We start from the raw sequence: 52,561 nt of genomic DNA, 5'->3' as shown, positions 1-52,561 counted from the left end.
GTTTGCGCTCGGGCAGCGCAGCGGCCACCGCGCCGGCGGCGGCCATCACGAGGACGCCGTAGTTCTTCTCGGCGATGGCCTTGGCGATCTCGCCGCCGGTTGCAGCGACGACGCCCAGGCCGGCCCAGGTGCTGGGCTCGATGGCGCGATTGATCAGGATTTGCAGAAGCTTGTTCATGGTCGTTTCCCTCCCCCTCGTTCCTCGGTGTCTTGGATCAGCCCCAACCGCCGTAGATCTCGGTGGGCGCCGGCGCGTTGGGCGCCGGATAGCGGTTCAGCAGCCGGTCGGTTTCGTCGTAGCTGGCCGTGGGCGTGTTCGGGTCCGGCGACGGGTTGAACAGGTCGTACGCGTTGCGACCGATCCAGCCGCCCAGCGTCGCCAGATACCCGCCCGATGCCTCGTTCGTGACCGCGCCGAGCGTGCCCAGCACCGGAACCCCGACGTATCCGTCGACCTTGTTCCCGTCCGAGTCGCGCGCGTTGCGCGTCAGCGCGTTGTCGCCGCTGAGGATGCCCTTGCCCAGGCTGAACGCCCGCATCAGCACGAAGGCGCCGAGGCCCACCGCGCCCAGCACCACCACGGCCTTGGCCATGCCCTCGGTGCTCACGGCATCATCCCGCCGCGCGACCACGGCATCGAGGGCATGTCAGGCATCTTTGGCATGGCCGGCATGTTGGGCACCGCGCCCGACACCGACGGCAGCGACGGCAACGACGGCAGACTGGGGAGCGCCGGCAAGCGCGGCCCCGATGCTTGGTTGCCGTTCGTCGAAGCCGCCGCCGCTCGCTGCGAGTACATGCGCCACAGGACGACGGCGCCGACGACACCGGCCGCGACCATGAGGTGATTCTTGTTCAAGCGAGACTCCCGCCAGCGTTGAGGAAAGCGAGCCGCAGGGACTCGAGACGTTTTTCGGGCTGCGCGTAGCCGGCGCCGGGCATCGAGGCCCAGATGCTCTTGACCTTCGCGACAGCTTCGTCGAACCGCCCTGCCCGCACGTCGCCGAGCGCACCGGCTTCGCGGATCAACTCGACGGCCGCCGCGTCCTGGCTCTCGGGACTGAAGTCCGGAAGTCCCAGCTTCGATTGCAGCCGGTCCCAGGTGTTGACCCGCGTCGACCCGCCGGGGATCGGCGACACGGCCATGAACTGGTAGGCGCCGGCGGCGCTGGTCCACAGCCGCTGTCCGGCGCCGTTGGTGAACTGCTTGGCCTGGCGCGGGTGGTCCGCGTAGCTGTCGAACAGCCGGCCGCCGAACATCGTGCGGTAGCCGTTGGGCCCGGCCGTGCCTTCGGCCGTGCGGATCATCATCAGGAACGCGGCGACGTTGCGCTCGGCCACGTCGGGGTCAGGCGATTCGGTCATGGGCAGGTTCTCGGAAAAGTAGTTCTCGATTTGCCAGATGGGCGCGGCGGCGTCGGTGTCCTGGGTCGCCTCGTCCTCACCGGTAGACGTGCTGCCCTGGCGCATGCGCTGTACCCACCACCACGCACCGGCGCCGGCCAGTGCTGCGGCCAGAGCGGCGCGGATCATTGGAGTTCGTACTGAACGACGCCACTCGGACCCGTGGCCGGGTCTGCGGTCTTGATCTGCCAGACGAGGTACAAGCCCCAGCCCGGCGGCAAGCGCTTGTTCATGCGCACCGTGGTTCCGTTGTCAGTCGTGACTGCGCTGAAGTTTTCGCACACCTGATAACACTGCGACGGGTTGAAGTTGGCGATTGGCGCGGACTTGCAAGCCACGATGCGAGCGACCGTCGACCCGCCTGCGCCGGCAGCGCCGCCACACGAGGCCATTCGCAGCACCATGCCATTGACGTTTGCGCCCGGCGCGACCAGCTGAAACACCGCGAAATTGGTCTGAGCCGTGGGGCCCTGGTAGGCGGCGCTCAGAATGGAATCGGTGATCTCGTCCAGCACGCGCACCGTGCCGGCAAGCCGCGCGGAGGTGACGCGCCCCACGCCCATGCGAACGATGCCGGTCGTATTGGGGCTGGTGGGGATGATCTCCCAGCGACCGGCCTGCACCGGCAATTCGATTCCGTCGCCCGGATAGTAGGTGCCGAGATCGCTGCCATCGGCGCGCACGCGGATCGACTCGTCCGCGCCGCCAGCGCTGCCACTCTCGTAGCGGAAGAAGCTCGCCGCCGCGTCGATCTGCCGGCCTCCGGCGCCGAAGTACAGGTTTTGGAGCATCGCTCAGCCCTTTCTATTGCTGAAGACCACCACGGCCGCCACGAGGCCCACGGCCGCCAGCGCCGCGATGGTCAAAGTCTTGTTGCCGTTGGCCTGCGACGCCGCGTTGTCGTAGGCCGCGGCCACGTTCGTCGCCGCCGCGTCGGCCTGTTTCTGGCCGGCCTTGAGGAGGTCGCCGGTCAGGCCGGCCAACTGGTCGAATCGCTCACCCGCCCAGCCCATCGCGTCGGCGCTGCTCTTGAACGCGGCGTTCGAGTTGCTCGACGCCAGATCGAGCACCTGCTTGACCGCCTTCTCATTGCTGGCGACGGCGCTGTTCTGCGCGCTGATCGCGGCCGAGGTCGCCGACGCGCTGCTGTCGCTGGCCGCCTTGATCGCGGCCAGGGCGACTTGTCGGGCCATATCGGTCTGGCCCGCGTCCACCACGTTGGTGGTCTGGGTCCAGTTGGTCGTCGACCGGTTGCTGTTGTCGGTGTTCTGGGTCCAGTTGGTCTGGCTGTTGTCCGTCCAGTTGGTCGTCGACCGATTGCTGTTGTCGGTGTTCTGCGTCCAGTTGGTCTGGCTCTGATCGGTCCAGTTGGTCGTCGACCGGTTGCTGGTGTCGGTGTACTGCGTCCACGTCTGCGATGCATCGATCGCATTGCCAGAGCCCACGAAGCCGCCGCCGCTCGCGTCAACGACGGAGCGCTGGTCGTAGTAGTTCGACGTGGTGTTGGTCGCGGTGCTGCTGCTGCTGCCCTTGGACATTCAGATTTCCTTCGAGAGTACGTAGCCGGTGACGCGGTAGCCCTGACGCTCCAGGCGTCGCACGAGCCCGCGCCGGCGGGTCTGGCAGGTCAGCACGCGGGCGCCGATGTGCTCGCCCGCCTGGCGCTCGCACCATGCGGCCATCGCCTCGGTCGCGCCGTTGTCGCCCTCGCCGCCGGCGGCCGTCACCGACAGCTGGCGCCCGGCCTCGAACTGGTCGACGCGCAGCGCGAAGGCGGCGACCGCCCTACCCTCGCCGTCGACCACATCGAACAGCGCGCAGCCGTTCACGAGGTCGTTGACGGTCACGCCGCCCGTGACCTCGAACGCCGCCGCGCGCTCGATCAGCGCGAGCGAGCGAGCCCGGTCCACGGACTGGCGAACGGTCAGCGCAGCGCAGCCCACAGCACGAGCCCGCCGAGGGCGAGCAGCATCAGCGGGCTCATGCCCGCCTGGGAGAAGCCGCCCGCGTCGCCGAACAGCGGCCCGAGCGTGCTCGAAGCCGGGTTGCCGGGCACGGACAGGCCGCCCGTGGCTCCGCCCTGGCTTCCGCCGCCGCTTTGCCCGCCGGTGGCCTTGGCGCCGCCCGTGGCGACGGTCCAGCCGCTGCCGTCCATGAAGGACCGCGCGTCGACGTTGCCGCCGCTCAGCGTCGGGCCGCTGGGCTGGCCGCCGATGGCTGCACCCAGGCCGTTGCCGATGCCGGCACCCATGCTGCCGAAGAACGCGCCAAACGGATCGGGTGTCGCCGGCATCAGCTGGCCTTCTTCGCCACGAAGAACACCACGGCGCCGACCAGCAGGAACGGCAACAGCGCGTTGAGGTTCAGCATCGTCGGCTGACCGCGCGCGCCCGCACCCACCAGCACTTGGTTCTGCGTGGTGCCGAGTTGCGGCTGCGGCTGCTGGGCCTGCACGGCGCGGCCGTACAGGTCGATATCGAGACGACGCGACAGGTAGCCGGTCCCCAGCGCGGTCAGCGATTGCAGCGCGCCCGAGAAGTAGCCGCCGCTGCTGCCGCCGCCGATGCCCAGGATGGTCCCGCTGCCGCCCACGTCGCCAATGCCGCCGTCATCGCTGCCGTCATAGCCAGCGCCGGACAGCGAGTCCAGAAATGCACTCATGGTCTTGCCCTTGTTCTGTCGTGAAGCAGGCCCGGGGCGCCGGTGTGGCGCCCCGGGTGCGGCTTACAGGTTGCCGGGCACGTCCAGCACTTCGACCAGCGCCTTGATGGTGTCGGCGGCGCCCAGCTGGAAGTTGAACTCCAGCGCGCGAGCGTCCGCCGTCGCCATCGCGGCGCTGCTGACGTTGTCGTGGATGAAGTCCAGGTGGTAATACTTGGACTGCGGGACCTTGCGCTGTTCCTGCTGGAGGAAGCGGGCATCGGTGCAGGCCACGCGATCCCAGATCGCGACGCCGTTCTTCTTGCACTCGACGTTCTGGATGTTGCCGTCCGCCGTGCCGGTCCAGTCGGTGCCGGTGTACTTGAAGTGGATTCGCTGCACGAGCGCGCCCTTGAACTGCGGCGTCCACGTCACCATGGTGCCGCCGCTGGTCGGGACCTGGATGGAGAGGATCTTCTTGATCAGCTGACCGTCCGGCGACGGGTTCTTGGGATCGAACTGCAGCGAGGTGAAGCCACCCACCGCATAGAGCGCGGGCGTGCCGGAGGCGGCCGTGTTGGTGACCTCGATGAAGACATCCTGGCCGCCGAGGGCCGGGATGTCGATGCCGCCGATTTCCTTCGCCAGGACGTTCAGGCCGTCGCGCTCGGTGAGGTCGATGCTCAGGGCGTCGGCCGCGTCGAAGATGCCCTTGTACTTGTTGATCGCGTCCAGTTCAGCGCCGCTGATCGGGCCGAAGACGACGCGCGGGCCGATCTTGACGACGATCTCGCTGATCGTGGCCTTGGTGATCGAGTTCGTGCCCTTGAAGCGCAGCAGCACGCGACCCAGCGTCATGTCGTAGCGCGGGATCTGGATCGTGGAGCGGACGCCGTTGGCGACGGGGTTGAAGGGAGGGAGACGGAGATAGATCACTTGTCATCGTGCCCCCCGGCCCCTTGACGTTGGATGCGGCGCGTCACCGGCGCCGCTGCGGTTGCTGCGCGGGTCGCTTAGCCGTTCAGGGCCGTGTCGACCAGATCCTTGGCGCCGGGAACCTTGCGCAGGATGAAGATCGTCAGCAGCACCAGACCGGTGGTCATGGCAGCGTTCTTGACTTGGGAAACCATCACGGTCCTTTCGAGGGTTGCAGAGGATGCAGGCGGCATTAGGCGATGCGCGCAGGCGCCCCCGCAAGGGGGCTCCAACGTTACGTAGACGCCTTGAGCCGGATATTCCCCGGCTTGGCTTCGTCGTCGTGCCTGAAGTCGCGTTCGAGGTAGCCGATCACGGTCCCCCTGTCGTCCTTGATCGTGCGCAGCGCGTCGACGCGATCCTGGCTCACATCGAGGGCTTTCGCCATCGCGCGGCGGTCATCGTCATAGCGCAGCGTGAAACAGCGGATGTACGTGCAGCCGCCTAAGAACGACTTGTCGATAAGCGCCGGCCGCTGCGCCGCGCCCAGCACCACGAGGCCTTGATGCCGACCCTGCGTGATGATCTTGCGCCACGCCGGCGGCGCCCAGCTGGGCTTCGTCACGTCGGTCAGTTCCTCGGCCAGGAACACGAGATTCCCAGCCGCGAAGGCCAGCCGGCACACGAAGTCGAACTGCTCGGCCAGCGGCTGGTGATCGTTGGCGACGTAGCGCGCCTTCACCGGGCCGGCGCGCTGGTGGAAGGCCTGCACGAGCGCGCGCAAGCTGTCGACCGCCGGCGCGAAGTCGCTGTACTCGTTGCGTGGGTCCCAGATCAGCAGCCGCCCGCCCTTGAGCGCCTTGAGCCGGCGCTTCAGGCTCACGCCCTTGCCGCTGCCCGTGGCGCCGATGTACGCCTCGATGCTGGGTTCGTTCTTCACGCTCATAGGCGGACGCCCTCCTGCGCGCTGCTGGGCGGCGCCGGCGGGGGCGCCATGACCGGGCGGCGGACCTGCGCGGCCAGCTGCTCGCGGCGTTCCTGAATCGCGGCGTACGTGGCGAGCGACGGCATGCCCACGGCGCCGGCGAGCGCGATGTACGGACCCCACCGCGTCATGATCTCGCCCATGGTCAGGCCGTGCAGCTGCATCACCTGGGCGCCGGCGTCGGCGATGGCGTCCAGCTGGGCGTCGGACCAACAGTCGTCGAACTCCGGCCACCAGCGGAACTTCGTCGCCGCGATCAGCTTGAGCATGCTCAGCGCGGCGCGCAACTGGACGCGAGCCTCGCCCACCTGCTCGGCGGCAATCTGCTGATCGGCCTGGGCCTGCGCCTGGGTGGTCGCGGCCTCGCCCTGGTCGACCTCGGCGAGCAGATGCGACAGATCCGGGCCGCCGGCGGCGCCCCCGGTGTCGGGTGCCGGCGCGTCGGCCGGCTGTTGGGTGTCTTCGGTGCTCATGCGTTGGGGAAGGCGCCCCAGCCCATGCGCGGCTTGGCCGGCGCGGGTGCTGGTGCTGGTGCCTTGGGAATGGGAGGGGTGGTCGCCGGAGCGGGGGGCAGCTGCAAGGCCGCGACCGGAGCGATTTGCGGCGGCGGCGCCGGCAGCGGCTGGGCCGGAACGTCCGGCAGGTCGCGGCATAGCTCATCGCTCTCGGGCCCTCGCGTGAATAGCTGCGCCTTGCAGCAGTCCATTGCGAGATAGGCCAGCCCGTTCCCCGACAGTCGCATGTCCGCGCCGCCGCCGCACAGCGGGCAGACGACGACGCGGATGGTTTCGCGCGCCGCCATAGCTCAGGCTTCCGGCAAGCGGGCTTCGATCTCGGTCAGCTTGACCAGCAGTTCCGCGAAATCGCTTTCCGCCCGGGCGTTCTGAGCGAGCAGACCCTGAACGGCGACGTTCAGCTGCACGTTGGCCTGGGTCAGGCTGTTCACGGCGGCGTCGTAGTCAGCGACGCGATCCGCCATGGCCGAGGCGAACTCGGCGGCGGCGGTCAGGTTGTCGCGCAGTCCGGCCGGAAAGAACGGAGCGCTTCGAGCCGCGTTGACCAAGACGGCGGCGAGTTCGGTGACGGTGCGGGGGGTGTTGGCAGATTCGCCCATGATGTTGAGTCCAGATGGCCCCCCGGCCCCTCGATGCTCGGTTTCTGCCACGCGTCCATGCGGGCGATCAGATCCGCCGCGCCGGCTCGACGCGTACAGTTAATGACACGGGTCCAAGGCTGCGCGGCCGGCTGCGCCGACCTTGCCCAAAGACGCAAATACGTGTCGCGCGCCCAGCCGCTCAGGCCCTTGCGCGCATGCTGGCGCTCATCGGCGCCCCAGGTGCCCTTCGGGCGCCACTGCTTCCGGTTGCTCGGTGCCAGGACTTGCGGGCGCTCAGCGTCGAACACCCCCACAGGCCGCGGCAGATACGTCATGCCGTAGCGCCCTTCCCTGCCCTCGGTTTCCTCGATGACCCGGACGCCGTAGTCGCGGCCCACCATGGCGCCGCCCTGGGCGTCCATGTACGCGCGCCAGCAGGCCCGGCGCTCGCCGTCTCGGTTCACCGCCTCGTGGGCGGTCCTGACGCGGTGCGACATACCCTCGACAGCCTGCGCCTCGACGCGGCGCAGTTCGCGCCACACCGTCACCGGCGGCTGGCCGATGGCCTGGAACTGCCGGATTCCCCACTCGCCGGCCCAGGCCTCGACGCGGGCCGCCTTGTTGCCGCCCTCGACGATCTCCAGTTGCTCGCCGTCGCGGTCGTCGCGGTGCCCCTCGGCGCCGACCGCGCCGGCGTCGTCGATGTTCTTCGCGATGTACTTGGACACGTAGGCCGCCGCGCTGCCCTTCTTCGGGTCCAGGCGCTCGAACTTGACGCGGTGATTCGCCGCGCCCGGTTCGTCGCCGGCGTCCTTGAGCCAGTGCGCCCGCATGACCGCCTGCAACTTCTCGAGCTTCTCGGGCTCGGCCCAGAGCAGCATGTGCCAATGCGGGCACCCGTCGTGATGGGGCTCGGCGATGCGGAACCCGAAGACGCCGATGCGCTCGCGGTGCAAGGCCGCCCGGACACGCGCCCAGGTCTTGCACAGCCAGCGTTGGCCGTCGCGCGGCGTGCTGCCGTCCCAGGCCGGATTCTGGCCGCCCTTGAACCGCTGGGCATGGAAGCGGCTCGGGAGGGTGTTCGTCGTGAACACGCCGGCGAGGCCCCGGGCCTGCGCCCACTCGTCGCAGCCGCGAATTCGCGTCATGAGTTCGCCGCGCCGAACCGCCTTGTTGGCCGTGCTGGCGTCGACCGCCGCCCACAGGTTGATGACCTCACCGTCCGGCGACTCGATCTCTGTGTTTTCGAGGATGGCCCGGTTGCTGGCTTGCCGCTTCGCCCGGCGCTGTAGCGTTTCGTCCGTTACGTAGGGCTGGCTCGTACGTACGGAGATCAAGCCCCGGGCCTGCGCCTGGGCCTCCCGCTTACGTACGGCCGCGCGGCGCACCTGCCGACGCCACCAGTGCGCGCAGGAGGCGCGCTTGACCATGCCGGCAAGCTGATCCTCAACCGGGCCGCCGTTCGGGGCGTACGGGTCGAACGGGCGCGCTTCCAGCTGCACCAGCCATTCATTCAGCCACTCGCGAGTGATGACCACCCCGGCGGTGCTGATCGCGTCCAGCATGAAGTCGGCGCGCCGGCGCGCGAGGTCGCACAGGGCGCGGTCGGGAGCGTGTGGATCGATCGGAGCAGTGACGCGGGCATGGCCGGCATCTGCGATCTCGCGCACGGCGCTCCAGCGCATGCCGTCGATCATGGCCCGTTCCTCGGCCTCGCGGCGCTGCCGGCGCTCGCTGGGCGTCTCCCAGTCGGCGGCCGGCAGGTCGTACAGATGCGGCGAGGCGAGGCCCGCGAGGCCCTGGGCGAGGCTCATCGGGTCAGTACAGGCAGCGGGCGCCGCTCAGGTCGCGGCCGAGTTCCCGGGCGCACGCGGCCATGGACACCTGATCCGCAGGCGCCAGGGCCTCCCAGGCCCGGGAGGCGTACGCGCGCGCGTCTCCGTCGTGGGCGCTGGCGAGCATGACCAGCACCGTGCGGGTGCGAATGCTCATTTCGCGCCACGTCCGGCCCGGCAGGCTCTCGGCGGCGCGCTCCACGTCGGCGGGGCGCTTGACGAGCCGGGGCATCGCGAGGCGCTGCACCAGCCGGCCGATGGTGATCCCCTCTTTGTCAGCCTGGGCGCGCAGGGCGTGTGCGCTCGCGGCACTCGCCAGGGCCTGGGGAAGTGGTCCGCTCATCGCTTGTCCCCCTCCGGTGCCTTCGACGACTTGCCGGCCTTCGGCAGGTCGGAGCGTAGACAGATGTACGTGCCCCCGCAGACCGCGCACCTTTGGCCCTTGGGCAGGTTCGGGCACTCGGCCTTGTCGCGGCGCAACTCGCGCCGAACGGTCACGGGCTTGCCGCTCATCGCACACCCCCGAGGGCGCGCATCACGCGCCAGATGCGGAAGCCAATCGCCGCGAGGCGCTCAGCTTCGCCGGGGCAACCCAGCTGATTCAGGCTCCCCTCAAGCCGGACCATGCACGTCAGCGCCTCTTCCAACTGCTTCGCGAGGTCTTCGCGAACAGGGTCCGCAGCGCTGCTCTCGGCGGCCAAAGCGGAGCGGACCGCACCGATGACGCGTTCCATTCCGGCCGCAAAATTGACAATGGCGTCAGCCTCGACGCGCTCCTCGGCTTGACTGCGGATTCCTTTGGCTTCGTCGGCCAGTTGGTTCAGCAGCTGCTCGACGCGGCCGCTCATCGCTGGCACTCCGACAGGTCGGCAGCTGTCGCGAGGACGGACTGAAAGCGCGCTTGCCCGGGACGCTTGACCCACAGCCAGGGTTGGCCGTTCGCGTCCTCGGATCGCTCAAAGTGGGCGACGACCTCGACCGTATACGTACGGGGCGTGTCGCGGCCGGGGTCGACCTGCTTCGTATACGTACAGAACATGCCGGGCGCGGGCGGCTGCGCGGCGTGCGCTTGGCCGAGAGCCGTGCTCACGAGGATCAGGCACATGATCGCCAGGGCCGCCAGGGCGCCCCAGGCGATGCCCTCGGCGATGAGCCGCACCGCCTTGACGGCCATGTGCAGCCGCACGATGAGTTCCTGATTCATGGCTCAGCCCTCCACGTCGGCTTCGACGCGATCAGCGGCGGCGTTCAACTCCGCAGCGAGGGCGCGCATGTCGCCGGCGGTCGGATAGGTGTCCAGGCAGCAGTCGCCCGTCTGGATCGTCAGGTGAGCGCGGCCCTTGAACACCTCACGGTGGGCCGGCGAGAACGACGTCGACATGCGGACATGGACGCCCTCTTTGGAAACGGAAGACAGCTGAAGCATGGAACCCCCTGGTTCGCTTTACCCCCAGCCCCAAGGGCCTGTGCTCGCTCTCGTGACCATTCAAGGACGACCCGGAGCACAGACCCTTGCGGGGCAGACCGGGGAGGAACCGGGGGATGTTTCAAGGAACCCGGTCTGCGGAGCGCACGGTATCTCAAGGATCCTGGTAGTACCAAGTTGCCTTCGATATTCCCCGCTTGGGATAGTCGGGATAGAGTCGCGACCTGTAGCAACAAGGCCACGAACCGGGGGGTTCCATGCTGTCGACGAACGAATTGCTTGATCTGGCGCGAGAGCGCGCAGGAAACGTGACCGATTACCGCGTCGCCAAGCTGGTGGGCATCAATCCGAACGCGATGTACAACTATCGCAAGGGCCTCTCGATCCCCGAAAGCCCCGTAGCCATGCGGCTTGCAGAGGTTGCGGGCGTCGACCCGGCTGTGGCCGTCTTCGCCTTGAACGTTGCTCGGGCACGCACGGAAGAGGAGCGCGAATTCTGGTCCGCGCAACTGCGGCGCCTCGATTCCTGACCCCTCCTCCGATCAGCCAAAAGGCGCCACCCCGGGCGCCTTTTTCGTTTCTGGATCAATGACTTACATTTCCAGTCTGTATCAGACTGTGCATTATGTGACTCTACAAACACGAGTCCCGCATCACTCGCCCAAGCCGAGCCCAACCCCCGACATTGGCCTCCCCGATCCCGGCATCCCACCGCTGCCGCCAATCGCAGCCCGCTTCGACCATGACGCCATCCCAGCCCCACAAGGATCTGCGTCATGGCCAACTTCGCCGACTACCTGCCGACTTTGCTGCGCTTCGAGGGCGGTTTCGTTGATGACCCGCAAGACCCCGGCGGCGCCACCAACATGGGCATCACGCTCAAGACCTTCCAGGCGCACGGCCCGAAGCTCGGGCTGACCGACACCAGCGTCGACGCGCTGAAGCGATTGACCCGGGAGCATGCCGGCCAGCTCTACAAGCTCCACTACTGGGACGCGCTCAAGGCCGACAGCATTCCGCTGCAGGCACTGGCGGAGCTGCTGGTCGACTTCTACGTCAACGCCGGCGGCAACGCGATTCGCGAGCTGCAGCGCCAGCTCAACGCCACCGGCACGCAACCGCCGCTGGACGAGGACGGCCAGTTCGGCGCCTCCACCGCCACCGCGCTGCTGCGCTCCGATCTGGTCGAAACCTATCGAGGACTGCGCCGGCGGCGCATCGAGTACTACGAGCGCCTCGTGAAGACCCGCCCGGTGCTGCAGAAGTACCTCAAGGGTTGGCTCAATCGCGTTGACTGCTTTCCGGTGCTTTGACCATGAGCAGCCGAGTCCAACTGAAAGACCTCATCGAGGCGCTGGCCGGTGCCGTCATCGACGCCCAGGACCGGATCGAGCAGCACCAGATCACCAAGCTCGCGCAGTACTTCGACGACGACAACCGCCCTCGCACCGTCCTGATCCGGCTGCCCTCCGTCCGGCCCGATGCGCCCGAAGGCAGCGAGGACCTCTATCGCGCGCCGCTGCTGTCGCTGGTGCCGAGCAACGCGCTGAAGATCAAGGACGTGGAGATCCGCTTCGACGTGGACTTGGGCGCCATCGCCGACGACGCGCCCCCCGATGCCGAGGCCACGCCCACCGGTAGTGCCTGGCAGGGCGTGGCGGGCGGCATCCGCAAGAGCGTGCAGGTCCACACGCGCGGCCCCCTGGTGGGCCGGCGCAGCACCGCCCACGTGGTGCTGCGCGTGGAAGGCACCGAACCCACCGACGGCCACGCCCGGCTGGTCAACCAGTTGACGCAAGTCCAGGGCGTCTTCAGCACCCTGCCCCCCATGACGTGATGGCCGACCGGCCCGCGCGGCCGATCGACCCGAAGGATCGGCGGAGCCTGCGCCGATGCCGGCGCCGCCAGGGAACGACGCCGGGTGATTCCGACTTTCCCTTTGTCCTTTCTTTTCATTTCCTCTTGCCATTCAAGGAGTGATCAATGGCTGAACTTGTGAACATCGCCGAGCAGTTCAAGGGACTGCCCATGGGCGAATTGATCGGCGCGCCCTTGACGGCCGCCTGCGACGCGCAGATTCGACTGGCCCAGGCCACGGCGAACTTCATCCAGACCGTCGGTTTCCTGCAGGACGAGAACGGCGTCCCCACCGCCACCCGCCAGGTCACCTTCAGCTTCCGGCGTCCCGCCGAAGGCGCAGGGCCCTCCACGCCCGGCGGCACTTTCTACGAGGAGGAGGTCGAGCTCAGCGTGCCGTTGCTCGCCATCGTCAAGATCCCCAACCTGAGCATCACCACCGTGGACATCACATTCGACATGGAGGTCAAGTCCGCCTTCAGCGCCAAGGAAGGCGGCAGCAAGTCCGGTACCGTCAAGGCCAGTGCCAGCGGCGGCTTCGGCCCCTTCAAGGCTTCGGTGGAGGTGAGCGGCTCCATCTCCAGCCATCAGGAGAACACCCGCAGCTCGGACAACTCCGCCAAGTACCACGTCGAGGTGCACGCCGCCGACGGTGGCATGCCGGAAGGCCTGTCGCGGGTGATGGACATCCTGCAGACGGCGGTGGCGCCGCGCTCGATCTCCGGACCCAAGCAGGTGACGAACAGCAGCACGTCCGCCGGCGCGACGCCGGTGGCCGCGCCCGTCGCCCAGCCGGCCTGAGTTCGGGGAGGGCGGCGGCCATGGTCGAACTCAGCAATGTGCGGCACGTCAAGCGCATCGTCGTGGGCAGCGAGAACCCCGCCCGGCTTTGCACCCGGGAGGAAACCGAGGCCCGGATGGCGGAACTGAACCACTGCCTGACCTGCCAGCCCGCCGGCACGCTGCTGGCGGTGGAGCGCAGCTTCACGCTGGTGCGGATCGGCGAGCATCAGGTGGTGCTGCAGTGGATCGCCTACCACGTCGGCTTCGCCCGCAAGCCGCCGCCCATGCCGCCGCCCGCCCCACCCTCCTTCCAAACCTGACGATCGCGGACTCCGCCGGAGACGGCGGCATCCGCCTCCTCTTTCGTCCACGTCGGCTGCACGACAGCCCGGGAGATTCAGCATGCGTCCCTTCCGTTTCATCGCCCGCGCGTTCGTCGGTCATCCGCCCGACCACTCGCTCCTCCATCGGCTCGACCGGCGTCCGCGCTCGGCCTTCTATCCCGTCACCGTCGCCATCGCGCTGCTGGGCGCCGCCCTGACGCCGCGGGACATCCACGCGATCGGATCGCCCCCGTCTCACTCGAGCTCGCGCGTCGGGGACCCCGCCGCTCAACTGGACGCGGCCCCTCCCCGCGCGGTGCTGACCGGGCTGATCGATTTCACGCGTTCAGACACCACGCAGAAGGTCGCGTTGACCCTGGACCTGCGCGGCAGCGGCGAATCCGAGCTCGGCTTCGGTCCACCCGCGTCCTGCAAGCTGGGGCTCAGGCATGTGAGCTTCACGCCGGACGGCGGGCATCGATACACGATCGTGCCGTTGAAGAACGGGGTGAACGGCATGGCGCCCTACTGCGACCGGCGGCTCTTCCAGTCGATCTCGGTGCTGCGCGACTCGGGGCGCGGCGGCGCGCCGTCCTATCTGTTCAAGGATGTCGCGCCCAAGGACGCGAGCGAGCGCGTCCCGGAGCTCATCGAGCTGCAGGCGCCATCGTCGCGCTGACGGCGCCCCGATGTGTCGCCTGATAGGCGCATCGGCCTCCCCTCGTCGAATCACTGCGGAGGACGCCATGTCCAACGGCAACACAGGCACCGCGCTTTCCACGGATGCCACCGCGCTGGGCGCCGCGCTGCTCACGGAGCAGTTGCACGCCGAGATCCAGGCGATGCTGCGGCATGTGCTGGCGAACGGCCTGGCCATGCCGTCCAGCATGTCTCAGGCCATGGTGCTGGCCCTGGACGACGACCCCACCACCGGCAACGACCTGGCCGCGCTGGCCATGCTCCATGCCGACCTGGCGCGCCTGGTGGCGCCGGCGCGGCCCGGCACGCTGCGGCTGTTGCAGATGTCCGCCACGCGCGCGTCGGTGCTGGGACCGCTCAGCAACGTGCGACGCCTCACGCTGGCTGCCTTCTTCTGCCTGGGCGGCTTCATGCTCGTCAGCCTCTCGCCGCTGGTGAACAGCGCCGCCATCTCGGCCGGCCTGTTCGAGCTGTCCGGCTGGCAACAGCTCGCCATCACCACCTTCCTGCTGACGGCGGCCGGCCTGGGCAGCACCTTCCAGGCGCTGTTCACGGCACAGACCTATGTCTCGCGCGCCAACTACGATCCGCTCTTCGATGCCTCGTACTGGGTGCGCATCGGACTCGGCATCGTCGCCGGCCTGATGCTGGCGATGCTGGTGCCCATCGAGGGTCCGAACCACAATCCCACGGTCGAGAAACCGCTGCTGGCGCTGCTGGGCGGCTTCTCGGCGCGGTTGGTCCATCGCGTGCTGCAGCGGCTGGTGGACACGGTGGAATCCATCTTCGACGGCGACCGCCGCAACCAGGTGGACGCGGTGCGCGACCAGTCGCGCGCCGATGCGCGGCAGTCCGTCACCCAGTCCAAGCTGGAGCTGGCCCAGCAACTGGTACTGCTGCGCGACCAGCTCAGCCAGGCCGGCGTGGACGAAGCCTCGCACCAGCGCCTCAGCGCCCTGCTGGACCGGCTGCTGGACCAGCCCGGCGTCACGGCTGGGCCAGCCCTTCCCGGATCGCATAACGCGTGAGGTCGGCCACGCCGCGCAGGCCCAGCTTGGCGACGGCGTGTTCCCGATGGGACGCGACCGTCTTGTGGCTCACGTCCAGTTGCGCGGCAATCTGCTTGGTGGTGAAGCCCTCCGCCAGCAACTGGACGATCTCGCGCTCCTTCGGCGTCAGCCGCACGAAGGCACTGACCTGCGCCGCCACCGGCTCGCGACAGGCCAGCATCGCCGCCTCCGTCAGCGCCGGACTGAAGTAGAACTGCCGCCGCGTCAGCGCCGCGATCGCGCGCTGCAACTCATCGGCGCTGCTGTCCTTGGCCAGGATGCCGCGCGCGCCTGCATCCAGCGCCGCCCGCATGCGGTGCGGCGGCTCGCCGCCCGCCAGGCACAGCACGCGGCTGGACGGCGACCCGCCCAGGAGGCGATGGGTCGCATCCACGCAGTTCAGACCTGGCAGCTCCATGTCCATCAGCACCACCTCGGGCCGCAGTTCGGACGCCAGTCGGGCGCCTTCCTGTCCATCGCCGGATTGCGCGACCAGTTCCAGGTCGGCATGGCCACGCAGCAGCGAGACCAGACCTTCCCTCAACAGCTGGTGGCGGGCTATCACCATCACTCGTGTTCGCATCGTTTCTCCCTGTTCTCGGCCCTTGCTTCGAGGGCCGTCGCTGATTGAGCGTCATGATGGGGAGACGCCGCAATCGCGCCAATACCGCAGATGCCGTAGGTCAGTTGCCGAGATTCGGCTCGGGCACGCCCCTGCCCGCGCCGCGTCCGGCACCGAGGCCCTTGGACTGGTCCGGGTCCGGGTCCGGGTCCGGGTCCATGCCGCGGCTCAGCGCGATCAGCTGGATGGCGGAATGCACATTGAACTTGCGCATGAGGTTCTCGCGATGCTTGCGCACGGTCTGGTCGCTCACGCCGAGGGCGCGCGCGATCTGCTTGCTGGTGCGGCCCAGCGCCAGCGCATGCATCACCTGCCGCTCCCGGACGGTCAGCGGCGGCGGGCGTTTGGGAGGAGGTCGTCGGCGTCGTTCCGTGCGCGCGCTTCCGCAGCATGAAGGATGAGCATCATCTCCGCCGAGTTGCGGACCTGCAGTTTCCTCAGCAGATTGACACGATGAACACGCACGGTATGGACGCTGAGCATCAGCTCGCCCGCGATGGCCGAGGATGGCAATCCCGCCGCCACCAGCCTCAATACCTGGCGCTCACGCGCCGTGAGCAGCGTCAATCGATGCGGCATGACTTTCCGTGAAGAGCACGAACCTCGCGCGAACCTCGTGCGGACACGACGGCATCGGCACGCGACGCGGGCCGTTCGCCCGTCGACGAGCCGGCGATGCTAGCGGGCGGGGTCCCGCGATCGACATGTAAGAGCTTACAGAGGGCCGGTCCCGCCGTGCCAGGGTATGGCGGCGAAGTCCGAGTCCCAACGGCGCGATATCCGAGACCGCACGCCTCGCGACCCGAGGCCTGTCGAACGGCCTGCCTCGCGCGCCCATCATCGGCGACGCGCCACGACGGCGATCGAGGGAGCTGACGATGTCGAAGACAAGCTGGTGGGTGTTGTTGGGGCTGGCCCTGCTGTGGTGGCTGACGGCGGGCAGCCTGCGACAGGCGCTGCCGCCGGAGCCGGTGGTGATCCAGGCCGGTCCGGTCGGCGGATCGTTCGACGTGCATGCCCGGCAGTACGCCGAGCAGTTGCGTGCGCATGGCTTTCAGGTCGAGGTGCGAAACCAGGACGAGAGCCTGCGCATCATCGACCGCGTGAACGACGAGGCCAGCGGCGTGCAGATCGGTTTCAGCGCGCAGCGCGTGCATGTCCTGCGGCATCCGCAGGTGCTGTCCGCGGGCGTGGTGGAGCTGCAGCCGCTGTTCCTGTTCCTGCGCCGCGGCATCGAGGCGCCGCCGACACTTGCCGGCCTGGCGGGTCGCCGCCTGGTGATGCCCCCGGACGCCAGCATCACCGCGCAGGCCGCGCGCGACGTGCTGGGACGGTATGCCGTGTCCAGCGCGAATGCGACCTTCTCCTTCAAACCGATCGCCGAGGCGGCCGCGGCTTTGCAGCGCGGCGAACACGACGCCGGCTTCTTCATGCTGGCACCGAACAACGCGCTGGTCCGCCGACTGGCCGCCGACCCCGGCCTGGTCCTCGTGTCCGTCGGCGACGCGCCCGGCATCTCACGTCACGTCGACTACCTGAAGCCGGCCACGCTGGTGCGCGGCGCCTTCGACCTGCAGCGCCCCCAGCCGCCGCACGACGTCGCGATGATCGGCGCCGCGGTGAACGTGATCGTGCAGGCGGACATCCACCCGGCCGTGCTCTATGCGCTGCTGCATGCGATGAACGTGGTGCACAAGGGCCAGACGCTGGTCTCGGAGGCGGGCGAGTTTCCGCGCCAGACGAGCGCGGGGCTGGCGCTGCATCCGCTGGCGCAGGAATGGAGCCGCGACGGCACGCCCTGGCTGTATTCCCACCTGCCGAGCGCTGCCGCGGGACTGGTCGATGCCTACTGGGGCCCGACGCTGGTGTTGCTGACGCTGGTGTCGGTCCTCGGCACGATGCGGTCGCTGAGCGCGTTCATCGACACGGTGGTGCTGGCCGTGCTGCTGCAGGCCCTGGCCTGGGCGCAGCGGCGGGTGCGCCGGCACGGCCGACCCGGGCGACTGGGCCGGTTGGTGTTCCGGGTGGCGGAGCCCATCATCCTGCGACGCGGCCATGAGCAGGAGGCCCTGGCTCGGCTGGAACGGCTACGCCCCCACGTCGTCGCCGACGGGCGCTGAGGCGACCGCGAGCCGCCGGTGCCGCTCACTCCGGCAGCGCGTCCCGCGCGGGTCGCGCCGGCAGCCGGGCGATCAGGCCGATGAGCCCATGGATCCCCTGGCGCAGCAGGAAAAACACCAGCACGACGCCGCCGATCAGCCAGAGACGATCCGATGTCGTGGACAGTTGGGCCAGCGCGCGCAGCGTGACCGCCGTCGCGTCGGTCACGCCGATGGCGGCCCCGAAGCCGCTGGAGAGCACCATCACCACATAGACCCGGACCAGGCCGGTCAGGAACAGCCGGGCATTCCCGCGCCGACGCGCGCTCGACCGGGACGGCCGCGTGCGCAGTTGATCCGCCACGTACGCGGCGGCAAACGCCGCCAGCGACAGCACCACCGCCTGCTCGGCCGAGATCGCCCAGCGCGCGGGCCGCGCATGCAGCAGGACATGCATCACGACGAAGGCCGGCGCGGCGCGCATCAGCGCGACCAGGAGCCGCGCGATCGACCCCGCGGAGCGCCGCAAGGCCGGCTGGCGCAGGCGGCACAGCCCGCCCAGCATCCATCCGACCGGCAGGCCGAGCATCAACGCCTGGGCGGCCAGGGTCAGGTTGACGAGCAGTCCGCGCAGGAAGAGCGGCGCGAAGACTGGCAGCGTCTGCAGCAGCTCGGTCGTCATGGCCGCGCGTCCAGGGTCCGCAATCGACGTTCCAGTCGATGCAGCAGGGCCATCACGCCAGCGACCAGTGCCACGTAGACGACCAGCAGCACGACGAAAGTCGTCGACGATTCGCTGGAGAAGGACGCGATGTCCGTCTGCGCCGCCAGCAACTCGGGCACGCCGATCAGCGAGGCCGCCGGCGTCCCGCGCGTCGCATTGGCGGCGAATGCGATCAACTGCGCGCGCGCGTGCAGTCCCGCCGCGAGCAGCCCCGAGGGCTCTCCGGCGGCGCTCAGGCAGATGCGGGACTCGGCCAGCGCCTGTCCCGCGTGGCTGCCGTTGAACAGTCCCAGCACCGCCACGGCGACCAGCCAGACCATGCCCATGGTCGCCAGCCCGGCGCTGCTCAGCAGCAGGCCGGCCACGGACATGTGCAGCACCAGCGGCGTCGACTGCACCGCGGCCAGCGCTCCCCGTGCGGGCCAGCGCAGCCACCGTCCGCGAGCCGTGAGCGCCGCGCCGAAGGCCAGCGCCAGCACGCCGGTGGCGAGCACCGCGCCCAGCACCAGCGCCACCGACATCGACACGCCCTCCAGGAACAGCCGCAGGGCCACCTGCGTCTTGAGCATGGCCAGCGTGAGCTCCAGTCCCCAGCGTTCGCGCAGCCAGCGTTCCATACGATCGACGGTTTCCGCGATCGGCGTCGCGGCGAGCTGGCTGTCCCGGGGCGGATCGAAGCAGCCCTGCGTATCGCCGGCATCGGGGCCGTCGGTCGTCTCGCGCGCCGCGAGCTCGCCCGGCTGGTCGCAAGGCCACGAGGACCAGCGCCGCTGTTGCTCCCGCAGCCAGCGGGCGTCCACGCCGTGGGTCTCGGCCAGGCGCACCAGCGTGCCGTCCGCATGATCGCGGCGCAGCGCCTGGCTGAACACGCGCGCCATCGACGCGCCATCCAGCGGCACGACGACACCCCAGGGTAGCGGCGCGAACGACGCTTTCACCTCATGTCCGGCCGGCAGCAGGGGGAGCAACAGGCTGTCGTCATGCGCCGCCAGCGCGCAGGCACCGTTGCGGACCTGCTCCACCAACTGCCTGGCGCTGGCGAACAGCATCAGCCGGCCTCCGCGCACGGCCAGCTCGGCGTTGGTCGAATTGCCGATGGTCACGCAGACGGTGCGGCCGAACAGCGCGGGCAGGCCGTCGCCCTTCTCCAGCCGCAGGCTCCGGGGGCCGACGACGACCGTGTTCGACTGGTAGTAGTGCGGACGCACAAAAAGGGCCTGCGCATCGCGTTGGACAGTGTGACCCGTGGTGGCGACCAGCACGTCCACCCTCCCCTCGCCCAGGGCCACCATCCGGTCCGCGGCGCTGACCTCCACGAAGCGCGGGACCACGCCCAGCCGCGCCGTCAGACGCCGCGCGAGCGCGGGCTCGAAGCCCTGCGGACCGGCGGGCGTGGTCTGGCCGAACGGCGGATAGTCCGCGCGAATGCCCACGCGCAGTTCGCCGCGGCATTGAACGCGCGCCAGCGCGTCGGGCGAGAGCGCGCAGGCGCGCGGCGACTGTGGCGACCGCCGGCCGGGCTCCACGGCCGATGCGGTCGTCGCCGCGGTCGCCGGTCCGGCCGGGATGGCGACAGTCATCATCACCACCATCCCGAGCATCTGCGCCGCGACACGCATCGCCCGCGCCAGATCGCTCGCCACGTCACTGAATCGGCGTGGCGGCAGCATGCCGGATCTCCAGCACATGGAAATCGCAGAACACGTAAGGTCCGATGCGATACACGGACTGACGCGACTGCTGCTCGAGCCAGCCGGGCGGCAACTGGCGCAGCTTGGCGTCGGACATCGGCACGGTCACCGTCTCCACCACCTCGGCGCGCAGGGACCGGATCTCCAGCTGGCGCAAGGTCTCCTCCAGGGACATGAAACTGCTGTGCGTGATCAACGCCAGCGCATCCGGCGCCAGGTGACCCGGCAGACCGGCGATGAAGCGGTCCAGCACGTCGCGGCCCAAGGCGCCGCCATCGCTCCAGGAGCGCAGCCTGATCGCACCGGCAGCACCGGCCGTACCGGTCACGTCGCCCGTGTCATGCCGCACCGGCAACTGCGGCGGATTGAACACGACCAGATCGAACAGCTCGCCGGCGAGCGGCTCCCAGAGATCGCCGCAATGCACGATGGACGGCACCATGGGCAGCGCTTCCAGCAGGGCACGGGTGCGACGCACCGCTTCCGGCTCGATGTCGACGCCCACGATCTGCCGCGCGCCGGAGACGGCCAGCGCGGCCAGCACCACGCCGCTGCCGCTGCCCATCTCCAGCACGCGCCCGTGCCATGGCGCGCGCAGCCTGACCTGACGCAGCAACGCCGCGGTGTATTCGGAGGGACGGAAATGATCGCCGTCGGGCGGCGACGCGGGCAGGACGTGGGACATGGGCAATCTCCGTGACGAAAAGGCCATGCTGCGGGTGGACGTCCTCCCGGGCCATCGGCACGAAGCCGAGATCGGGCAGGTGAAAAACGGGGGGGGTGGGCGTCGCGGTGGGAATCCCCGACCGATCGCCAGTGCGGTACCGCGCGTCACCGCGCCCGCGGGCTCATGTCCGCGGGCGCGCCGGCATGGATGGCCGGCCGTCGCGGTCACAGGTTGTCGTAGCTGCTCGCCTCCAGGTGATTGATGATGCCGTTCTCATTCAATCCGACATTGAACGAGCCCTTGCCCTGTCGCACCAGGAAGCCCTGGTTGGCTTTGCAACTGACGTGAATCAGTTGGCCCGAGGCTTCGCGCAATTGATAGGTTTGAAACGCCGCGCCGTGTCCGGCGATGAATCGGCTGTTCACTTCCAGGACTACCGCGGCCAGGAGATCCGGCGTGACGATGGTCGACTCGAAATCACGGGTGCCGTCGTTGGAGCGCACGCGCGCGACGTCCAGCGCCTTCTGCTTGGTCACGGTGCCTTCCACCGCATGCCGGGTGAGAAACGCGGCGGTGTAGGCCTGCTGGTACTGCGTCCGACGCTGGTCCGACACCTCCTGATAGAACTTTCTCAGGAGCTTGTGATAGTCCTTCCAGTCTCCGTCATCGCGGTGGCTGAGCAGGGTGGCTTGATTCATCATGGTCGATCCTCGAGGAATGAGCCGCGCAGCCCGCGGCGGTGGCGAGAGCGATGCGGCGCCGAGGGCCCGCCATCGATTCCCGGATCGATTCTGGGAATCGGACGACCACGCCGCCATCGGCCCAGGGCCGGCGACGGACGGGTGAAAAGGCCGAGGATGCGGCCAGGCGCGGGGCGGCCGGACCGCCCGCGCCAGGGGTCAGTTCTTACCCTTCTCCCGCGTGAAATGCGCCGTCCGCAGCACCGGCGCGCCATCCCTGAAATAGACCTCCGTCTCCGTCAGCACCGCGCCGTCGGCGCTGACCGAATAGACCCGCGTCGACCGCGGAATCCCTTCGTAGACGAACTGCATCACCAGCACGTTCGGCGCCGGCATCTTGGCGGCGATCACGTCCACCCAATAGGTCCCCGTCGCTCGGCCCGGTGTCCCGTCCAGCGCCACCGTCGACGCCGAATGCAGGCGCGTCCCCTTGGCATCGACGATCTCGACCTTCGTCGACCACTTGCCGTCGGGCGCGTCGCGGAAGGCCAGCGCGACGCGCTGGGGCCGTGCATCGGGCGGCATCGGCAAGGTCGCGACGTCCAGCGTCCACTCGCCCACCAGCGGCGAGGCGGTCGGAGGCGCTGCGGCCGCCGGCGCGCCGATGAGCGCGACGGCCGTCAGCAAGGCGGCGAAATTGAAAGTCATCCCTGTCTCCTTGAATGTGCGTGAGCGCCACGAGGCGCCGCGGATGTTAGCCAACGGCGCCTCGCGGGCCCAGGGGTCGATGGATCGTGATGGCCCCCTGCCCCGGCGCGACGCGGCCGGGGCGCGGGGACGCCTTACCTCCGGAGCGTGGCCCAGAGGCTGTTGCGCGCCGTCGTGGCGGTGCTGTCGTCCTGCGCCCAGGCGCACACGGCCTGCCCGGCCGCGTTCATCGAGCAGGTCGAGTTGGACTTGATGTCGCCCGCCCCGGTCTCGATCAGGGCGGCCGCGCTCCAGGCACCGCCCCAGGGCAGTTCACGCACGAACAGGTTGTTCGACAGGCCGGTCGGCCCGCCCGGCACCTCGGGGCTGCGATACACGACCACCGCGCGCCCGTCCTGGGCGATGCCCAGGCTGAAGCCGGCGGCGTAGGCGTTCACCAGCGCGGCCGTCGAGAAGCCGGACGACGGCGCGAAGCTGAGCGCCTTCAGCGGCGAGACGCCCGCGTTCCAGCCGATGACCGCGCGGCCGTCGGCGGCCATCGCGATGCCGATCGTCGAGATGGGGTACGCCAGGTTGGTGTCGACCTCCGCCGCGGTGCCCCAGGTGCCGGCCGTCGCGTCGAAGCGGTTGACGTAGATCGAATCCCCCTGGTGCCAGACCGCGACGGCATTGCCGGCGCTGTCGCTGGCCAGGCGCGGCGTCGTGTCGCGCACGTCGGTCAGGATCTCCTCGATGCGCACCGGCGTCTGCCAGCCGGTGGCGGTCGTGCGGCTCGCCTTCATGCTGTCGTTGTTGTCGCCGGGGTTGCGCTCCTGCCAGATCGCGATGACGCTGCCTTGGGCGCCCAGGGCGATCTGCGCGGCCCGCGTCGCCAGGGTGGAGACGCTGACGTCGACGAAGGCCGACCACTGGTTGCTGTTGGCCGGCAGGCGGCTGTAGCGCACGTCATCGTTGCCGATGCCCACGATGTGCACGTTGCCGTCGGCGTCGATCTTGGCGTCGGTCAGCTTGCCACCGGCGCCGTTGGTCGGCGTGAACGGCGTGGCCGTCCAGCCGGCGCCGGCGCTGTAGCGGCGGGTCTGGAAGTTGTCCCGCACCCAGACCGCGTTGCCGGCGGCGTCCATCAGCAGCCGCCCGGACACCATGACCTCGAGCGAGTCGGCACTGGTCAGCCCCGGCACCTGGACGGCCGTCGCCCAGCCCTGGGCCGGCGTGTAGCGGCGCGACCAGACCTTGCGGGTGTTGCCGTCGGGCGAGCCGTCGGACTGCTCCCACAGCACCAGCGCGTTGCCGTTGACGTCGATCGCCGACAGCACGTTGGTGTCGGCGAACTGATTGGTGCTGGAGACATTGAAGTCGTTGCTGCTCTCCAGCAGCGCCGGGGTGCCCCAGGCCAGCGGTTGCGCGGGCGCGGCGGCGAAGGCGGCCGTCACGTTGCGGGCCGCGCTCATCGTGACGGTGCAGGCCGCCGCGGTGCCCGAGCAGGCGCCGCCCCAGGCTTGCAAGACCTGGCCCTGGGCCGGCGCCGCGGTCAGCACCACTGGCGTGCCTGGGGCGTAGGTGGCGCTGCAAGTGGTGCCGCAATCGATCCCGGCCGGCAGCGAGGTGATCTTGCCGCTGCCCGTCACCGCCGTCGTCAGGGCGAAGGTGCTGGCGGGCTGCGCGATGAAGGTCGCCGTGACCGTGGTCGGCTGCGTGACCGTGACGCTGCAGGTCGCGGCGGCGGTGGTGGCGCAGGCGCCCCCCCAGCTCTGGAACACCTGGCCGGCGGCCGGCGTGGCGGTGAACTGCAGCACCGTGCCGGTGTCCACCGATGCGGAACAGGCCGTGCCGCAGTCGATGCCGCCGGTGTTGGTGGTGATCTTCCCGCTGCCGGTGACGCTGGTCGTGACCGCGACCTTCACGGGCCCGGGACCCGGGCCGGTCCCCGGATCCGGGTTGTCGTTGTTGTCGCTGCCGAGGCAGCCGGACAGCGCGGAGGCCGTCAGGACCACCGAGGCCATCCAGCCGAGGGTGCGTCCGTGCCGCGACGCGAGGGTCCGAGCCTGTAGGTTTTTCATGCTTTGAATGGGTTGCGTACGAAGAAGGTGCCGCGTCCCGGGAGGGCACGGTCAGGGTCATGCTAGGTTTCGCCCCTCCGGCCGTCGGCACGAGGCAGTCACGGGTCGATAACGGATCGGTAACGTCGACAGGGCCGGTGTCGGGATGGGCTGGACACGCCGTAGCGCCGTCGCGCCAGGCGGTCTAATGGCCGGGCCCCCTCCTCTTTCCACCCTCCTGGTGAGCGTTCCGATGGAAAAGTCAGCCTTCAGTTACCGATTTGGAAGTGCCGAATTCGACGAGGCCCGCTTCGAGCTGCGTGTCGCGGGCCTGCCGGTGGAAGTCGAGCGCCGCGCGCTGGAGGTCCTCGACTACCTGCTGCGGCATGCCGGCGAGGTGGTGACCAAGGACGAACTGCTGCGCGAGGTCTGGGCCGGCCGGGTCACCGTCGACAAGGTGCTGCCCAACGCCATCAACAAACTCAGGCGCGCGCTCGGGGAGACCAACGCCGGCCACATCGCGACCCAGGCCCGGATCGGCTACCGACTCGACGGGCCGGTGACCCGGACCGCCGTCGGCCGTCAGTTCACCAGCCCGCTGGAGTTGGCGGCCGGGCAACCGGTGCCGGGCCGTGCGAACTTCGCCCTGCTGGAGCAGCTCGGCCGCACCGCAGGCAGCGAGGTCTGGCTGGGCGAGCACCCCAAGACGCATGAGCTGCGGGTCTACAAGTTCGCGCTCGACACGACCCGGCTGCGGGCGCTCAAGCGGGAGGTCACGCTGCTGCGCCTGCTGCAGGACGGCCTGGAGGATCCGAGCCGGGTCGTCGACGTGCTGGACTGGAACTTCGAGACCACGCCCTTCTTCCTGGAATGCCGCTACGGCGGCCCGACGCTGGCGGCCTGGGCGGACGAGCACCTGGCGGCGCTCGACCAGCCGGCCCGGCTGGCGCTGTTCCTGCAGATCGCCGACGCGGTGGCCGCGGCGCATGCGGTGGGCGTTCTGCACAAGGACCTGAAACCCGCCAACGTGCTGGTCTGGGGAGGCGCCGCCGCCCCCCAGGTGCGGTTGACCGACTTCGGCAGCGGCCACCTGATGGAATCGGACCGGCTGGAGCAGCTCGGCATCACCCGGCTGGGCATGACGGTGGAGGACGGCGGCGCCGGCGACGACGCCACCTCGGGCACGCCGCTGTACGTGGCGCCGGAGCTGTTCGTCGGCCATGTGCCGACGGTCCGCAGCGATGTCTACGCGCTGGGCGTGCTGCTGTACCAGTTGCTGTCGGGACGTGTCGGCCAGCCGATGGCGCCGGGCTGGGAGGCGGAGATCGAGGACGAGCTGCTGCGCGAGGATCTGCGCCTGGCCACCGACGGCAACCCCCTGCGCCGTCTGGCCGGCGCGGACGAACTGGCGGACCGGCTGCGCCGCCTGGACGAACGGCACGTGGCGCTGCGGGCGCGGCGCGAGGCCGACGAGACGCTGCGGCGCGACCGCGAGCTGCTGGCCCGCACCGAGGCGCGCCGGCCGATCGTGCGGGCGCTGTTCGCGGTGCTGGTGCTGGGCGTGGCGGTGGCGATCTGGTTGCAGCAGGAGGCGGTGCAGGCGCGCAACGCGGCGCGGGTGGAACTGCAGCGGGCCATCGCGCTGACGCGCTTCCTGACCGAGGACCTGATCGGCCGGGTCAATCCGCTGGTGTCCGCCAAGGGGGCGGACACGACGCTGCGGGAGGTACTGACCAGCGCCCGCGACCGGGTCGGCACGCGCTTCGGGGCGCAGCCGGAGACCGAGGCGGTCATCCACCAGAGCCTGGCGGCGATGTTCAGCGCCATCGACCTGCTCCCGGACGCGGAGAAGGAGGCGCGCAGCGCGTTGGCGCTGCTGGAGCACAGCACCTCCACCTCCGATCACCAGGGCCTGCAGGCGCGGGCGGTGCTGGCGCGGGTGCTCAGCCGGCTGGGCCGGCGCGACGAGGCGGCCCAGCAACTGGAGACGCTGGAGCGCCTCAGCGCCCCGCTGAAGGACGAGCCCCATGCGCGGCAGCGCGTGGCGATGACCCGCAGCGCGTTGCTCGTGGATCGGAACGAATTCGCCAAGGCGGTGGAGGAACTGCGCGCCGCGATCGACGGCATGGACCCGGCCGAGCCGAGCGTGACGGCGCTGCGGGACCTGCTGCGGCTGGACCTGATCCATTCGTTGGCGATGGCCGGCAAGCTCGACGAGGCGAACGAGGCGGGCCGCCAGCTCATCGAGGAAGCGCGTGGACGCAAGCAGCAGGACAACGAGCTCTTGATCGCGCTGACGCGGCTGGCGATGACTCGGGCGCAAGGCGAGGACCATGCGGCGGTCGAGCAACTGCTGCTGCAGGCACGGCCGGTGATCGAGGCGCGGCTGGGACAGAGCCATTCACGCCACATCACGCTGCTGAACGAGCTGATGGGCGTGGCCTTCCGACGCGGCGACTGGCCGCGCGCGCGGGAATACGCGCAGCAAGTGCATGAGCGGGCGCGGGCCAAACTGGGCGACGCGCATCCGCTCACCTACGTCACGATGGTCAACTGGGCCCGGGTCGAGAACGAGGCCGGCCAGCCGGCGCAAGCGCTGGACAAGGCGCGGCTGGCGCAGCAGCAACTGAACAGGCTGGTCGGTCCGAAGGGCCCGCAGACGCAGGACGCGATCTTCGTGCTGGCGCTGGTGGAATTGCAGCTGGGCCACACGGTCCGCGCGCAGGCGTTGATCGACCAGCTCGATGCCGAGGTGCTGGAGGCGACACGCGCCACCGGCAACTGGCCGGCGGGCATCGACGCGCTGCGCGGGGTGGCGATGCAGCAGCGCGGCGAGACCGCCGCGGCGCGCAAGACCCTGGACTCGGCGCTGGCGGTGATCTCGGCCGACGAGGAATCACTCGACCAGCCGGGGCGGATCTATCTGGTGGCGAAGGCGGCGCGGGAGAAGCTGCGGTAACGAGGCCGGCGCCCGGCAGGCCGCCGCCGAATCACCGCGCGGCGGCGTCGCGCCGGCCGTTGGCTCAGGCGCTCTGCCAGAGAAACTTCCCCGTGCCGCCATCGTCCGAGAGGAACGCATAACCGACGCCCGCATCGCCGAAGTTGACGAAGAACGGCACGCCGGTCGAGTCGAGTTCAAGCAGCAGTTGCCACGAGCCGGGGCCGGGAAATTCATCGCCTTGCACGAAGATGGGCGTCCCGCCGATCTTGTTGCCGTCGAGCGCGTTGGCGTATGCCTCCCATTGCTCGGGCGGCCATGCGGCGCGAACGGACTCGGGAACATACGCCGGGTCCTGCGTGACGGGACCTTGGACGGCGAACTCACAAGGCTCTGGCACGAGCTGCGTCCGGAAGAACTTCTTGACCATCCGGTACAGCGTCGGACCTTCCGTCAACGGCTCGACGGGCAGCGCCGTCGAGCCCGGTTGGAGGATGACCGCGTTCTCGCCGCCGTCGGGTTCCCAGGTGCCGTCGACGTACGCCTCGTCATCGGTCATGAAGACGTAGGCCATTCGCGCGCTGGTGGCGCCGAACAGCTCGGGAGACACGGCGATCTGGCAGATGAAGCGCATCGGTCGTCCCGACGCGGCGCTGAGCGGCCATTGCGCCTCGGTCAGCCACACCGGCTGGCCGCCGAACTTGGTGACCCGCTCGCGAATCGGTTTCCTGGCCTCGACGAACTCGATGGACTGCCGCTTCATTCCTGGCACCTCTTCATTGCTTTCCGGATCCGACATTCAAGCGCGGAAGGCGGTCACGCCGTCCGCGGCCAGGGGGCGGGCCTCACCCCACGCCTAACGAAGCAGCCGAGGATTCGCGACGTGCGGCAGCGCCACCGGATTCGCCCGCGCGAAGGCCACCACGAAGTGCTCCAGACGGTCGTAAAGGTCGTCGTCCACATACGGCAGGCGGTCGTCGTCCAATTCAGCGTCGATGTCGCCGTCGAACCCTTCGCTGAATTCATCGCCGAGCCCGTCGTCAAGCGCGCTCAGCGGCGAGAAGTTCCGCAGGCGATGAATGTCCTCCTGGATGGTCTGCCGGTCGGCGTCCCCGACACCGGCTTGGCCGCCCAGTCGATCCTCCAGGAACGCCAGCAGGATCAGGAAACCCTCGTCCCAATTGGCGTTGCCGTTCTCCTGCGCCTCCCAACGCAGCTTTTCAACCGCGCGCAGCAGCTCGCCTTGAATCGTGGCGGCCTGCCCCTGCGGCGGTACCAGGTGATGCCATATCCAGGAGGCGACTTCCCGGTCGGTGCCGGAGGTGTCAATGGAGAGGGGGGCGTTCATGGCGCCCATGCTGCCATCACGACCTGACCCCTCGCTACCCCGCAAAACCCTGGGTCCGGCGCTCCGCGGCAAGTTCATTCAGCAGGAGCAGGCGCGCTGGGCCCAACTGATCCAGGAGGCCAGGATCACGCCGGACCTGTGACCCGCCGCGCCGGCGGCGGGTCACGTCCGCGGCTGCGTTCGCGTCAGATCTTGAAGTCGTCGAACGCCACCTGCTCGTCCCGCACGCCCAGCTTCTTGAGCATGGCCCGCGTCGCCGCCAGCATCGGCGGCGGGCCGCACAGGTAAAAGTCGCAGGCCTGCAAGTCCGGATGCGCCCGCAACAGGCCGTCGCGCACGGCCTCGTGCACCATGCCCGACGGTACCGGCCCACCGCGCTCCTCGGACAGGACCAGGCGCCAGATGAAGTTGTCGAAGCTGTCGCCCAGCGCCTTCATCTCGTCCACGTATGGCGCATCCGCCGCCGAGCGCGCGCCGTACCAGAAGTGCATCGGCTCGGTCGCGCCCGAGTCCAGCAGGTCGCGCACCATCGCGCGCAGCGGCGCCATGCCGGCACCGCCGCCGATGAAGACCTTCTCGCGCCCGCCCTGCCGGACGGCGAAGTCGCCGAAGGGGCCGCTGTACTGCAGCCTGTCGCCGGCCTTGAGTCCGAACATGTAGGCCGAGCCCTTGCCCGGCGGATGGTTCTTGCCCCCGACCTTGCCGTGACAGAAGCGCACCAGCAAGGTCAGCCGCCCATCCGTTTGCCGCACCGGCGCCGACAGCGAGTACGACCGCCGCAGCATGCCGCCGCTGCTCCATTGCGCGGGCAGTTGCAGGCCCGACCATGCCGAGCGGTGCTCCTGCGGCGCGTCGATCTGATGTTTGCCCATCTTGTAGGCCGGTACATGGATCTGGATGAACGATCCCGGCCGATACGCGGCGCCCAGCTCGCCGGTGGGCATCAGCACGACCTCCCGCATGAACGGCGACAACGCGCGGACGCTCTCGACCTGCGCCTCGTGGACCTCGCCGAGCTCCGCGCCGCCGCGCACCTCGATGTCGAGGTTGCGGTCCAGCTTCAGGTTGCAGGCCAATCGGCAGCCCGCCTCGATCCGGGACGGCGCCAGCACCGCCCGATCGGCGCTGGTGGGCGCCGGCGCGGCGCCGCGCACGCGGACCTCGCACAGGCCGCAGCTCTGTCCGCCGCCGCAGTTCGACGGCAGCGGCAGGCCCTGCCGGGCCAGCGTGACGAAGACCGTGTCGCCGGCATGCGCCCGCAGGCTGCGCAGCCGGCTGCCATCCGGCGCATGGACCAGCAGCGAGCGTGTGCCGCGCCAGCGCTGGGGGATGAACTCGGCCAGGCTGAAGCTGGTGAAGAGCAGCCAGATCCCGCTCAGCGCCAGCCAGAAGCCGCCGATGGCCGCGCTGACGACCAACGGGTTGTTGAAGTCCTGACGGCCGGTGTAATCCATGATGTGCAGCATCCAGAACAGGTCGAACAGCCGCCAGGTGCTGTTGCGGTGCTCCAGCACGTCGCCCTGCAGGGACAGGTAGACCGTCGTGTCCTCGGCGTCGTCGAACGCGATGCGCCAGACCTTGCCGTCATGGGCGCGGGTCTCGAGCGAGCGCTCCACCAGCTCGGGCTGCGCCGACTTGCCCGGCCCTCGGTAAGAGGCCTCGGCCAGGCGCCTGGCCAGCGCGGCGTCGAGGTCGACGCGTCGGCCGTTGCGGGCATCGATCAGGGTGGTCGATTTCTCGCCGATCACCCGATAGACGGGTCGCTCCATCAGCCAGCCCGTCGAGACCGTCTGCGCGGCCTCGCGCCCGGCCTCCAGCAGGCGGCTCACGGGCGCGACGTCCGTCGGCCACGGCTGCCTGGCCGCGGCCGGCGCGCGGAACTCGCGGCCGCGCACCTTGTCGGCGTCCAGCAGGCTCATGACGACGCCGCTGCACATCCAGAGCACCAGTTGCAGGCCGATCAGCAGGCCGATCCACTTGTGAATCTTGCGCATCCACGGGCTCATGGCTGGGCCCTCCGGCGGAAGCTGTAGAACACCAGCCACGCGCCGCTCAACGCGAACAGCAGGCCCACGCCGGCCGCCACGCGCAGCAGGTTGTTGTTGACGTCGGATCGGGTGTCGTAATCCATGATGTGGAGCATCCACAGGAAATCGAACCAGCGCCACAGGTCGTGGCGACGGGCCAGCAGGTCGCCGGTGTCGGGCGAGAAATAAAGCGTCGAATTGGCGCGGTCGTCGAAGCGCACGGCCCACATCGGCACCGGGCGCTTGATCACCTCCTGCGGCGCCTGCGTGATCCAGGTCACCTCGCGGATCTCGGCCTCACCCTGGTAGAGGTCCTTGGCGCGGGCCACGATCTGCTCGCGCGGCAGCGGGCTCAGCAGCTCGCCGGTGCGCGCGTCCACCAGGCTGGCCTTGCCGCCGACGCGGAGCTCGTAGACCTCCTTGTCGAGGAAGCGCTTGAGCTTGAAGGACTCCAGCCCCGGCCGCAGCCGGGCCAGTTGCTCGACATCGAGCCGCTCGCCGTCGCGCCGCAGCGGCTCATCGAAGGCATGGGCGAGGTGATCGCCGTGGATCACCTCCAGCGAGATCACGGTCATGTAGACGCCGCTCAGCATCCAGAGCAAGGCCTGGACACCGATGACGAGGCCGATCCACTTGTGGACCCGGCGTACCCAGAAGGGAAGATTCATGGACATTGCCTCACAGCAATTGAAGTGCTGGGGAAGGTCCGCGTGACTCGCGCGGGGCCTTCCCAAGGGGACACCACCGGCGGGTCGCCCGCGGTGCCCCCGCGAATCACCAGCGGTAGCCGGCGCGGACGTGCCACCGACGACCCTGCAGGTCGTAGGTCATCGTGTCCGTGTTGGCATCGGTGTAGCTCTGGATGAACGGCGCCTTCTTGTCGAAGAGGTTGTCGATGCCCAGCGCCAGGTCCAGTTGCTTGCTGAACGCGTACTTCAGCTGCACCGAGTGGTAGGCCAGGCCCGGCGCCTTCGCGCCGATGGCGGTGGGCGCCGCGTTGATGTCGTCCGCGCCGCCGATGTACTGCACCGTGTAGGCGCCGGACCACGCGCCCCGGGCCACCGTCAGCGAGGACAGCGAGCGCCACTGCGCGTAGCTGCCGCGACCGCCGGTGATCTTGCCGGTGTAGTCGATGACGTTCGCGCCCGGGAACGGCCGCACCTGGTACTTCGTCAGGCGCGACGCCTCGGCGTTCAGCGTCGCTTCGAAGCCGGCCAGCCTGAACTCGTAGATGCCGCCGATGTCGAAGCCCGAGATCCTCTCATCCGCCGCGTTCACGGGCTGGGAGGACAGGAAGTCCACCTCGCCGGTGATCTTGTTGCGGGTGAAGCTGGCCGGGTTGCAGAACAGGTGCGTCAGGCCCGGCGAGTTGTAGCAGACCGCCAGCTTGGTGGACCCGTCCACGCTCTGGATCGCATTGGTGATCTTGATGTTGAAGTAGTCCAGCGTCAGGGTCAGCGCCTTGCTCGGCTGCCAGACGGCGCCGGCGGTCAGGGTCTTCGCGTCCTCGGGCTTGAGCGCGGGATTGCCGCCCACCGTCGTCAGGATGGTGTTGCCCAGTTGCGTGTAGCCGGCGGGCACGCCCGCCGCCTTGCAGTTCTGCGCCACCACCGAGGTGGCGGGCAGCGCGCTCCAGTTGCTGCAGGGATCGGTGGTGGTCAGGTTGCCTTCGGCCACGCCGCCGTACAGCTCCGGAATGTTGGGCACGCGGAAGGCCGACGAGACGTTGGAGCGCAGCTTCAGCCCCGGCACCACCTGCCAGTCCAGGCCGGCCTTGTAGGTGCTCTTGGAGCCGAACAGGCTGTAGCTGGAATAACGCGCGGCCGTGTTGAAGCGCAGCGATTCGACGAAGGGCAGCTTCTTGAGCAGCGGCACGGACAGCTCGGCGTAGACCTCGCGCGCGGTGTAGTCGCCGGCGATCGGATCCTGCGCGTTGGTGTTGGCGATGCCCAGCACCGTCAGGCTGTCCGGGTTGCGCCAGCCGCTTTCCTTGCGCACCTCCGCGCCCGCGGCGAAGCCCACCATGCCGGCGGGCAGGCTGAACAGCTCGCCGCTGAGGTTGGCGCTGACGCCCTTCTGCTCATTGCCGCCGGTGTCGCGCAGGTCGCCGAGGATGTAGTCCAGCACCGGCTTGGTGAGGTTGCCGTAGCCGAGGTAGTTGCCGCAGGGAATGGCCGCGCCGACGGCGGTGCTGCACTTGCTGCGGTCCACGGTGAGCGCGACGCGGTCCAGGTTGGCCACGTTGGTCGTGATGTCGACGCCGGTGTTGCGGCCCCAGTTCACGTTGGCCGACCAGTCCCAGTTGCTGCCGATGCTGCCCTTGACGCCGGCCACCACGCGGAAGATGTTGGACTCCTGCTTGAAGTGGCGCGGGCCCGCCTCTTCCAGGCGGCGGCGTTGCAGCACCAGGCTTTGCCCGGTCGGATTGGTCGGATGGTCGGCCGCGAAATTCATGGTGCGGTACACGCCCAGCGATCCCGGCGAGGCCAGTTGCTGGGACTCGCGATGCGAGAACAGCAGCTCGGTGAACAGCTGGGTGTCTTCGGTCAGGTTCAGCGCGCCGAAGGTGCTCAGCCCCAGGCGCTTGATCGGGTTGACCGCGTTCAGCGTCGGATTGCTGTTGTAGTTGTGCTTGGCGGCGGAGTACGGCTCGTAGGCGGGGCCGCTGCCCGGCGTCTGGTTGAAGTTGATGCGCTGGCCGTCGGCCAGCAACGCACGCCCGCCGATGGTGGCGGAGCTGCCGGTGCACTGCAGCTTGCCAGCGACCTCGGCCAGGCCGCAGGGCGCGCGCGAGGCCATGTTGATGGCGCCGCTCTCCGAGTAGTTGATGGCGCTCAGCACCCAGCCGCTGGCGGCCTGCAGGCCCCAGGACAGGTCCAGCGCGGTCTCGTCGCCGTCGCCGCGCGTGGTCTCGCCGTAGCGGATGGAGGCCTCGCCGCCCTTCATGCCGGTCTTGGTGATGATGTTGACGACGCCGGCCACGGCATCGGCGCCGTAGATGGCCGAGGCGCCGTCCTTCAGCACCTCGACGCGCTCGATGAGCGCCACCGGGATCATGTTCAGGTCGACCGAGCTGTTGGCGCCCGTGCCGCCGTTGACCACGCGGCGGCCGTTCAGCAGCACCAGCGTGCGGTTGATGCCCAGGCCGCGCAGATTGACCTGCGTGGTGCCGTAGCCGTTGCCGGTCCAGTAGGCGCTGCTCTGATTGCCGGCGGTACCCGCCGAGGCCGGCAGGCGCTGCAGCAGCGTCTCCGCGGAGATCGCGCCGGAGCGCTGGATCGCTTCCGCGTCGATGACGGTCACCGGGCCGACGCCGGCGATCTGCGTCTGCTTCATGCTGATGCGGCTGCCGGTGATCTGCACCTTCTCCAGGGCGGCGGTGGGCGCGGGGGTGGTGGTGTCGGCGGGAGCGGCCTCTTGCGCGATGGCGCTATTGACCAGGAGGGCGACGGCGGCGGCGACCGCCGTTTGAGAGAGTTTCGTGGACATCATGTCTTCCAGCTGGGTGCCGCGCGCGGCCGTCTCTGCGGACGGGACGCGGGCGGGCACCTTCGAACCAAGGTGTTCGTTGGCGAGTGCATGACGACGGACGCCGACGTGGCCTGTGCCGCTGGCGGGCCCCAGGGGAGCGGGGTCCGGTGCGTCTGTCGAGGCATGCGACTCGGCCAATTCCTGACCGGGACGGGCGCGCGCCGTGACGCGCCGCCCGTCGGCGGTGGAGCCGAGTCAGCTGGCTCGTGGCGGGCGGTCCTGCCCGGAGAGCAGGAACTCCGCACGTGGGCCGCCGGGCTCCGGCGGCGCCGAGGTGGCGAACGGCATCGCCTGCGCGCCGAGCTCCGCGGACGCGGCCATCGATGCGCAGGATCCGCAGCCGGTGCAATGGCTGCACGGCGTCACGTCGCAGCAGTGCTCATCGTGCGCGCCGGTGGCGTCCGCCGGATCCGCCGGCTTGGCGACCGTCCTGGCCTTGACCACGCGGACGTGGGCGCCGGTGGCCGCGACGTGCGTGGCGGCGGCCCTGGCCTGATCGACCTGGCCGCGCATCTGCGCCTTGGCCACCGCGGCCGGCGGGCAGATCATGGACGTGGCAATGGATGCTGTCGCCGGCACGAGGACGGCGACAAGAACCAATAACCAGAATCCGATGAGCTTCATGCAGTGCGCCACAAATGACGGGCGGATTGCATCGCGAGTCCACGCGCATGTCTAGCTAGGGAGTACCCCGGCGCGCCCTCGCACGCGTCGGCGGCCTCGTCCTCGCACGCCCTCTCGCCCGCCGCCACGCGGCTCCTTGCGCCTTCACCCGCCCGTCGCCAGCGCCGCGTCCACCGTGGCCTGCGCCTGCGCCAGGATCTGTTGAAGATGCGCGGGCCCCTGGAAGCTCTCGGCGTAGATCTTGTAGATGTCCTCGGTGCCCGAGGGCCGCGCGGCGTACCAGCCCGATGCCGTCGCGACCTTGATGCCGCCGATCGCCGCGCCGTTGCCCGGGGCCTGGCTGAGCACGCTGGTGACGGGCTCCCCGGCCAGCTCGGTGGACTGGATCGCCTGCGGCGACAGCGCGGCCAGCCGCGCCTTCTGCGCCGGCGTCGCCGGTGCTTCCACGCGATCCGCGGCCGGCGCGCCCAGTTGCCCGGCCAGCTCGGCGTACAACGCACCCGGGTCGCGCCCGCGTCGCGCGGTGATCTCCGCCGCGAGCAACGCCGCGGTGATGCCGTCCTTGTCGGTGGTCCACGCGGTGCCGTCGCGGCGCAGGAAGGCGGCGCCCGCGCTCTCCTCCCCGCCGAATCCCAGGCCGCCGTCCAGCAACCCCGGCGAGAACCACTTGAAGCCCACCGGCACCTCGAACAGCGGACGCTTCAGGCGCGCCGCCACGCGGTCGATCAACTGGGTGCTGACCACCGTCTTGCCCACCGCCGCGGCGGCGCCCCAGCGCGGGCGATGCCGGAACAGGAAGTCGATCGCCACCGCGAGGTAGTGGTTCGGCGGCAGCAGGCCGGCGGAAGGCGTCACGATGCCGTGGCGGTCGTGGTCGGTGTCGCAGGCGAAGGCCACGTCGAAGCGGTCCTTGATCGCCGACAGGCGCCGCATCGCATAGCTCGACGACGGATCCATGCGGATCTGGCCGTCCCAGTCCAGCGTCATGAAGGCGAAGCGCGGATCGACCGCCTCGCTGACGACGCTCAGGTCGATCGCCCAGCGGTCGGCGATCGCGCTCCAGTAGTGCACGCCCGCGCCGCCCAGCGGGTCCACGCCCAGGCGTATGCCGGCGTCGCGGATCGCGTCCATGTCGATGACCTGGTCCAGGTCGTCGACGTAGCTCCGCAGGAAGTCGTGCCGGTGCGTGGTCGTGGCGCGCAGCGCCTGCGCATGGGGCATGCGCCGCACGCCCGCCAGGCCGGCCTCGATGAAGCGATTCGCCGCAGCCTGGATCGCGTCGGTGACGTCCTTGCCGGCGGGGCCGCCGTGCGGCGGGTTGTACTTGATGCCGCCATCACGCGGCGGGTTGTGCGACGGCGTGATCACGATGCCGTCGGCGCGCGGCCCGTCGCCGCGGTTGTGCTGGACGATGGCGTGCGAGACCGCCGGCGTCGGCGTGAACTCGTCGCCGGCCGACAGCATCGCGTCGACGCCGTTGGCGGCCAGCACTTCCAGCACGCTGGCGCAGGCCGGCATCGACAGCGCGTGGGTGTCAGCGCCGATGAACAGCGGCCCCGCGATGCCCTGCGCCCGCCGGTAGTCGCAGACGGCCTGCGCGATGGCCAGCACGTGCCATTCGTTGAACGAGGCGTCCAGCGCCGAGCCGCGATGGCCCGACGTGCCGAAGACCACGCGTTGGGCCGGCACCGTCGGGTCCGGGCGCTCGCCGAGGTAGGCGGCCCGCAACTGGTCGACGTCGACGAGGACCGAGGCCGGCGCGGGCTGGCCCGCGAGCGGATGGATGCGCGTGCTCATGCGTGAACTCCCGTGGCATGCAACTGGATTGACTGGATCAACGGAACGGTCCCGGCAAGACATGCTCCCGGCACGCCTTCCGGCGCCGTGCCCAGTCTTTGGCATCATGCGGACCCTGGCCGTCGGCGGTGATGCCGCCGTTTCCGCAGGTGTCGCAGCGCCGTCGCCCGTCGTTACAAGAATTCCTCGATGCCTTCTCCCTCGGATCCTGTTCCCCTGGACGCCTCGCGCGACCCCCACAGCCCTGGCGATCCGCCCCGCGAGAACGCGCCCGGCGACCACGACACCGGCCCGGGCGGCAATCGGCTGCTGTGGCTGCTGGCCGTCGTGGCCGTCGCCTTCGCGCTGCTGCGCCCGATCTCGCCCACGGCGTGGCTGGGCCTGATCGACTGGCAGACCATGGGCGCGCTGACCGGCCTGCTGGCCATCACGCAGGGCGTGGAGCGCAGCGGCGTGCTGCAGGGGGCCGCGCGCGCGCTGCTGGCGCGCACGGGCACCGCGCGGCAGCTCGCGCTGGTGCTGTGCGCGGTGGCGGCGGTGCTGTCGGCGCTGGTAACCAACGACGTGAGCCTGTTCCTGCTGGTGCCGCTGACGCGCGAGCTGGCCGCGCAGGCGCACCTGCCGCTGGCGCGGCTGGTCGCGCTGGAGGCGTTGGCGGTGAACGCCGGCTCGTCGTTGACGCCGATCGGCAATCCGCAGAACCTCTACCTCTGGCACCGCTCCGGCGAGTCCTTCGGCGGCTTCATCGCGATGATGGGGCCCTCGGTGGCCGTGATGCTCGGGCTGCTGCTGGCCACCATCCTGATCACCATGCCGCGCACGCCGATCACGATCGCGCCGGTCGCGCGCCGCGCGCCGACGCAGCCGCGGCTGCTGGCGCTGTCGTGCGCGCTGTTCGTGGGTTTCGTGGTGGCGCTGGAGATGCACCAGTGGGTGCCCGCGCTGGCCGTCGTGCTGGTCGTCTACGCGGTGTGGCATCGGCAGGTACTGCGGCGCCTGGACTGGGCCCTGCTGGCCACCTTCGCGCTGATGTTCGTGGACCTGCATCAGCTCGTGGCCCTGCCCCAGGTGGCCGGCCTGATGGCGCGGCTACCGCTCGACCAGCCGCTGCCGGCCTACCTCGCCGCCATCGCGGCGTCGCAGGTGATCAGCAACGTGCCGGCGACGCTGCTGCTGGCCGACCACATGCCGCACCTGGCCGTGCTCGCCATCGGCGTGAACGTCGGCGGCTTCGGTTTCGTGCTGGGGTCGATGGCCAACCTGATCGCGCTGTGGCTGGCCCGCGTGCCGGGCGGACTGGCGGAGTTCCACCGCATCAGCCTGCCGTTCCTGGCGGTCTGCGCGGTGCTGGTGGGGTGGGTGGCGCTGTGAGGCCGTCCGGCCTGGGACACCGCGTCCGCGGTTGAATCCGCGGCTGGCGTCGTCGGCGCCGGGCCGGTCACGCCCGCAGGAATCGAGCCAGTTGCTCGACGTCTTCCGGGAACAGCTGCCCCAGCTCCAGCGCCGCGACCTTGCCTTGCCGGTCGCGCGCCAGCGTCACCGGCAGCCCCTTGGGCTTGGGCAGCGAGGCGTTGAGCGCGGGCGAGACCCAGCCGCTCGGGAAGTCGTAGCCGTGCTCGGCCCGGTAGGTCTTCGCCGCCGCGATGTCCTGGTCGATGGACAGGCCCAGCACCTGCAGGCCCTGCGCGCGATGGTCCCGCCACAGCTTCTGGATGGACGGCGTGACCTGCGCGCAGAACGGGCACCAGCTCGCCCACCAATACACCACCAGCACCTGGCCTTGCGCCTGCGCGGCGCGGAAGGTGCCGCCGTCGAGCAGCGGCACGTCGGGCAGTGTCAGCGGCTCGCCCAGCGCGGGCATGTTGCGGGCGCCACCGGCGGCATTGGCGGCGGCGAGCGGCGCGCCCATCGCCAGCGCCGCGGCGGCGCGGCACCAGGCGCGGCGGTCCATCGAGTCAGGTCCCGACGTGGGTCCGGACACGGGCCGTGGGGCGTGTCGTGAGGCAGGTTGCGAGGCCATGGCGCTCAACGCATGCCCGCGACCAGCAGGCGGTCGCTTTGCGGCACGGGATCGTCCGAGTCCAGCTCCGTCGCGATCTGCGTGCACACGGCGCGGCACAGCATCGCGACGCGCTCGCTCTGCAGGCCGTAGTAGATCTGCGTGCCCTCGCGCCGCCGCGACAGGATGCCCGCGCGGAACAGCGTCGACAGGTGCTGCGACATGTTGGGCTGCGTCGTGTCGATCTGCGACAGCAGCTCGGAGACGTTGCGCTCGCCGTTGCACACGGCGCTGATGATCTTCAGGCGGACCGGCGTGGAGAGCAGGCCGAAGAGCTCGGCGGCGGACTCGAACACGCGATCCTCTTCGTTGACCGTGGCCATCGCTGCGACGCTCCCGGAAGTAAGGTGAATCACTGTATCAGCAAGCGCCGATTCTTCGCGCCCGCGGGGCAACCCCGACGGAGAATGGGCGCCCGACCTCCCCTGCCCGCCTGTCCCATGGATGAAGCCAGCCTGCCCGCCCTGACCCGCCACGTGCTGCTCGCCGCCTTCGGCGTGTCGGTCCTGCTGGGGGCGCTGTGCCAGCGCAGCCGCTTCTGCACGATGGGCGCGATCGCGGACGCGCGCACGCTGGGCGACTGGCGCCGCGTGCGCATGTGGGTCCTGGCCATCGCGGTGGCGACGCTGGGCTTCAACGGCCTGAGCGCCGCCGGCCTGCTGCCCGCGGGGGCCAGCATCTACACCGGCACGCGGCTGCTGTGGCTGTCGGCGCTGGTCGGCGGCGTGCTGTTCGGTTTCGGCATGGTGCTGGCCTCGGGCTGCATCAGCCGCAACCTGGTGCGCTGCGGCGCGGGCAGCCTCAAGGCGCTGGTGGTGCTGTGCGTCGCGGCGATCGCCGCCGGGGCCACGCTGCGCGGCATCACCGCCGTGCTGCGTGTCGCCACCGTCGAGCGCTTCGCGATCGAGTTTCCGCAGGGGCAGGCCTTGCCCACGCTGATGGCCGCGCAACTGGGCGGCGCCGACGGGGCGTGGCTGCTGGCGCTGGCGGCGCTCGTCGCCGGGGGGCTGGTGGCCTGGGTCCTGCGCGACACGGCGGGCCGCACCGCCGAGGTCTGGCTGCCCGGCCTGGGCGTGGGCCTGGCCATCGTGGCGCTGTGGTGGGTATCCGGCCACCTCGGCTACCTGCCCGAGGATCCGCGCACGCTGGAGCCCGCCTTCCTCGCGACCAACTCGCGCCACATGGAATCGCTCAGCACCATCGCCCCCGTCGCGTATGCGCTGGACTGGCTGCTGATGTTCAGCGACCAGTCCAAGACGCTGACGCTGGGCATCGTCAGCGTCGCCGGCCTGCTCGTGGGTGCGGCGCTGATGGCATGGCGCGATCGCAGCTTCCGCTGGGAAGGGTTCGCCAACGTGCGAGACCTGGGCATCCATCTGGTCGGCGCCGTCTGCATGGGCGTGGGCGGCATCGTGGCGATGGGCTGCACGATCGGCCAGGGCATCACCGGCGTGTCGACCCTCTCGCTGGGCAGCGCGCTGACGCTGGCGGCGATGGCCGGCGGCGCGGTGATCGGGCTGCGATATCAGGAATGGCGCATCGACCGCGAGTGAGCCCCACGCGCCGATGCCGCCCTCATGGCTCGACCAGTCCCAGTGTGGTCGACGCGCCCAGCGCTGAAGTCGGCGTGCGTCCATCGACAAGGCGATCGGTGACCGCCGCCGCGAGCCAGATCGCGACCAGCGTCACCCAGGCGGTCGCGGTGAAGACCGCCGCGCCGGACAAGCCGGCCCCCACGGCGCAGCCGCCCGCGAGCATGCCGCCGAAGCCCATGCACAACGCGCCGACAAGGTAACGCGGCATGCCCGGTCCGCCGTGGAAGCCTTCGAGGCGCCACTCGCGCGCCGAGGCCGCGGCCAGGAAGGCGCCGATGAACACGCCCGGGATCAGCCCGACATCGAAGGTCAACGGCCCGTCGCTGGCGAAAAGCACGCGCGTGAGCACCTCCGCCGACGGCCCGGTGAAGCTGAACGACTGGATCGGATGGGGATCGAAGGCGATGCGCGAGATCGCGTAGGTGAAGGCCCAACCGCCCGCCACGCACAGGCCCACGCCGAGGCCGCCGAGCCAGGCGCGGTGGGGTACCCGCTGGCGCCGCGCCCAGACGATGGCCGCCACCAGCCAGACGAGCGCGAACAGCAGCGCCCCGCCGTGCCCGATGCCGGTGCGCGCGATGAGGTCGCGCGCGCCGCCGCCGTCGATGGTCCACCACTCGGAGATGCCCAGCCGCGGCGGCGACAGCGCGCCGGTCAAGGCCGCCTGGGCGCTCACCGCGAAGACCAGCCCCGCCACGGCCGCGCGCAGGTTGCCTTGCGCCGCCAGCACCAGCAGGCGGCTGGAGCAGCCGCGCGCCAGGATCATCCCCATGCCGAAGAGCAAGCCGCCCACCGCGGCGCCCGACAGACTGCCGCGCGCGGCGATCTGGCGCGCGGTGCTGGCGTCGAGCCAGCCGACCCAGGCCAGCGCCTGCGTCACGCCCACCGCGGTCGCGAAGGCGAAAAGCCAGACGGTCAGCCGGCCGCCGCTCTGGCGGCGGGAGAACTCGATCACCGCCGCGCGCAGGCAGAAGCGGGAGCGCTGCGCGAAGGCGCCGAAGGCGATGCCCAGCAGCAAGGCGCCCAGCGCCAGCGTGCCGCCTTCGCCCAGGCGCCCGATCGCCGCTTCCAGCCCACCGTCCAGCGCCGCCTTCATGCGGGCGTCAAGGCTTGATGTAGGCATACCCCTGCTGCTGCAGCTGCGCCAGGCGGACGACGCCGGAGGGCGTGAAGTCGGCCTCCTGGATGAAGAGGTCCTTGCTCAACTTTCGGTTGCGCAGCGTGATCTCGCAGACCTCGAAGCGCACGCCGCGCGCGCGCAGCGCCGCCACCAGCGGCGCGAACTCGGTGCCGCTGGGCGCCTTGGCGCCCTCCATCAGCAGGTCGACGCCGTCGGCATGCGTCACCACGACGATCCTGGCCGCCGGGTCCGAGTCCAGGTGATTGCGGATGTTGCGCAGCCCCTTGAGCCCCTGCGCGGCCGCGTCGTCGACGTGGTACACGACGCCGTCCTCGACCCGCGCCGTGGCGCGATCCGCCGCCTTGTCCGCGGCGCCCGCGGCCCGCACGGGCGCCGCGCCCAGCAGCAACGCCAGGACGATGCACAGGTTCAGCAGCGCCAGCAGCACCGGCAGCGCGTTCGGGATCAACGGAAAGCGTCGGGTCATGGGGATCTCCAGTGCGGTCGTCAGCCGGCGATCATGCCGGGATTGCCCGTCATGTCGACCAGGCGGGGCGTGTTGATGCGGCGCGCGGGGACGCGGCCGTGCTGCGCGCGCAGCCAGGTCTCCACATGCTCCCAGACCGGCCGGACGCCCGGCGCGTTGCGGGCGTCCTCGGCCACCGGCGCCCAGCCCGCGACCTTGTAGCGGCGGTCGGCCTCGAGCAGGCGGCCGTTCAGGCGCAGATCGTCGACGCGGCGTCCCATCGTCTCGTTGGGCCGCATCGTGTAGCTCAGGCCGCCCACGCGCACCATGTCCCCGCCCTGCTGGTAATACGGGTCGGGGTTGAACAGGTTGTCGGCCACGTCCTCCAGCACCGTCTTGATGGTGGCGCCGGTCATCTCGGTGAGCGTCGCATGGGGATAGGTGATGGCGAGCTGATCCATCATCAGCTCGCGCGTGATCGTCTCGCCGGGCAGCAGCGTCGTGCCCCAGCGGAAGCCCGGCGAGAAGGCGATCTCCGCGCCCTGCACCGACATCAGCGCATCGCAGATCAACTGGTCCCAACTGCCGTTGAAGTTGCCGCGGCGATAGAGCAGCCCGTCGGTCACGGCGAGCTTCTCGTCCAGGCGTTCGGCGAAGGGCGCGCGGACGCGCTCGATCAGCGCCTGCATCTCCGGATCGGGCCGCAGCATGTTGGAGAACACCGGCAGCAGGCGGTAGCGGTAGTCGCTGAGCTTGCCGTCCTTGACCTCGAAGTCCATCACGCCCAGGAACTTGCCGTTGCTGCCCGCGTTGGTCACCAGCGTGGTGCCGCCCGCGTTCCTGACCGGCACCGCGACCGGCACGCCGTCGTGCGTGTGGCCGCCCAGGATCGCGTCGATGCCGCGCAGGCGCGACGCCATCTTGAGGTCCACGTCCATGCCGTTGTGGGACAGCACGCACACGAGTTGCGCGCCGGCGGCGCGGGCCTCGTCCACGGTCTGCTGCATCTGCGCTTCCTGGATGCCGAATTCCCAGTCGGCCACGAAGTAGCGCGGATTGGCGATCGGCGTGTACGGGAAGGCCTGCCCGATGATGGCCACCGGAATGCCGTTGATGCGCCGCAGCGTGTAGGGCTTGAAGACGGGATCGCCGAAGTCCGCCGTCCTGACGTTCTGGGCGACGAAGTCGACGCGGCCCTTGAAGTCCTTCTCCAGCACCTCCTGCACGCGCGCCATGCCGTAGGTGAATTCCCAGTGCCCGGTCATGACGTCCACGCCCAGCAGCTTGCAGGCGTCGATCATGTCCTGCCCCGCGGTCCACAACGAGGTCGCCGAGCCCTGCCAGGTGTCGCCGCCGTCGAGCAGCAGCGCGCCGGGCCGGCCGGCCTTGAGCCGCTTGACCAGCGTGCTCAGGTGGGCGAAGCCGCCGACGCGACCGTAGCGGCGCGCCGCCGCCGCGAAGTCCAGCGAGGTGAAGGCGTGCGCCGACGCCGTGCCCGGCCGCAGCCCGGCCGCCTTCAGGAACGGCTCGCCAACCAGATGCGGCCAATGGCCGCGCATGTCGCCGACGCCCAGGTTGACGCTGGGCTCGCGGAAGTGCACGGGATTGAGCTGCGCATGGCAGTCGGTCATGTGCAGCAGCGACACGTTGCCGAACGGCGGCACGTCGTAGAGCCGCTCCTCGGCCGCCGACGAGGCCGCCTCGGCCTCCCGGCCCAGCGGCATGCCGGCCACGGCGGCGCAGGACAGGACCTGCAGGAACTCACGCTTGGACAGGGACATCGCGCACCTCACCCGCGGCGCGCCAGGCGCCGGGCCTTCATTCGTTGACGGGGGACTTGGGATCGAGCAGCAGCGCCATCAGGTCGCGCAGTTGCTGCTCGGTCAGCAGCTCGGCATGGCCGAAGCGCGGCATGGTCGAGCAGGCGGTGTAGGCCTTGCTGTTCCAGAGCTTGCCCCAGGTGTACTTGACGATCGGCTCGGACGCCGGATCGGCCGGGTCCTTGACGCCGCGCAGCTTGCCGTAGTTCCAGAGGCTGGGACCGATGGTGCCGAAGGAGACTTCCTTCTTGTCCACCTGGTGGCAGTTGTAGCAAAGCCCGCCGTTGCGCGCGGCGGCGGCGCTGGGGTCGGACCAGGTCATGCCGCGGCCGTTCTGGGCCAGCTTCTCGCCCTCGCGCCAGTCGCCGAGGTACTGGCCGTCCGACGGCCACTTCACCGTCGCCAGCTGCTGCGCCTCGATCCTGCCGGCCACCGCCTGCGACGGCGCCCTGGCGGCCGAGCACGCCTGCTGCGCCGGGTCCTGGTCGAGCCGGTCCATCTTCGCGATGCCCTGCTCGCGGAACGAGCCCTGCATCATCTCGCGCGTCTGGCGGTCGAGGTCGCCGGCCCCCTTCGTCGCCTTCGGGGCCGAGTCCTTGGCCGGCGGCGCCGCGAGGGCCGGGCCGGCGGACAGCACCGCCAGCGCGAGCACGGCGAAGCGGCGGATCGAGGTCGTCATGGCTGCCTGGGTCATGGCTGCTCCCCTTGTCATCGTTTGATGGCCGGCGCGATCGATTCCGCGCCCTTGGCGTTGACGCCCATGTAGACCGCCAGCGCGACGGTCACGTCCGAGGCGTAACCCGGATACGGGAAACGCTGTTGGCGGAAGCAGTCGTTCAGGCGGCGCTGCATGGTCCAGAGCTCGCCGCTGGAGACGCGGTAGGCCGGCCAGGCCGCGAAGCCGACGCCGTCGCCCGGATTGGTCGTGAGCTGCGGCAGGTCCTGCAGCCGGATGCGCTTGCCGGCCTCGCCGTGGCAGCTGGCGCAGGAGAAGTCCATCGGTCCGCCGCGATAGAAGAAGGCCCGCTTGCCGAGCTCGTAGAAGCGCCGTTCCTCCGCGTGCTTCTGCGGCAACGCCATGCGCTGCCCGCGCGACATCGACGCGATCCAGGCCGACAGCGCGGTGACGGTGGCCTGCTCGCCCTTGTCGAAGGGCGTGGTCGCGATCTCCCGCGCATCGAAACCCTGCAGGGTCTCCATGCAGGTCAGCAGGCGCGACTCCAGGTCCTGCACCCGGCGCGTGTCCGCGAACCAGCGCGGCAACTGCACCCAGGCGCCCTTGACGACGCCGGGGCCCAGGCCCAGGTCACAGCGCTCCAGGCTGGCGGCCCTGGGGCCGCGGGCGGTCTTCCAGAGCTCCTCGCCCTTGGCCTCGAAGAGGTCGGCGGGATTGCCGTCCTCGAGCATCTTGCGGTACTCGGCGATGGCGTCGGCGGCGGACTTGGCCGGCGCTGGCGGCGAGGTCTGGGCGCGTGGCGCCGAGGCTCCCCAGCCCGTCACCAGCGCGGCGACGAGCGCCGCGGCCAGGGGTTTCACTGCGATCGATCGTGCGCGCATGGTTTCTCCTGCGGGGGCGCCGGGATGGCGCTCAAGACACGGTGGCTTCGTCGGTGCGCGACTCGCCGCGGTTGTCGCGCCAGGTGACGGCGATCTTGTCGCCGGCCTTCGCGCCCTTGACCGTGAACTGCAGGAAGGGATTCTTGGAGACCGCCGGGCCCCACTCGGCCGTGAGCACGGTCTTGCCGTTGAGCTGGGCGGTGATCTCCTGGATGAACCAGGCGGGGATGGTCTTGCCGGCCGAATCCTTGCGTTGGCCGGTCTCCATCTCGTGGCTCATCAGCACGCGCACGGTGGTCTTGTCGCCGGCTGCCTGGGCGCGGATGCGCATGGGGTCTGCCATGTCTGTCTCCTTGTCGTCGTTGGATCGTCGACGGCCATCGAGGGCCGTCGATCGGGGGTGCCCGAGGGCGTCGATCGCGGGCGGCGGCTCAGCCGCCGCAGCCACCGAGCGTGACCTTCACTTCCTTCTGCGCGAACAGCACGCGGCCGTCGGCCATCAGCGCCACGGCCATCACGTTGGAGGTCTGGCCCATCTTCACGCGAGTGGTGAAGGCGGGCTCCACCGACTCGTTGACGTCGAAGGCGGCGGACAGCACGCTGGGGTTCTTCTCCACCAGGATCAGCAGGCGCTTGGCGCCCGGCAGCGTGGTGGCCGCGCCCACCGGCACGACGGCGCCGTTCTCGGCGATGTCGGGCGCGGTGATGGTGACGTCCTTGCTCTCCGCGGGCGCGCCCGCGCCCAGCGCCTTCATCAGCTCGGGAACGGTCTTGGCCTCGAAGGCCGCCGTGGCGTAGGCGGCCGCGGCGACGCGGGGCAACAGCCCCAGCTGGCCCAGCATCAGGGCCACTTGCGCGGATCGGGTCAGCGCCTTGCGACGTGTCAGCATGCTTGTCTCCTTCATGTGTGTTCTGGCTTGTGATCGGACCTTAGGGCCGATGCGCGCGCACGCGCATCGGTGCATTCCTGATGGACGGGACGGTCGCTCCTGCCGAGGGACGCGCGACGCGTCGGCGCCCGGGCGGTTCAACGCGGTGGCGCGCCCGCCGCGAGCCACGTCGCGAGGGTGTTCAGGTCAGCCTCGCCCAGCGATTGCGGTGGCATCGGGATCGGCCCCCAGACGCCTTGCCCGCCGCTCTTGATGCGCGCCGCGAGATGGGCCACCGCGTCGGCCCGGCCGGCGTACTTCGCCGCCACCTGCTTGAAGCCCGGCCCCACCACCTTCTGCTCCATGCCGTGGCAGGCGGTGCAGCTGTTCTTCTTGAGCAGGGCCAGCGCGGACGCGGTGGCCGGCGCCGCGGATGCCGACGCGGAGGGGGCGGCGGCGGGTGATGGACCGGTCGGGCCCGGCGATGCCTTCGTCGCGGGCTGGGCCGCCGCGGGCGCCGGCGTGGTCCCGCTCACCGTCGCGGGCATGGGCGAGGCCAGCGCGACCTGCGCGATCACGTCGCCGCCGGGCGCGGCCGGCCGCGAGGTATCCACCCCGCGCTGCGGTCCGACCAGGCGTTGCTGTTCCGCGAGGTTGCCGTTGTTGTTGCGGGCGTGGTCGGGCAGCAGCGAGGCCACCTTGGCCTCGGTGGCGCAGTCCCGCATGCATGCGACCGCCTTGACGTCGGGCGCCACGGCCTTGTCCAGCGACTTGCCCGGCCACAGCGCATGCGCCGTCGTCATGCCGTTGCGGTTGGGCAGGCGCGCCTGCACCTGCGCGATGTTGGCGTCGCTGAGGGTGAAGTCGTCCGGCACGACGCCGCCCAGGTTCAGCAGGTAGGCGGTGACGGCGTAGACCTCGTCGGTCTTGAGCGACTTGGGCGCGTTCCACGGCATGGCGCGATGGATGTAGTCCCACAGCGTGGAGACGGTCGCCACCTTCATCAGCGTGGTGCGGCCGGGGAAGCCGCGGTCGTTGAGCCGCGCGACGTGGCCCGTCTTGATGTCGTCCGCCGTGGTGCCGCCCACCAGCGGCGAGAACACCTCGTTGCTCTCGCCGAAGACGCCATGACAGGACGCACATCGTGCCTCCCAGACGTCCTGGCCCTGGGCGACCGATCCGGAGCCCTTGGGCAGGCCCTTGAAGTCGGGCCGCACGTCGATGTCCCAGGCCTTGATCTCCGCGGGGGTGGCCGCCCGGCCGATGCCGGGATAGGCGGCGTCGGCCCGCGTGGCCGGCTTGTCGGCGGGCGCGGCGGGAGACGCGGCGGCGGGCTTCACGCCCGGCTGCGCGTGCACCACCAGCGTGATCGTCATCGCCGCCGCCACGCTGGCGACGCAGGCCCCGCAACTATGAAAGCTGAACATTGCGCACCTCGCCGCTTTCCTGGACCAGCCAGGACTGGATCGCGTTGTTGTGATAGATCGAGCGGGTGCCGCGCACCTCGCGCAACTGGCGGTACTGCGGCTGCACGTAGCCGGTGTCGTCGATGGCGCGGCTCTGCACGATGGCGGGTTTGCCGTCCCACTGCCAGTCGAGCGAGAAGCGCGTCAGGCACTTGCTCATCACCGGGTCCTGCAGCCGCGCCGTGCGCCAGTTGCGTCCGCCGTCGGTGGTGACGTCGACCTGCCGCACCTTGCCGCGTCCCGACCAGGCCAGCCCGCTGATCTGGTAGTAGCCCTTGTCCAGCAGCACTTGCCCGCCGGACGGCGTGGTGACGACGCTCTTGCACTCCTGCGTGCTGCTGTACTGCCGGTGCTGCCCGCCGGGCATCAGGTCGACGTAGTGGATGGCCTCGTCCTTGGTCGCGTAGGGCATGTCGCCGACCTCCAGCCGGCGCAGGTACTTGACCCAGCTCACGCCCTGCACGCCCGGCACCACCAGGCGCAGCGGGTAGCCCTGCTCGGGCCGCAGCATCTCGCCGTTCTGGCCGTAGGCCAGCAGCACCTCGCCGCTCTCCACCAGCTCCATGGGCACGGTGCGGGTCATGCTGGAGCCGTCCGCGCCCTCGGCCAGGACGTAGCGGGCGCGTTTGTAGTCGACGCCGCAACGATCGAAGATCAGGCGCAGCGGCACGCCGGTGAACTCGCTGCAGCTCAGCATGCCGTGCGTGTACTGGCAGGTCGGCACCGCGACGTTGCCCCATTCCATGCCGGTGTTGGCGCCGCACTCGATGAAGTGGAAGCGGCTGACGCTGGGCAGCCGCATCAGCTCGTCCATCGTGAAGACCATGGGCGTCCTGATGATGCGGTCGTCGCTGCCGTTGATCATCAGGCGGTGCCTGGACGGATCGATGTCCCACCAGCCCTGGTGATGCCGCTCGAAATGCAGCCCGCTGGGCGTGACGATGCCGAAGAGCGACTGCAGCGGCGCGAAGGACACCGAGGCCTGCGCGGTCTGGGTCAGGCCGGGGCTCTGGCGGCGCTGGACGTTGGTCTCGTACTTCGACGGCTTGCCGTAGCCATCGGTGACGACGGCCTGGCCCAGGCCCGTGGTGTGCTCGGGCAGCGTCAGGATGGCGGGATCACCCTCGGCGGGCACGGGATCGCGGGCCAGCGCGTGGCCGGTCACGCCGGTCAGCGCCGCGGCGAAGGCGCCGCGCACGAAATCGCGGCGGCCATGCTTCGCCTCCACCATCACCTCGCGGATGCCGTTGGGCGAGAGAAAGCCCTCGGGTGCCTTCAACAGTCGTCCGGACTCCTGGTCGACGCCGCTCATGCGTCCGCTCCCGGGCGCAGCGCCATCGCCTTCGTCGCGGCCGTCCACCGCTCCAAGCTGCCGTTCATGAGGATGCCTTGTTTCCTGGGTCTCCGAGTCCGGCTCGCCGGGCGAGTCGGAGTGCACGCGCCGGCCGGGCCGGCGTGCACGCCTTCAATACATCAGTCTTTCGTTATATTAAGCAGGACTGACGTTCAAGGCCCTGGGAAGAACCCTTGCGCGGGCGATCAGCAGCATCGCCCTCGCTCAAGGCGGGCGGCGGGCTACACCCGCTCGATCACCAGGGCGATGCCCTGCCCCACCCCGATGCACATCGTGCACAGCGCATGGCGCCCGCCGATCGACTCCAGCTGATTCAACGCCGTCGTCACCAGCCGGGCGCCGGACGCGCCCAGCGGATGGCCGATCGCGATCGCACCGCCGTTGGGATTCACATGCGCCGCGTCATCGGGCAGGCCCAGGTCCCGCGTCACCGCCAGCGCCTGCGCGGCAAAGGCTTCATTGAGCTCGATCACATCCATCTGATCGAGCGTCAGTCCCGTCAGCGCCAGCACCTTGCGCGTGGCCGGCGACGGGCCGAATCCCATGATGCGCGGCGCCAGGCCCGCCACCGCCATGCCCAGCACGCGAGCGCGCGGCTGGAGGCCGTGACGGGCGATGCCGGCTTCCGACGCCAGCAGCACCGCGCAGGCGCCGTCGTTGACGCCCGAGGCGTTGCCCGCGGTCACGCTGCCGTCGGGCCGCACCACGCCCTTGAGGCGGGCCAGCGCCTCGAGGGTGGTGTCGGGGCGCGGATGCTCGTCGGTATCGACCGCGACCGGATCGCCCTTCTTCTGCGGCACCGGCACCGGCACGATCTCGCGCGCGAAGAATCCGCGATCGCGCGCCGCGCCCCAGCGCTGCTGGCTGCGCACCGCGAGCGCGTCCTGATCCGCGCGGGCGACGTTGAACTGCAGGGCGACGTTCTCCGCCGTCTCCGGCATGGAGTCGATGCCGTGGCGCTCCTTCATCAGCCGGTTCACGAAGCGCCATCCGATCGTCGTGTCCTCGATGCGCGCGCTGCGCGAGAACGCCGTCTCCGCCTTGCCCATCACGAAGGGCGCGCGGCTCATGCTCTCCACGCCGCCGGCGATCACGAGCTGCGCCTCGCCGGACCGGATCGCGCGGGCCGCCATGCCCACGCTGTCCAGGCTGGACCCGCACAGGCGGTTGATCGTCGTGCCCGGCACGTCCACCGGCAGTCCCGCCAGCAAGGCCGCCATGCGGGCCACGTTGCGGTTGTCCTCGCCGGCCTGGTTGGCGCAGCCGTACAGCACGTCGTCCACCGCGGCCCAGTCGACGCCAGGGTGGCGCGCGATCAGCGCGGCGATGGGGACAGCGCCCAGATCGTCCGCGCGGACGCTGGACAACGCGCCACCGTAACGGCCGAAGGGGGTACGGATGGCATCGCAGATGAAGGCGTGGGACATGGCTCGGTGGGCCCGGAGGACAAGTGGAAAGACGAGAGATTCTTTCCGCTGGACGGCAGCAATTGATTCCTGATCGGCTCGGGAAACGCGCTTCAGGGAGTCAACTCATCTCACAAGCCAGGGGACTTTGAGTCGGAGCGTTTCATCCAAGGGTAAACGCGAGGTTCGCGGGCTCGCCGCCGTCCGTGCCGCGGGTCAGGCGCTCGGCGTCGCTCAGCCGCGCGGCTGGCGCCGCGCCGTCACCGCATCATCACGTCAGGGCATCACCGCCCGCCGCCGGGCTTCGAGGATCGCCTCCTCCCGGCTGCGCACGTCGAGCTTCGCGAAGATCGACTTGAGGTGGTGCTTGACCGTCTCCGGCGACAGCATCAGGTTCTTCGCGATCTGCTTGGTCGCGTGGTCCTTGGCCAGCTCGCACAACACGTCGAGCTCCCGCGGCGTCAGCAAGGTCGCCACGGCCCCGTGGGCCCGCTCGTGAAAGCGCTGCTCCCACGCCTGGAGCACGCGCGCCGCCCAGGTCGCCTCGGGCGAGCCGGGGGCATCGGCCTGCTGCAGCCAGGTCCGCACCTGCGCCATCAATTCGGCGCCGAAGTCGATGAAGGTCTGGACGACGCCCGCCCGTTGACCAAGCGCCAGCGCCCGCCGCAGCGCCGCGTCGTCCTGCGTGGACCGCGCCAGCATCAGCGCCGCGCACAGCGCGGTGATCCGATGCCCGCTGCCTTGGGCGAGCGTCTCCAGGGCATGCCCCACCGCTTCGGCCCGCGCCGCCTGCCCGGTCAGCAGGCGCTGGCAGAAGACGGCCCGCGCCGTCACCTCCACCAGCACCCAGGGCAACGCGAACGGCTCCTGCGCGAGGTCCCACAGCGCGTCGAGCTTGATGCGCTCCGCCATCGCGCGCATGCCGTCCAGATCCCCGAGCCGCCCCAGCAGCTCGACCTGCGCGGCCCCCGCCATCGCGTCCAGTTGCGGCAGGTTCTCCTCGAAGGCCAGCTCGCGCGCCTCCTGGAGCAGCGCCAGGGCGCGGTCCGTGTGGCCCAGCGCGAATTCGCAGAACGCGGCCTCGACGAAGCTGCCGCTCAGGATTTCGAAGAGCCGCATCGGCGAGGCCGGGATCTCGTCGAAGTGCTCGCGCGCCGCCGTCAGCTCGCCGCGCTGGTAGGCCAGGCGGCCGAGCAGGACCTGCACCAGTTGATGCAGCGAGCCTTGCCGGAAGTTGAGGAAGTTCGCGTCCTGCTGCAGCGACAGGCGGATGTGCCGGTCGGCCTTGGCCAGGTCGCCTTGCGCCATCGCCGTGCGCGCGTGATAGAGCGACATCCACTGGCTGTTGCCGCCGTAGGCGCCATGCGCGTACAGCGCCTCCATCTCCCGGACGCGCCGCTCGCAGCGATCGATGGGGCCGTAGCGATGCAGGAAGAAGATCTCGATGGGCACGGTGCAGGCCAGCAGGCGCTCGTCGTCCGCGTCGTGCGCGCGCGCCAGCTGAATGCCCTGGTCCAGCGCGGACCACGGCGAGAAGCGCAGGTGATGCGACGACGCCTGGATCTGCATCGTGCACCGGACGATCTCCAGGTCGAAACGGGCCGGGTCCTCGGGACCGCTGTCGGCGTCGCGAATCTGCCGCTCCAGGCGCTCGAACTCCGGCAGCACGCCGACGGTGCCGCCGTCCAGCACCAGCTGCATCATCTGGATCAGGCGCAGCCGAGGCCGGCGCCGGATCACCACGTCGGGCAACTGCTCCAGGATGAGCCGCAGGCGGACCGCGCCCTCGGTCGCGACGAGCCGGAAGGCGCCGGCCTCCTCGATCAGGTCGGCGCCCAGGTCGAGGCGGCCGCCGGCCACCGCGTGGGCCACCGCCTCGTGCAGCTCGCCGCGGCTTGCCAGGTGACGGGCGGCGCGCAGATGCAACGCCGCCGCGCGGCCCGGCGAGCTCGACTCCAGCGAGTCCGTCAGGTAGTCGCGCAGCAGCGGATGGAGCCGCGCGGACCAGTTGTCCTCGTCCACGATCACCACCGGCCGGATGCGCGCCAGCTGGCGGATCAGGGCCTGGCTGTCATCGCGCTCGCGCAGGGCGTTGGCCGACGCCACGTCCACCCGCTCCAGCGGCGAGACGTCGCTCAGAAACTCCACCAGCGGCGCGGGCAGCGTCGCCAGCACTTCGTTGGCCAGGTAGTCGAAGATTTGCCGCCGCGGGATCTTGATCGCCTCGCGGCCCAGCGCGGGCGGCATCGCCCCGCCGTCGGCGCGCAACCGGGCGAGTTGCAGCGCGAAGGGCCATCCGTCCGCGTAGGCCGACATCTGCGCCGCGTCCTGCTCGGACAGCG

At 70.1% G+C, this 52,561-nt stretch carries 60 protein-coding genes (2 of these 60 only partly in view); 12 read left to right on the top strand and 48 right to left on the bottom strand.

Annotation, left to right across the window (positions count from 1 at the left end; translation table 11 throughout):
• The 19 genes from CDN99_RS25640 to CDN99_RS28485 form a co-directional block, all read right to left on the bottom strand.
• On the bottom strand, window positions 1-178 hold the 5' portion of the coding sequence (locus tag CDN99_RS25640; RefSeq protein ID WP_088388165.1) for a hypothetical protein. It extends 20 nt beyond the left edge of the window; only the first 178 of its 198 coding nucleotides appear in the window; the start codon lies at window positions 176-178; its stop codon lies beyond the left edge, outside the window.
• 37 nt (window positions 179-215) lie between these two features.
• The gene (locus CDN99_RS25635) at window positions 216-608 is read right to left on the bottom strand and encodes a hypothetical protein (protein WP_088388163.1); all 393 of its coding nucleotides are present in this window, start codon (window positions 606-608) and stop codon (window positions 216-218) included.
• Complete coding sequence (locus CDN99_RS25630) at window positions 605-841, bottom strand: hypothetical protein (protein WP_088388161.1); 237 nt, start codon at window positions 839-841, stop codon at window positions 605-607. Before CDN99_RS25630 ends, CDN99_RS25635 begins: the two co-directional genes overlap by 4 nt.
• 14 nt (window positions 842-855) lie before the next feature.
• Window positions 856-1,533: a glycoside hydrolase family 24 protein gene (locus tag CDN99_RS25625; RefSeq protein WP_375134462.1), complete on the bottom strand. Its 678-nt coding sequence runs from the start codon at window positions 1,531-1,533 to the stop codon at window positions 856-858.
• On the bottom strand, window positions 1,530-2,195 hold the full coding sequence (locus CDN99_RS25620; protein WP_088388159.1) for a hypothetical protein: 666 nt from the start codon (window positions 2,193-2,195) through the stop codon (window positions 1,530-1,532). Before CDN99_RS25620 ends, CDN99_RS25625 begins: the two co-directional genes overlap by 4 nt.
• Before the next feature lie 3 nt (window positions 2,196-2,198).
• Window positions 2,199-2,942, bottom strand: coding sequence for a hypothetical protein (locus tag CDN99_RS25615; protein ID WP_088388157.1), 744 nt, complete (start codon window positions 2,940-2,942; stop codon window positions 2,199-2,201).
• The gene (locus CDN99_RS28815) at window positions 2,943-3,314 is read right to left on the bottom strand and encodes a hypothetical protein (RefSeq protein WP_158218967.1); all 372 of its coding nucleotides are present in this window, start codon (window positions 3,312-3,314) and stop codon (window positions 2,943-2,945) included.
• A gap of 14 nt (window positions 3,315-3,328) precedes the next feature.
• Window positions 3,329-3,697 (bottom strand): hypothetical protein, encoded by a 369-nt coding sequence (locus tag CDN99_RS25605; RefSeq protein WP_088388153.1) that lies wholly within the window; start codon window positions 3,695-3,697, stop codon window positions 3,329-3,331.
• The gene (locus CDN99_RS25600) at window positions 3,697-4,065 is read right to left on the bottom strand and encodes a hypothetical protein (protein WP_088388151.1); all 369 of its coding nucleotides are present in this window, start codon (window positions 4,063-4,065) and stop codon (window positions 3,697-3,699) included. Before CDN99_RS25600 ends, CDN99_RS25605 begins: the two co-directional genes overlap by 1 nt.
• 63 nt (window positions 4,066-4,128) lie before the next feature.
• Entirely contained in the window at window positions 4,129-4,980 is an 852-nt protein-coding gene (locus CDN99_RS25595) for a major capsid protein P2 (protein WP_088388149.1), read from the bottom strand.
• Window positions 4,981-5,254: 274 nt separating this feature from the next.
• The gene (locus CDN99_RS25590) at window positions 5,255-5,905 is read right to left on the bottom strand and encodes a P-loop NTPase family protein (protein WP_088388147.1); all 651 of its coding nucleotides are present in this window, start codon (window positions 5,903-5,905) and stop codon (window positions 5,255-5,257) included.
• Window positions 5,902-6,417 (bottom strand): hypothetical protein, encoded by a 516-nt coding sequence (locus CDN99_RS25585; RefSeq protein WP_088388145.1) that lies wholly within the window; start codon window positions 6,415-6,417, stop codon window positions 5,902-5,904. The genes CDN99_RS25590 and CDN99_RS25585 overlap by 4 nt, the downstream gene beginning before the upstream one ends.
• Window positions 6,414-6,746, bottom strand: coding sequence for a hypothetical protein (locus CDN99_RS25580; RefSeq protein ID WP_088388143.1), 333 nt, complete (start codon window positions 6,744-6,746; stop codon window positions 6,414-6,416). The genes CDN99_RS25585 and CDN99_RS25580 overlap by 4 nt, the downstream gene beginning before the upstream one ends.
• 3 nt (window positions 6,747-6,749) lie before the next feature.
• A complete protein-coding gene (locus tag CDN99_RS28810) occupies window positions 6,750-7,007 on the bottom strand; it encodes a hypothetical protein (protein WP_088388142.1) in 258 nt (85 codons plus the stop codon).
• Window positions 6,950-8,854 carry a replication endonuclease gene (locus CDN99_RS25570; protein ID WP_088388140.1) on the bottom strand — a complete coding sequence of 635 codons (1,905 nt, stop codon included), beginning with the start codon at window positions 8,852-8,854 and terminating at the stop codon, window positions 6,950-6,952. Before CDN99_RS25570 ends, CDN99_RS28810 begins: the two co-directional genes overlap by 58 nt.
• Before the next feature lie 4 nt (window positions 8,855-8,858).
• Window positions 8,859-9,218 (bottom strand): hypothetical protein, encoded by a 360-nt coding sequence (locus tag CDN99_RS25565; RefSeq protein ID WP_088388138.1) that lies wholly within the window; start codon window positions 9,216-9,218, stop codon window positions 8,859-8,861.
• A gap of 166 nt (window positions 9,219-9,384) precedes the next feature.
• Window positions 9,385-9,723, bottom strand: coding sequence for a hypothetical protein (locus CDN99_RS25560; RefSeq protein ID WP_088388136.1), 339 nt, complete (start codon window positions 9,721-9,723; stop codon window positions 9,385-9,387).
• On the bottom strand, window positions 9,720-10,079 hold the full coding sequence (locus CDN99_RS25555; protein ID WP_088388134.1) for a hypothetical protein: 360 nt from the start codon (window positions 10,077-10,079) through the stop codon (window positions 9,720-9,722). Before CDN99_RS25555 ends, CDN99_RS25560 begins: the two co-directional genes overlap by 4 nt.
• A gap of 3 nt (window positions 10,080-10,082) precedes the next feature.
• Window positions 10,083-10,301 carry a hypothetical protein gene (locus tag CDN99_RS28485; protein ID WP_141100991.1) on the bottom strand — a complete coding sequence of 73 codons (219 nt, stop codon included), beginning with the start codon at window positions 10,299-10,301 and terminating at the stop codon, window positions 10,083-10,085.
• A 257-nt stretch (window positions 10,302-10,558) separates the two neighbouring features.
• Here CDN99_RS28485 and CDN99_RS25550 point away from each other — a divergent pair, with 257 nt between their 5' ends.
• The 7 genes from CDN99_RS25550 (at window position 10,559) to CDN99_RS25520 (ending at window position 14,991) form a co-directional block, all read left to right on the top strand.
• Window positions 10,559-10,831 (top strand): hypothetical protein, encoded by a 273-nt coding sequence (locus CDN99_RS25550; RefSeq protein ID WP_088388132.1) that lies wholly within the window; start codon window positions 10,559-10,561, stop codon window positions 10,829-10,831.
• Between the two features lie 246 nt (window positions 10,832-11,077).
• A complete protein-coding gene (locus CDN99_RS25545; protein WP_088388130.1) occupies window positions 11,078-11,614 on the top strand; it encodes a glycoside hydrolase family 108 protein in 537 nt (178 codons plus the stop codon).
• Between the two features lie 2 nt (window positions 11,615-11,616).
• Entirely contained in the window at window positions 11,617-12,138 is a 522-nt protein-coding gene (locus CDN99_RS25540) for a DUF2589 domain-containing protein (RefSeq protein ID WP_088388128.1), read from the top strand.
• A 146-nt stretch (window positions 12,139-12,284) separates the two neighbouring features.
• Window positions 12,285-12,959 carry a DUF2589 domain-containing protein gene (locus tag CDN99_RS25535; RefSeq protein ID WP_088388126.1) on the top strand — a complete coding sequence of 225 codons (675 nt, stop codon included), beginning with the start codon at window positions 12,285-12,287 and terminating at the stop codon, window positions 12,957-12,959.
• A gap of 20 nt (window positions 12,960-12,979) precedes the next feature.
• Complete coding sequence (locus CDN99_RS25530) at window positions 12,980-13,261, top strand: hypothetical protein (RefSeq protein ID WP_088388124.1); 282 nt, start codon at window positions 12,980-12,982, stop codon at window positions 13,259-13,261.
• An 82-nt stretch (window positions 13,262-13,343) separates the two neighbouring features.
• Window positions 13,344-13,943: a hypothetical protein gene (locus CDN99_RS25525; RefSeq protein WP_088388122.1), complete on the top strand. Its 600-nt coding sequence runs from the start codon at window positions 13,344-13,346 to the stop codon at window positions 13,941-13,943.
• A gap of 67 nt (window positions 13,944-14,010) precedes the next feature.
• Window positions 14,011-14,991: a hypothetical protein gene (locus CDN99_RS25520; RefSeq protein WP_088388120.1), complete on the top strand. Its 981-nt coding sequence runs from the start codon at window positions 14,011-14,013 to the stop codon at window positions 14,989-14,991.
• On the opposite strand, the gene CDN99_RS25515 is transcribed toward CDN99_RS25520, so the two are convergent.
• The 3 genes from CDN99_RS25515 to CDN99_RS25505 form a co-directional block, all read right to left on the bottom strand.
• Window positions 14,951-15,595 carry a LuxR C-terminal-related transcriptional regulator gene (locus tag CDN99_RS25515; RefSeq protein ID WP_088388118.1) on the bottom strand — a complete coding sequence of 215 codons (645 nt, stop codon included), beginning with the start codon at window positions 15,593-15,595 and terminating at the stop codon, window positions 14,951-14,953. The genes CDN99_RS25520 and CDN99_RS25515 overlap by 41 nt on opposite strands.
• Before the next feature lie 100 nt (window positions 15,596-15,695).
• Window positions 15,696-15,941, bottom strand: a complete 246-nt coding sequence (locus CDN99_RS25510; protein WP_088388116.1) for a response regulator transcription factor — start codon at window positions 15,939-15,941, stop codon at window positions 15,696-15,698.
• Between the two features lie 20 nt (window positions 15,942-15,961).
• Entirely contained in the window at window positions 15,962-16,213 is a 252-nt protein-coding gene (locus CDN99_RS25505; protein WP_088388114.1) for a LuxR C-terminal-related transcriptional regulator, read from the bottom strand.
• A 299-nt stretch (window positions 16,214-16,512) separates the two neighbouring features.
• Between CDN99_RS25505 and CDN99_RS25500 the strand changes: the two genes are divergently transcribed.
• Window positions 16,513-17,754 (top strand): type 2 periplasmic-binding domain-containing protein, encoded by a 1,242-nt coding sequence (locus tag CDN99_RS25500; RefSeq protein WP_088388112.1) that lies wholly within the window; start codon window positions 16,513-16,515, stop codon window positions 17,752-17,754.
• 25 nt (window positions 17,755-17,779) lie between these two features.
• Here the strand turns inward: CDN99_RS25500 and CDN99_RS25495 are convergent, their stop codons facing one another.
• From CDN99_RS25495 to CDN99_RS25470, 6 genes are all read right to left on the bottom strand, one after another.
• The gene (locus tag CDN99_RS25495; protein ID WP_088388110.1) at window positions 17,780-18,415 is read right to left on the bottom strand and encodes a hypothetical protein; all 636 of its coding nucleotides are present in this window, start codon (window positions 18,413-18,415) and stop codon (window positions 17,780-17,782) included.
• Window positions 18,412-20,127, bottom strand: a complete 1,716-nt coding sequence (locus tag CDN99_RS25490) for a transporter substrate-binding domain-containing protein (protein ID WP_158218966.1) — start codon at window positions 20,125-20,127, stop codon at window positions 18,412-18,414. Before CDN99_RS25490 ends, CDN99_RS25495 begins: the two co-directional genes overlap by 4 nt.
• Window positions 20,102-20,833, bottom strand: coding sequence for a methyltransferase (locus CDN99_RS25485; protein ID WP_158218965.1), 732 nt, complete (start codon window positions 20,831-20,833; stop codon window positions 20,102-20,104). The genes CDN99_RS25490 and CDN99_RS25485 overlap by 26 nt, the downstream gene beginning before the upstream one ends.
• A 206-nt stretch (window positions 20,834-21,039) precedes the next feature.
• Window positions 21,040-21,513, bottom strand: a complete 474-nt coding sequence (locus CDN99_RS25480; RefSeq protein ID WP_141100990.1) for a hypothetical protein — start codon at window positions 21,511-21,513, stop codon at window positions 21,040-21,042.
• A 201-nt stretch (window positions 21,514-21,714) separates the two neighbouring features.
• Window positions 21,715-22,203, bottom strand: coding sequence for a LuxR family transcriptional regulator (locus CDN99_RS25475; protein WP_088388102.1), 489 nt, complete (start codon window positions 22,201-22,203; stop codon window positions 21,715-21,717).
• Between the two features lie 134 nt (window positions 22,204-22,337).
• A complete protein-coding gene (locus tag CDN99_RS25470) occupies window positions 22,338-24,263 on the bottom strand; it encodes an InlB B-repeat-containing protein (RefSeq protein WP_141100989.1) in 1,926 nt (641 codons plus the stop codon).
• Window positions 24,264-24,495: 232 nt separating this feature from the next.
• On the opposite strand from CDN99_RS25470, the gene CDN99_RS25465 reads away from it, so the two are divergent.
• On the top strand, window positions 24,496-27,201 hold the full coding sequence (locus CDN99_RS25465; protein WP_158218964.1) for a protein kinase domain-containing protein: 2,706 nt from the start codon (window positions 24,496-24,498) through the stop codon (window positions 27,199-27,201).
• Between the two features lie 64 nt (window positions 27,202-27,265).
• Here the strand turns inward: CDN99_RS25465 and CDN99_RS25460 are convergent, their stop codons facing one another.
• A complete protein-coding gene (locus tag CDN99_RS25460) occupies window positions 27,266-27,943 on the bottom strand; it encodes a DUF1963 domain-containing protein (RefSeq protein ID WP_088388096.1) in 678 nt (225 codons plus the stop codon).
• A 93-nt stretch (window positions 27,944-28,036) separates the two neighbouring features.
• Window positions 28,037-28,537 carry a hypothetical protein gene (locus CDN99_RS25455; protein WP_088388094.1) on the bottom strand — a complete coding sequence of 167 codons (501 nt, stop codon included), beginning with the start codon at window positions 28,535-28,537 and terminating at the stop codon, window positions 28,037-28,039.
• On the opposite strand from CDN99_RS25455, the gene CDN99_RS29550 reads away from it, so the two are divergent.
• Complete coding sequence (locus CDN99_RS29550; protein WP_259374730.1) at window positions 28,536-28,670, top strand: hypothetical protein; 135 nt, start codon at window positions 28,536-28,538, stop codon at window positions 28,668-28,670. The two genes, CDN99_RS25455 and CDN99_RS29550, sit on opposite strands and share 2 nt — an antisense overlap.
• A gap of 43 nt (window positions 28,671-28,713) precedes the next feature.
• Here the strand turns inward: CDN99_RS29550 and CDN99_RS25450 are convergent, their stop codons facing one another.
• The 5 genes from CDN99_RS25450 to pgm all read right to left on the bottom strand — a co-directional run bounded on the left by CDN99_RS25450 (window position 28,714) and on the right by pgm (window position 36,507).
• Entirely contained in the window at window positions 28,714-30,522 is a 1,809-nt protein-coding gene (locus tag CDN99_RS25450) for a 2Fe-2S iron-sulfur cluster-binding protein (protein WP_158218963.1), read from the bottom strand.
• A gap of 8 nt (window positions 30,523-30,530) precedes the next feature.
• Window positions 30,531-31,223, bottom strand: coding sequence for a PepSY domain-containing protein (locus tag CDN99_RS25445; protein ID WP_088388202.1), 693 nt, complete (start codon window positions 31,221-31,223; stop codon window positions 30,531-30,533).
• A gap of 106 nt (window positions 31,224-31,329) precedes the next feature.
• A complete protein-coding gene (locus CDN99_RS25440) occupies window positions 31,330-34,044 on the bottom strand; it encodes a TonB-dependent receptor (protein WP_088388200.1) in 2,715 nt (904 codons plus the stop codon).
• Between the two features lie 237 nt (window positions 34,045-34,281).
• A complete protein-coding gene (locus CDN99_RS25435) occupies window positions 34,282-34,710 on the bottom strand; it encodes a hypothetical protein (RefSeq protein WP_141100988.1) in 429 nt (142 codons plus the stop codon).
• A gap of 144 nt (window positions 34,711-34,854) precedes the next feature.
• A complete protein-coding gene (gene pgm, locus CDN99_RS25430; RefSeq protein ID WP_088388088.1) occupies window positions 34,855-36,507 on the bottom strand; it encodes a phosphoglucomutase (alpha-D-glucose-1,6-bisphosphate-dependent) in 1,653 nt (550 codons plus the stop codon).
• A 189-nt stretch (window positions 36,508-36,696) separates the two neighbouring features.
• Here pgm and CDN99_RS25425 point away from each other — a divergent pair, with 189 nt between their 5' ends.
• Complete coding sequence (locus tag CDN99_RS25425; RefSeq protein ID WP_088388086.1) at window positions 36,697-37,878, top strand: SLC13 family permease; 1,182 nt, start codon at window positions 36,697-36,699, stop codon at window positions 37,876-37,878.
• 67 nt (window positions 37,879-37,945) lie between these two features.
• On the opposite strand, the gene CDN99_RS25420 is transcribed toward CDN99_RS25425, so the two are convergent.
• The gene (locus tag CDN99_RS25420) at window positions 37,946-38,458 is read right to left on the bottom strand and encodes a TlpA family protein disulfide reductase (protein ID WP_141100987.1); all 513 of its coding nucleotides are present in this window, start codon (window positions 38,456-38,458) and stop codon (window positions 37,946-37,948) included.
• Window positions 38,459-38,532: 74 nt separating this feature from the next.
• Window positions 38,533-38,889 (bottom strand): ArsR/SmtB family transcription factor, encoded by a 357-nt coding sequence (locus tag CDN99_RS25415; RefSeq protein WP_088388082.1) that lies wholly within the window; start codon window positions 38,887-38,889, stop codon window positions 38,533-38,535.
• Window positions 38,890-39,006: 117 nt separating this feature from the next.
• Here CDN99_RS25415 and CDN99_RS25410 point away from each other — a divergent pair, with 117 nt between their 5' ends.
• Window positions 39,007-40,119, top strand: a complete 1,113-nt coding sequence (locus CDN99_RS25410) for a YeeE/YedE family protein (RefSeq protein ID WP_088388080.1) — start codon at window positions 39,007-39,009, stop codon at window positions 40,117-40,119.
• Between the two features lie 22 nt (window positions 40,120-40,141).
• Here CDN99_RS25410 and CDN99_RS25405 read toward each other — a convergent pair whose 3' ends face one another.
• The 11 genes from CDN99_RS25405 to CDN99_RS25355 form a co-directional block, all read right to left on the bottom strand.
• Window positions 40,142-41,284 carry a YeeE/YedE family protein gene (locus CDN99_RS25405; protein WP_238139706.1) on the bottom strand — a complete coding sequence of 381 codons (1,143 nt, stop codon included), beginning with the start codon at window positions 41,282-41,284 and terminating at the stop codon, window positions 40,142-40,144.
• Window positions 41,265-41,768, bottom strand: a complete 504-nt coding sequence (locus CDN99_RS25400) for a DsrE family protein (RefSeq protein ID WP_088388076.1) — start codon at window positions 41,766-41,768, stop codon at window positions 41,265-41,267. The genes CDN99_RS25405 and CDN99_RS25400 overlap by 20 nt, the downstream gene beginning before the upstream one ends.
• Before the next feature lie 20 nt (window positions 41,769-41,788).
• The gene (gene soxB / locus CDN99_RS25395; protein WP_088388074.1) at window positions 41,789-43,528 is read right to left on the bottom strand and encodes a thiosulfohydrolase SoxB; all 1,740 of its coding nucleotides are present in this window, start codon (window positions 43,526-43,528) and stop codon (window positions 41,789-41,791) included.
• A gap of 37 nt (window positions 43,529-43,565) precedes the next feature.
• Complete coding sequence (soxX, locus tag CDN99_RS25390; protein WP_238139705.1) at window positions 43,566-44,261, bottom strand: sulfur oxidation c-type cytochrome SoxX; 696 nt, start codon at window positions 44,259-44,261, stop codon at window positions 43,566-43,568.
• Between the two features lie 14 nt (window positions 44,262-44,275).
• Entirely contained in the window at window positions 44,276-44,974 is a 699-nt protein-coding gene (soxA, locus tag CDN99_RS25385; protein WP_238139707.1) for a sulfur oxidation c-type cytochrome SoxA, read from the bottom strand.
• Window positions 44,975-45,155: 181 nt separating this feature from the next.
• On the bottom strand, window positions 45,156-45,467 hold the full coding sequence (gene soxZ / locus CDN99_RS25380) for a thiosulfate oxidation carrier complex protein SoxZ (protein WP_193531748.1): 312 nt from the start codon (window positions 45,465-45,467) through the stop codon (window positions 45,156-45,158).
• 88 nt (window positions 45,468-45,555) lie between these two features.
• Window positions 45,556-46,014, bottom strand: coding sequence for a thiosulfate oxidation carrier protein SoxY (gene soxY / locus CDN99_RS25375; protein ID WP_162296495.1), 459 nt, complete (start codon window positions 46,012-46,014; stop codon window positions 45,556-45,558).
• A 137-nt stretch (window positions 46,015-46,151) separates the two neighbouring features.
• Window positions 46,152-47,369: a c-type cytochrome gene (locus tag CDN99_RS25370; RefSeq protein WP_088388066.1), complete on the bottom strand. Its 1,218-nt coding sequence runs from the start codon at window positions 47,367-47,369 to the stop codon at window positions 46,152-46,154.
• Window positions 47,370-47,403: 34 nt separating this feature from the next.
• On the bottom strand, window positions 47,404-48,771 hold the full coding sequence (gene soxC, locus CDN99_RS25365) for a sulfite dehydrogenase (protein ID WP_088388196.1): 1,368 nt from the start codon (window positions 48,769-48,771) through the stop codon (window positions 47,404-47,406).
• Between the two features lie 263 nt (window positions 48,772-49,034).
• Window positions 49,035-50,240, bottom strand: a complete 1,206-nt coding sequence (gene pcaF, locus CDN99_RS25360; protein ID WP_088388064.1) for a 3-oxoadipyl-CoA thiolase — start codon at window positions 50,238-50,240, stop codon at window positions 49,035-49,037.
• 255 nt (window positions 50,241-50,495) lie between these two features.
• On the bottom strand, window positions 50,496-52,561 hold the 3' portion of the coding sequence (locus tag CDN99_RS25355; RefSeq protein ID WP_088388062.1) for a LuxR C-terminal-related transcriptional regulator. The gene runs 571 nt beyond the window's last position; only the last 2,066 of its 2,637 coding nucleotides appear in the window; the start codon falls outside the window, past its right edge — the gene reads right to left on this strand; it ends in the stop codon at window positions 50,496-50,498.

The sequence above is a fragment of the Roseateles aquatilis genome, from assembly GCF_002205645.1.
GTDB classification, from domain to species: Bacteria; Pseudomonadota; Gammaproteobacteria; order Burkholderiales; family Burkholderiaceae_C; genus Roseateles; species Roseateles aquatilis.
Note: the sequence above shows the minus strand (reverse complement) of the source record. Positions and strands in the feature narration are given on the sequence as shown.

Bases quoted from the DNA above. Each gene is read 5' to 3' on its own strand.
- CDN99_RS25630 (WP_088388161.1), bottom strand. From the start codon at position 841: ATGGTCGCGGCCGGTGTCGTCGGCGCCGTCGTCCTGTGGCGCATGTAC.
- CDN99_RS25625 (WP_375134462.1), bottom strand. From the start codon at position 1,533: ATGATCCGCGCCGCTCTGGCCGCAGCACTGGCCGGCGCCGGTGCGTGG.
- CDN99_RS25620 (WP_088388159.1), bottom strand. From the start codon at position 2,195: ATGCTCCAAAACCTGTACTTCGGCGCCGGAGGCCGGCAGATCGACGCG.
- CDN99_RS25615 (WP_088388157.1), bottom strand. From the start codon at position 2,942: ATGTCCAAGGGCAGCAGCAGCAGCACCGCGACCAACACCACGTCGAAC.
- CDN99_RS25605 (WP_088388153.1), bottom strand. From the start codon at position 3,697: ATGCCGGCGACACCCGATCCGTTTGGCGCGTTCTTCGGCAGCATGGGT.
- CDN99_RS25600 (WP_088388151.1), bottom strand. From the start codon at position 4,065: ATGAGTGCATTTCTGGACTCGCTGTCCGGCGCTGGCTATGACGGCAGC.
- CDN99_RS25590 (WP_088388147.1), bottom strand. From the start codon at position 5,905: ATGAGCGTGAAGAACGAACCCAGCATCGAGGCGTACATCGGCGCCACG.
- CDN99_RS25585 (WP_088388145.1), bottom strand. From the start codon at position 6,417: ATGAGCACCGAAGACACCCAACAGCCGGCCGACGCGCCGGCACCCGAC.
- CDN99_RS25580 (WP_088388143.1), bottom strand. From the start codon at position 6,746: ATGGCGGCGCGCGAAACCATCCGCGTCGTCGTCTGCCCGCTGTGCGGC.
- CDN99_RS25570 (WP_088388140.1), bottom strand. From the start codon at position 8,854: ATGAGCCTCGCCCAGGGCCTCGCGGGCCTCGCCTCGCCGCATCTGTAC.
- CDN99_RS25565 (WP_088388138.1), bottom strand. From the start codon at position 9,218: ATGAGCGGACCACTTCCCCAGGCCCTGGCGAGTGCCGCGAGCGCACAC.
- CDN99_RS25560 (WP_088388136.1), bottom strand. From the start codon at position 9,723: ATGAGCGGCCGCGTCGAGCAGCTGCTGAACCAACTGGCCGACGAAGCC.
- CDN99_RS25555 (WP_088388134.1), bottom strand. From the start codon at position 10,079: ATGAATCAGGAACTCATCGTGCGGCTGCACATGGCCGTCAAGGCGGTG.
- CDN99_RS28485 (WP_141100991.1), bottom strand. From the start codon at position 10,301: ATGCTTCAGCTGTCTTCCGTTTCCAAAGAGGGCGTCCATGTCCGCATG.
- CDN99_RS25550 (WP_088388132.1), top strand. From the start codon at position 10,559: ATGCTGTCGACGAACGAATTGCTTGATCTGGCGCGAGAGCGCGCAGGA.
- CDN99_RS25545 (WP_088388130.1), top strand. From the start codon at position 11,078: ATGGCCAACTTCGCCGACTACCTGCCGACTTTGCTGCGCTTCGAGGGC.
- CDN99_RS25540 (WP_088388128.1), top strand. From the start codon at position 11,617: ATGAGCAGCCGAGTCCAACTGAAAGACCTCATCGAGGCGCTGGCCGGT.
- CDN99_RS25535 (WP_088388126.1), top strand. From the start codon at position 12,285: ATGGCTGAACTTGTGAACATCGCCGAGCAGTTCAAGGGACTGCCCATG.
- CDN99_RS25530 (WP_088388124.1), top strand. From the start codon at position 12,980: ATGGTCGAACTCAGCAATGTGCGGCACGTCAAGCGCATCGTCGTGGGC.
- CDN99_RS25525 (WP_088388122.1), top strand. From the start codon at position 13,344: ATGCGTCCCTTCCGTTTCATCGCCCGCGCGTTCGTCGGTCATCCGCCC.
- CDN99_RS25520 (WP_088388120.1), top strand. From the start codon at position 14,011: ATGTCCAACGGCAACACAGGCACCGCGCTTTCCACGGATGCCACCGCG.
- CDN99_RS25515 (WP_088388118.1), bottom strand. From the start codon at position 15,595: ATGCGAACACGAGTGATGGTGATAGCCCGCCACCAGCTGTTGAGGGAA.
- CDN99_RS25510 (WP_088388116.1), bottom strand. From the start codon at position 15,941: ATGCATGCGCTGGCGCTGGGCCGCACCAGCAAGCAGATCGCGCGCGCC.
- CDN99_RS25505 (WP_088388114.1), bottom strand. From the start codon at position 16,213: ATGCCGCATCGATTGACGCTGCTCACGGCGCGTGAGCGCCAGGTATTG.
- CDN99_RS25500 (WP_088388112.1), top strand. From the start codon at position 16,513: ATGTCGAAGACAAGCTGGTGGGTGTTGTTGGGGCTGGCCCTGCTGTGG.
- CDN99_RS25495 (WP_088388110.1), bottom strand. From the start codon at position 18,415: ATGACGACCGAGCTGCTGCAGACGCTGCCAGTCTTCGCGCCGCTCTTC.
- CDN99_RS25490 (WP_158218966.1), bottom strand. From the start codon at position 20,127: ATGCTGCCGCCACGCCGATTCAGTGACGTGGCGAGCGATCTGGCGCGG.
- CDN99_RS25485 (WP_158218965.1), bottom strand. From the start codon at position 20,833: ATGTCCCACGTCCTGCCCGCGTCGCCGCCCGACGGCGATCATTTCCGT.
- CDN99_RS25480 (WP_141100990.1), bottom strand. From the start codon at position 21,513: ATGAATCAAGCCACCCTGCTCAGCCACCGCGATGACGGAGACTGGAAG.
- CDN99_RS25475 (WP_088388102.1), bottom strand. From the start codon at position 22,203: ATGACTTTCAATTTCGCCGCCTTGCTGACGGCCGTCGCGCTCATCGGC.
- CDN99_RS25470 (WP_141100989.1), bottom strand. From the start codon at position 24,263: ATGAAAAACCTACAGGCTCGGACCCTCGCGTCGCGGCACGGACGCACC.
- CDN99_RS25465 (WP_158218964.1), top strand. From the start codon at position 24,496: ATGGAAAAGTCAGCCTTCAGTTACCGATTTGGAAGTGCCGAATTCGAC.
- CDN99_RS25460 (WP_088388096.1), bottom strand. From the start codon at position 27,943: ATGAAGCGGCAGTCCATCGAGTTCGTCGAGGCCAGGAAACCGATTCGC.
- CDN99_RS29550 (WP_259374730.1), top strand. From the start codon at position 28,536: ATGCTGCCATCACGACCTGACCCCTCGCTACCCCGCAAAACCCTGGGT.
- CDN99_RS25455 (WP_088388094.1), bottom strand. From the start codon at position 28,537: ATGGGCGCCATGAACGCCCCCCTCTCCATTGACACCTCCGGCACCGAC.
- CDN99_RS25450 (WP_158218963.1), bottom strand. From the start codon at position 30,522: ATGCGCAAGATTCACAAGTGGATCGGCCTGCTGATCGGCCTGCAACTG.
- CDN99_RS25445 (WP_088388202.1), bottom strand. From the start codon at position 31,223: ATGAATCTTCCCTTCTGGGTACGCCGGGTCCACAAGTGGATCGGCCTC.
- CDN99_RS25440 (WP_088388200.1), bottom strand. From the start codon at position 34,044: ATGTCCACGAAACTCTCTCAAACGGCGGTCGCCGCCGCCGTCGCCCTC.
- CDN99_RS25435 (WP_141100988.1), bottom strand. From the start codon at position 34,710: ATGAAGCTCATCGGATTCTGGTTATTGGTTCTTGTCGCCGTCCTCGTG.
- pgm (WP_088388088.1), bottom strand. From the start codon at position 36,507: ATGAGCACGCGCATCCATCCGCTCGCGGGCCAGCCCGCGCCGGCCTCG.
- CDN99_RS25425 (WP_088388086.1), top strand. From the start codon at position 36,697: ATGCCTTCTCCCTCGGATCCTGTTCCCCTGGACGCCTCGCGCGACCCC.
- CDN99_RS25420 (WP_141100987.1), bottom strand. From the start codon at position 38,458: ATGGACCGCCGCGCCTGGTGCCGCGCCGCCGCGGCGCTGGCGATGGGC.
- CDN99_RS25415 (WP_088388082.1), bottom strand. From the start codon at position 38,889: ATGGCCACGGTCAACGAAGAGGATCGCGTGTTCGAGTCCGCCGCCGAG.
- CDN99_RS25410 (WP_088388080.1), top strand. From the start codon at position 39,007: ATGGATGAAGCCAGCCTGCCCGCCCTGACCCGCCACGTGCTGCTCGCC.
- CDN99_RS25405 (WP_238139706.1), bottom strand. From the start codon at position 41,284: ATGCCTACATCAAGCCTTGACGCCCGCATGAAGGCGGCGCTGGACGGT.
- CDN99_RS25400 (WP_088388076.1), bottom strand. From the start codon at position 41,768: ATGACCCGACGCTTTCCGTTGATCCCGAACGCGCTGCCGGTGCTGCTG.
- soxB (WP_088388074.1), bottom strand. From the start codon at position 43,528: ATGTCCCTGTCCAAGCGTGAGTTCCTGCAGGTCCTGTCCTGCGCCGCC.
- soxX (WP_238139705.1), bottom strand. From the start codon at position 44,261: ATGACCCAGGCAGCCATGACGACCTCGATCCGCCGCTTCGCCGTGCTC.
- soxA (WP_238139707.1), bottom strand. From the start codon at position 44,974: ATGCTCGAGGACGGCAATCCCGCCGACCTCTTCGAGGCCAAGGGCGAG.
- soxZ (WP_193531748.1), bottom strand. From the start codon at position 45,467: ATGGCAGACCCCATGCGCATCCGCGCCCAGGCAGCCGGCGACAAGACC.
- soxY (WP_162296495.1), bottom strand. From the start codon at position 46,014: ATGCTGACACGTCGCAAGGCGCTGACCCGATCCGCGCAAGTGGCCCTG.
- CDN99_RS25370 (WP_088388066.1), bottom strand. From the start codon at position 47,369: ATGACGATCACGCTGGTGGTGCACGCGCAGCCGGGCGTGAAGCCCGCC.
- soxC (WP_088388196.1), bottom strand. From the start codon at position 48,771: ATGAGCGGCGTCGACCAGGAGTCCGGACGACTGTTGAAGGCACCCGAG.
- pcaF (WP_088388064.1), bottom strand. From the start codon at position 50,240: ATGTCCCACGCCTTCATCTGCGATGCCATCCGTACCCCCTTCGGCCGT.